Origin of the sequence: Gilliamella sp. BG7, assembly GCF_046635565.1 — a bacterium.
Lineage (GTDB): Bacteria > Pseudomonadota > Gammaproteobacteria > Enterobacterales > Orbaceae > Gilliamella > Gilliamella apicola_P.
Genome location: NZ_JBIDFB010000002.1, coordinates 57,672 through 115,342 on the forward strand (window position 1 = coordinate 57,672; position 57,671 = coordinate 115,342).

53 protein-coding genes, 6 tRNA genes, 1 other RNA gene and 1 pseudogene (2 of these 61 cut by a window edge) are annotated in these 57,671 nt (G+C 34.8%); 18 read left to right on the forward strand and 43 right to left on the reverse strand.

The window, feature by feature from the left end:
* Together nadR and pnuC are read left to right on the forward strand one after the other, a co-directional pair.
* On the forward strand, nt 1–903 hold the 3' portion of the coding sequence (gene nadR / locus ACGH49_RS01695; protein WP_297225519.1) for a multifunctional transcriptional regulator/nicotinamide-nucleotide adenylyltransferase/ribosylnicotinamide kinase NadR. Its footprint begins 330 nt before the window's first position; 903 of the gene's 1,233 nt are visible here — the last part of the coding sequence; its start codon lies beyond the left edge, outside the window; the stop codon is at nt 901–903.
* Between the two features lie 6 nt (nt 904–909).
* Complete coding sequence (gene pnuC, locus ACGH49_RS01700; RefSeq protein WP_065590843.1) at nt 910–1,599, forward strand: nicotinamide riboside transporter PnuC; 690 nt, start codon at nt 910–912, stop codon at nt 1,597–1,599.
* A 102-nt stretch (nt 1,600–1,701) separates the two neighbouring features.
* Here pnuC and ACGH49_RS01705 read toward each other — a convergent pair whose 3' ends face one another.
* Genes ACGH49_RS01705 through ACGH49_RS01730 form a run of 6 tightly spaced genes read right to left on the reverse strand, consistent with a single transcriptional unit; the run spans nt 1,702 to nt 5,216 of the window.
* Entirely contained in the window at nt 1,702–2,328 is a 627-nt protein-coding gene (locus tag ACGH49_RS01705; RefSeq protein WP_065590842.1) for a protein-L-isoaspartate(D-aspartate) O-methyltransferase, read from the reverse strand.
* A 5-nt stretch (nt 2,329–2,333) separates the two neighbouring features.
* On the reverse strand, nt 2,334–3,359 hold the full coding sequence (gene truD, locus ACGH49_RS01710) for a tRNA pseudouridine(13) synthase TruD (protein ID WP_411588171.1): 1,026 nt from the start codon (nt 3,357–3,359) through the stop codon (nt 2,334–2,336).
* An 18-nt stretch (nt 3,360–3,377) separates the two neighbouring features.
* Nucleotides 3,378–3,863, reverse strand: coding sequence for a 2-C-methyl-D-erythritol 2,4-cyclodiphosphate synthase (ispF, locus tag ACGH49_RS01715; RefSeq protein WP_174799040.1), 486 nt, complete (start codon nt 3,861–3,863; stop codon nt 3,378–3,380).
* Nucleotides 3,864–3,867: 4 nt separating this feature from the next.
* Nucleotides 3,868–4,581 carry a 2-C-methyl-D-erythritol 4-phosphate cytidylyltransferase gene (gene ispD, locus ACGH49_RS01720; RefSeq protein ID WP_065590840.1) on the reverse strand — a complete coding sequence of 238 codons (714 nt, stop codon included), beginning with the start codon at nt 4,579–4,581 and terminating at the stop codon, nt 3,868–3,870.
* Nucleotides 4,581–4,877, reverse strand: a complete 297-nt coding sequence (gene ftsB, locus ACGH49_RS01725; protein WP_411588015.1) for a cell division protein FtsB — start codon at nt 4,875–4,877, stop codon at nt 4,581–4,583. The genes ispD and ftsB overlap by 1 nt, the downstream gene beginning before the upstream one ends.
* Nucleotides 4,878–4,898: 21 nt before the next feature.
* Nucleotides 4,899–5,216, reverse strand: a complete 318-nt coding sequence (locus tag ACGH49_RS01730; protein ID WP_411588016.1) for a TusE/DsrC/DsvC family sulfur relay protein — start codon at nt 5,214–5,216, stop codon at nt 4,899–4,901.
* 194 nt (nt 5,217–5,410) lie between these two features.
* Between ACGH49_RS01730 and ACGH49_RS01735 the strand changes: the two genes are divergently transcribed.
* The 8 genes and pseudogenes from ACGH49_RS01735 to ACGH49_RS01770 all read left to right on the forward strand — a co-directional run bounded on the left by ACGH49_RS01735 (nt 5,411) and on the right by ACGH49_RS01770 (nt 9,359).
* Nucleotides 5,411–5,498, forward strand: a tRNA-Ser gene (locus tag ACGH49_RS01735).
* A 305-nt stretch (nt 5,499–5,803) separates the two neighbouring features.
* Nucleotides 5,804–5,949, forward strand: a pseudogene (locus ACGH49_RS01740) (transposase); the annotation flags it as partial.
* Entirely contained in the window at nt 5,923–6,300 is a 378-nt protein-coding gene (locus ACGH49_RS01745) for a DUF2345 domain-containing protein (protein WP_411588173.1), read from the forward strand. The pseudogene ACGH49_RS01740 and the gene ACGH49_RS01745, both read left to right, overlap by 27 nt.
* Nucleotides 6,301–7,047: 747 nt before the next feature.
* A complete protein-coding gene (locus ACGH49_RS01750) occupies nt 7,048–7,419 on the forward strand; it encodes a hypothetical protein (protein WP_065608039.1) in 372 nt (123 codons plus the stop codon).
* Nucleotides 7,406–7,855 carry a toxin VasX gene (locus ACGH49_RS01755; RefSeq protein ID WP_411588017.1) on the forward strand — a complete coding sequence of 150 codons (450 nt, stop codon included), beginning with the start codon at nt 7,406–7,408 and terminating at the stop codon, nt 7,853–7,855. Before ACGH49_RS01750 ends, ACGH49_RS01755 begins: the two co-directional genes overlap by 14 nt.
* A gap of 54 nt (nt 7,856–7,909) precedes the next feature.
* Nucleotides 7,910–8,359, forward strand: coding sequence for a hypothetical protein (locus ACGH49_RS01760; protein WP_065608043.1), 450 nt, complete (start codon nt 7,910–7,912; stop codon nt 8,357–8,359).
* A gap of 41 nt (nt 8,360–8,400) precedes the next feature.
* A complete protein-coding gene (locus ACGH49_RS01765) occupies nt 8,401–8,685 on the forward strand; it encodes a hypothetical protein (protein ID WP_411588018.1) in 285 nt (94 codons plus the stop codon).
* A gap of 275 nt (nt 8,686–8,960) precedes the next feature.
* Nucleotides 8,961–9,359: a hypothetical protein gene (locus ACGH49_RS01770; RefSeq protein ID WP_411588019.1), complete on the forward strand. Its 399-nt coding sequence runs from the start codon at nt 8,961–8,963 to the stop codon at nt 9,357–9,359.
* A 435-nt stretch (nt 9,360–9,794) separates the two neighbouring features.
* Here ACGH49_RS01770 and era read toward each other — a convergent pair whose 3' ends face one another.
* The 8 genes from era to ACGH49_RS01810 form a co-directional block, all read right to left on the reverse strand.
* Nucleotides 9,795–10,700, reverse strand: a complete 906-nt coding sequence (gene era / locus ACGH49_RS01775) for a GTPase Era (RefSeq protein ID WP_411588020.1) — start codon at nt 10,698–10,700, stop codon at nt 9,795–9,797.
* Nucleotides 10,697–11,371, reverse strand: coding sequence for a ribonuclease III (gene rnc, locus ACGH49_RS01780; RefSeq protein WP_296206995.1), 675 nt, complete (start codon nt 11,369–11,371; stop codon nt 10,697–10,699). The genes era and rnc overlap by 4 nt, the downstream gene beginning before the upstream one ends.
* Nucleotides 11,372–11,382: 11 nt before the next feature.
* On the reverse strand, nt 11,383–12,384 hold the full coding sequence (gene lepB, locus ACGH49_RS01785) for a signal peptidase I (RefSeq protein ID WP_411588021.1): 1,002 nt from the start codon (nt 12,382–12,384) through the stop codon (nt 11,383–11,385).
* A 48-nt stretch (nt 12,385–12,432) separates the two neighbouring features.
* Nucleotides 12,433–14,229 (reverse strand): translation elongation factor 4, encoded by a 1,797-nt coding sequence (lepA, locus tag ACGH49_RS01790; protein WP_411588022.1) that lies wholly within the window; start codon nt 14,227–14,229, stop codon nt 12,433–12,435.
* Between the two features lie 155 nt (nt 14,230–14,384).
* A complete protein-coding gene (locus tag ACGH49_RS01795) occupies nt 14,385–15,368 on the reverse strand; it encodes a MucB/RseB C-terminal domain-containing protein (RefSeq protein ID WP_081298077.1) in 984 nt (327 codons plus the stop codon).
* A 6-nt stretch (nt 15,369–15,374) separates the two neighbouring features.
* Nucleotides 15,375–15,953 (reverse strand): RseA family anti-sigma factor, encoded by a 579-nt coding sequence (locus ACGH49_RS01800; RefSeq protein ID WP_065608066.1) that lies wholly within the window; start codon nt 15,951–15,953, stop codon nt 15,375–15,377.
* 50 nt (nt 15,954–16,003) lie between these two features.
* Entirely contained in the window at nt 16,004–16,576 is a 573-nt protein-coding gene (gene rpoE, locus ACGH49_RS01805; protein ID WP_411588024.1) for an RNA polymerase sigma factor RpoE, read from the reverse strand.
* A gap of 224 nt (nt 16,577–16,800) precedes the next feature.
* Nucleotides 16,801–19,284, reverse strand: coding sequence for a class I adenylate cyclase (locus ACGH49_RS01810; RefSeq protein WP_065608069.1), 2,484 nt, complete (start codon nt 19,282–19,284; stop codon nt 16,801–16,803).
* A gap of 115 nt (nt 19,285–19,399) precedes the next feature.
* Between ACGH49_RS01810 and ACGH49_RS01815 the strand changes: the two genes are divergently transcribed.
* Both ACGH49_RS01815 and ACGH49_RS01820 read left to right on the forward strand, forming a co-directional pair.
* Nucleotides 19,400–20,011 (forward strand): NUDIX hydrolase, encoded by a 612-nt coding sequence (locus ACGH49_RS01815; RefSeq protein WP_411588025.1) that lies wholly within the window; start codon nt 19,400–19,402, stop codon nt 20,009–20,011.
* 356 nt (nt 20,012–20,367) lie between these two features.
* A complete protein-coding gene (locus ACGH49_RS01820) occupies nt 20,368–21,168 on the forward strand; it encodes a YdgH/BhsA/McbA-like domain containing protein (RefSeq protein ID WP_411588026.1) in 801 nt (266 codons plus the stop codon).
* A gap of 240 nt (nt 21,169–21,408) precedes the next feature.
* Here ACGH49_RS01820 and ACGH49_RS01825 read toward each other — a convergent pair.
* The 6 genes from ACGH49_RS01825 to ACGH49_RS01850 form a co-directional block, all read right to left on the reverse strand.
* Nucleotides 21,409–21,483, reverse strand: a tRNA-Gln gene (locus tag ACGH49_RS01825).
* Nucleotides 21,484–21,670: 187 nt separating this feature from the next.
* A tRNA-Gln gene (locus ACGH49_RS01830) sits at nt 21,671–21,745 on the reverse strand.
* Nucleotides 21,746–21,770: 25 nt separating this feature from the next.
* Nucleotides 21,771–21,855: transfer RNA gene (locus ACGH49_RS01835), tRNA-Leu, on the reverse strand.
* Nucleotides 21,856–21,892: 37 nt separating this feature from the next.
* Nucleotides 21,893–21,969: transfer RNA gene (locus tag ACGH49_RS01840), tRNA-Met, on the reverse strand.
* A gap of 116 nt (nt 21,970–22,085) precedes the next feature.
* Nucleotides 22,086–23,183: a multifunctional CCA addition/repair protein gene (locus ACGH49_RS01845; protein ID WP_411588027.1), complete on the reverse strand. Its 1,098-nt coding sequence runs from the start codon at nt 23,181–23,183 to the stop codon at nt 22,086–22,088.
* Nucleotides 23,184–23,798 carry a TIGR04211 family SH3 domain-containing protein gene (locus ACGH49_RS01850; RefSeq protein WP_411588028.1) on the reverse strand — a complete coding sequence of 205 codons (615 nt, stop codon included), beginning with the start codon at nt 23,796–23,798 and terminating at the stop codon, nt 23,184–23,186.
* A 256-nt stretch (nt 23,799–24,054) separates the two neighbouring features.
* On the opposite strand from ACGH49_RS01850, the gene ACGH49_RS01855 reads away from it, so the two are divergent.
* Together ACGH49_RS01855 and ACGH49_RS01860 are read left to right on the forward strand one after the other, a co-directional pair.
* Nucleotides 24,055–26,172: an alpha-galactosidase gene (locus ACGH49_RS01855; protein WP_411588029.1), complete on the forward strand. Its 2,118-nt coding sequence runs from the start codon at nt 24,055–24,057 to the stop codon at nt 26,170–26,172.
* A 338-nt stretch (nt 26,173–26,510) separates the two neighbouring features.
* Nucleotides 26,511–27,518 carry a substrate-binding domain-containing protein gene (locus ACGH49_RS01860; RefSeq protein ID WP_411588030.1) on the forward strand — a complete coding sequence of 336 codons (1,008 nt, stop codon included), beginning with the start codon at nt 26,511–26,513 and terminating at the stop codon, nt 27,516–27,518.
* Nucleotides 27,519–27,617: 99 nt separating this feature from the next.
* Here the strand turns inward: ACGH49_RS01860 and ACGH49_RS01865 are convergent, their stop codons facing one another.
* Nucleotides 27,618–29,336 (reverse strand): carbohydrate porin, encoded by a 1,719-nt coding sequence (locus ACGH49_RS01865; protein WP_411588031.1) that lies wholly within the window; start codon nt 29,334–29,336, stop codon nt 27,618–27,620.
* Nucleotides 29,337–29,763: 427 nt separating this feature from the next.
* Between ACGH49_RS01865 and ACGH49_RS01870 the strand changes: the two genes are divergently transcribed.
* Complete coding sequence (locus ACGH49_RS01870; protein ID WP_411588032.1) at nt 29,764–32,850, forward strand: beta-galactosidase; 3,087 nt, start codon at nt 29,764–29,766, stop codon at nt 32,848–32,850.
* 92 nt (nt 32,851–32,942) lie between these two features.
* Here the strand turns inward: ACGH49_RS01870 and recB are convergent, their stop codons facing one another.
* The 16 genes from recB to ACGH49_RS01950 form a co-directional block, all read right to left on the reverse strand.
* The gene (recB, locus tag ACGH49_RS01875) at nt 32,943–36,413 is read right to left on the reverse strand and encodes an exodeoxyribonuclease V subunit beta (protein WP_411588034.1); all 3,471 of its coding nucleotides are present in this window, start codon (nt 36,411–36,413) and stop codon (nt 32,943–32,945) included.
* Nucleotides 36,392–36,835 (reverse strand): phosphohistidine phosphatase SixA, encoded by a 444-nt coding sequence (gene sixA, locus ACGH49_RS01880; RefSeq protein WP_218058642.1) that lies wholly within the window; start codon nt 36,833–36,835, stop codon nt 36,392–36,394. The genes recB and sixA overlap by 22 nt, the downstream gene beginning before the upstream one ends.
* 25 nt (nt 36,836–36,860) lie before the next feature.
* On the reverse strand, nt 36,861–37,157 hold the full coding sequence (locus ACGH49_RS01885; protein ID WP_411588035.1) for a YfcZ/YiiS family protein: 297 nt from the start codon (nt 37,155–37,157) through the stop codon (nt 36,861–36,863).
* A 182-nt stretch (nt 37,158–37,339) separates the two neighbouring features.
* Nucleotides 37,340–39,106, reverse strand: a complete 1,767-nt coding sequence (locus ACGH49_RS01890) for a DEAD/DEAH family ATP-dependent RNA helicase (protein WP_411588036.1) — start codon at nt 39,104–39,106, stop codon at nt 37,340–37,342.
* 347 nt (nt 39,107–39,453) lie between these two features.
* Nucleotides 39,454–40,314 (reverse strand): lipoprotein NlpI, encoded by an 861-nt coding sequence (gene nlpI / locus ACGH49_RS01895; RefSeq protein ID WP_411588037.1) that lies wholly within the window; start codon nt 40,312–40,314, stop codon nt 39,454–39,456.
* Nucleotides 40,315–40,339: 25 nt separating this feature from the next.
* The gene (gene pnp / locus ACGH49_RS01900) at nt 40,340–42,454 is read right to left on the reverse strand and encodes a polyribonucleotide nucleotidyltransferase (RefSeq protein ID WP_411588039.1); all 2,115 of its coding nucleotides are present in this window, start codon (nt 42,452–42,454) and stop codon (nt 40,340–40,342) included.
* A gap of 307 nt (nt 42,455–42,761) precedes the next feature.
* Complete coding sequence (gene rpsO / locus ACGH49_RS01905) at nt 42,762–43,031, reverse strand: 30S ribosomal protein S15 (protein WP_034909676.1); 270 nt, start codon at nt 43,029–43,031, stop codon at nt 42,762–42,764.
* A gap of 149 nt (nt 43,032–43,180) precedes the next feature.
* Nucleotides 43,181–44,104: a LysR family transcriptional regulator gene (locus ACGH49_RS01910; RefSeq protein WP_065608201.1), complete on the reverse strand. Its 924-nt coding sequence runs from the start codon at nt 44,102–44,104 to the stop codon at nt 43,181–43,183.
* A gap of 234 nt (nt 44,105–44,338) precedes the next feature.
* Entirely contained in the window at nt 44,339–45,091 is a 753-nt protein-coding gene (locus ACGH49_RS01915; protein ID WP_411588041.1) for a TSUP family transporter, read from the reverse strand.
* Nucleotides 45,088–46,161: a chorismate synthase gene (gene aroC, locus ACGH49_RS01920; RefSeq protein WP_411588042.1), complete on the reverse strand. Its 1,074-nt coding sequence runs from the start codon at nt 46,159–46,161 to the stop codon at nt 45,088–45,090. The genes ACGH49_RS01915 and aroC overlap by 4 nt, the downstream gene beginning before the upstream one ends.
* Nucleotides 46,162–46,191: 30 nt before the next feature.
* A complete protein-coding gene (prmB, locus tag ACGH49_RS01925; RefSeq protein WP_296207048.1) occupies nt 46,192–47,085 on the reverse strand; it encodes a 50S ribosomal protein L3 N(5)-glutamine methyltransferase in 894 nt (297 codons plus the stop codon).
* Nucleotides 47,086–47,227: 142 nt separating this feature from the next.
* Nucleotides 47,228–47,315, reverse strand: a tRNA-Ser gene (locus ACGH49_RS01930).
* Between the two features lie 71 nt (nt 47,316–47,386).
* On the reverse strand, nt 47,387–47,476 hold the full coding sequence (locus ACGH49_RS01935; RefSeq protein ID WP_411588043.1) for a YnhF family membrane protein: 90 nt from the start codon (nt 47,474–47,476) through the stop codon (nt 47,387–47,389).
* A 14-nt stretch (nt 47,477–47,490) separates the two neighbouring features.
* On the reverse strand, nt 47,491–49,575 hold the full coding sequence (prc, locus tag ACGH49_RS01940; protein ID WP_411588044.1) for a carboxy terminal-processing peptidase: 2,085 nt from the start codon (nt 49,573–49,575) through the stop codon (nt 47,491–47,493).
* A gap of 9 nt (nt 49,576–49,584) precedes the next feature.
* A complete protein-coding gene (proQ, locus tag ACGH49_RS01945) occupies nt 49,585–50,133 on the reverse strand; it encodes an RNA chaperone ProQ (RefSeq protein WP_411588045.1) in 549 nt (182 codons plus the stop codon).
* 64 nt (nt 50,134–50,197) lie between these two features.
* Nucleotides 50,198–50,554 (reverse strand): DNA-binding protein, encoded by a 357-nt coding sequence (locus tag ACGH49_RS01950; protein WP_411588046.1) that lies wholly within the window; start codon nt 50,552–50,554, stop codon nt 50,198–50,200.
* A 177-nt stretch (nt 50,555–50,731) separates the two neighbouring features.
* Between ACGH49_RS01950 and ACGH49_RS01955 the strand changes: the two genes are divergently transcribed.
* From ACGH49_RS01955 to rnpB, 3 genes are all read left to right on the forward strand, one after another.
* On the forward strand, nt 50,732–50,995 hold the full coding sequence (locus ACGH49_RS01955; RefSeq protein ID WP_411588047.1) for a helix-turn-helix domain-containing protein: 264 nt from the start codon (nt 50,732–50,734) through the stop codon (nt 50,993–50,995).
* 222 nt (nt 50,996–51,217) lie between these two features.
* A complete protein-coding gene (gene bamE / locus ACGH49_RS01960) occupies nt 51,218–51,580 on the forward strand; it encodes an outer membrane protein assembly factor BamE (RefSeq protein ID WP_296207056.1) in 363 nt (120 codons plus the stop codon).
* 163 nt (nt 51,581–51,743) lie between these two features.
* Nucleotides 51,744–52,126, forward strand: an RNA gene (rnpB, locus tag ACGH49_RS01965) — RNase P RNA component class A.
* Between the two features lies 1 nt (nt 52,127).
* On the opposite strand, the gene ACGH49_RS01970 is transcribed toward rnpB, so the two are convergent.
* From ACGH49_RS01970 to ACGH49_RS01995, 6 genes are all read right to left on the reverse strand, one after another.
* The gene (locus ACGH49_RS01970) at nt 52,128–52,823 is read right to left on the reverse strand and encodes a DedA family protein (RefSeq protein WP_297224856.1); all 696 of its coding nucleotides are present in this window, start codon (nt 52,821–52,823) and stop codon (nt 52,128–52,130) included.
* A gap of 27 nt (nt 52,824–52,850) precedes the next feature.
* A complete protein-coding gene (gene tldD, locus ACGH49_RS01975; protein ID WP_411588048.1) occupies nt 52,851–54,308 on the reverse strand; it encodes a metalloprotease TldD in 1,458 nt (485 codons plus the stop codon).
* Nucleotides 54,309–54,446: 138 nt separating this feature from the next.
* Nucleotides 54,447–55,922: a ribonuclease G gene (gene rng / locus ACGH49_RS01980; protein WP_065560636.1), complete on the reverse strand. Its 1,476-nt coding sequence runs from the start codon at nt 55,920–55,922 to the stop codon at nt 54,447–54,449.
* A gap of 11 nt (nt 55,923–55,933) precedes the next feature.
* The gene (gene mreD, locus ACGH49_RS01985) at nt 55,934–56,419 is read right to left on the reverse strand and encodes a rod shape-determining protein MreD (protein WP_411588049.1); all 486 of its coding nucleotides are present in this window, start codon (nt 56,417–56,419) and stop codon (nt 55,934–55,936) included.
* Nucleotides 56,406–57,248 (reverse strand): rod shape-determining protein MreC, encoded by an 843-nt coding sequence (gene mreC, locus ACGH49_RS01990; RefSeq protein ID WP_065608127.1) that lies wholly within the window; start codon nt 57,246–57,248, stop codon nt 56,406–56,408. The genes mreD and mreC overlap by 14 nt, the downstream gene beginning before the upstream one ends.
* Before the next feature lie 141 nt (nt 57,249–57,389).
* Nucleotides 57,390–57,671 carry the 3' portion of a rod shape-determining protein gene (locus ACGH49_RS01995; protein ID WP_065608129.1) on the reverse strand. The gene runs 765 nt beyond the window's last position, so only the last 282 of its 1,047 coding nucleotides appear in the window; its start codon lies beyond the right edge, outside the window; the stop codon is at nt 57,390–57,392.

Here is a 57,671-nt window from a genome sequence, read left to right on the forward strand (position 1 = left end):
CAAAGTGCTATGTCTCGCCAACCAACTATTAATGATAGAATTCGTTGGCTACTGCAAACTTTTAAATATCAAAAAAATATCCACATTGAATTATTAGAAGAAGACGGCATTCCAGCTTACCCAAATGGCTGGCATGAGTGGAGTGAACGAGTAAAGAAACTATTTCAAGAAAAAGGCATAAAACCAGATTATGTTTACTCAAGTGAACCGCAAGATGTCGCTATGTATAAAGATTTGTTTGATCTAGAAACTGTCTTAATTGATCCAAAACGACAATTTATGCAAATAAGTGGTACTCAAATCCGTCAAGCACCGCTGAAAAACTGGCAATACATTCCAACCGAAGTTAGACCTTTTTTTGTTAGAACCGTTGCCATTTTAGGGGGAGAATCTAGTGGTAAATCAACTTTAGTTAATAAACTAGCAAACGTATTTAACACAACCAGTGCATGGGAATATGGTCGGGATTATGTATTTTCTCAACTTGGCGGGGACGAACGCGCATTACAGTATGCTGACTACGATAAAATCGCATTAGGGCATGCACAATATATCGATTTTGCCATAAAACATGCCAATAAAGTTTCGTTTATTGATACCGATTTTGTGACAACTCAAGCTTTTTGTAAAAAATATGAAGGTAAAGAACATCCATTTTTACAAGCTATGATCAATAACTATCGTTTTGATTTAGTGATTTTACTCGGTAATAACACGCCATGGGTCGCTGATGGTTTACGTCATTTAGGCAGTCCAAAACAACGTAAAGATTTTCAAAAACTATTAATAACGTTATTAGAAAAAAATAATATCAAATATATAGAAATAGAATCTCCCGATTACGAAGAACGTTATTTACGCTGCATTGAACTAGTTAATCAACTTATTAATGATGAAGAGTAATAAATTATGAATAAATTAAGCAATCTTGCCATTTTAATTGGACGTAATAAATTCTATCCATTTTTTTGTATATTATGTGTAACACTAGCATTTTTATACACTGACCCATTTACTGAATTTGATTTACGCTATGCTACTTCTTACATAGGCGCTTTTTGCGGTCTGCTATGCGTTATCTTATTAGCAAAACGTAAAAACATGGGAAATGTATTAGGTATGTTTGCCGTAGTTGCAGAATGTTGTGCTAATGTTCTTGGCGGCAATATTGGTGCAGGACTACCGCCAGTCTACTATTTTTGTTCACACATCTATGGTTTATTCACTTGGCAAAAGAACCTTGATAATAATAAAAACGTTAAAGTTCGCTCACTCAATGAAACCACATTTTTATATACAATCATATTTCTTATTATTGCCGCTTTTATTAATATTTATTTAACGGATAAAATTGGTGTAACTAATACAACCTACCAACTAATAACTAACTGTTTTATATTTGGTCTAGGCATTGTTGCTCAATTATTATTGATGATGCGATATGCGTTTAACTGGTATTTATGGGTTATATTAAATGTACTGGTAATTGGTTTAAATATCTATACCGACAATATCATTATCGCAACACAATATTTAATTTATCTGTTTAATGCCATTTATGGAATTTGTGAATGGAAACGCTCTGAGCAGCCAGAGTAAATATTCTAATTTTGTTAAAAAGTTTCAGGAAAGACTGTGTTTAAGTATAAAAATAGAAAATAAGTGCTTTATTTTCTATTTTTTATTTGAGATGCAGTCTAATTATTCAACATCCCCTTTAACCAAAGGCACGAATATAACCTCGCCCATATTTTTAGCTACAAAATTATCTCCATCACGCTCAATTAATTGTAAAACCTGTTTATTTTCGCCAACAGGAATAACTAAACGTCCTTTATCGGCTAACTGTTCTAGTAAGCTTTGTGGCACTTCAGATGCGGCGGCTGTAACAATGATGCCATCAAATGGTCCACGTTCAGGCCAACCTAACCAACCATCACCATGGCGTGTTGCAATGTTATGAATATCAAGTTGCTTTAAACGGCGTTTAGTATTCCATTGTAGACTTTTTATTCGTTCTACCGAGCAGACATTTTCGACTAACTTTGCTAAAACAGCCGTTTGATATCCCGACCCTGTTCCAATTTCAAGTACTTTTGAATTAGGCTCTAATTTTAATAGTTCAGTCATCTTTGCTACGATATAAGGCTGAGAAATAGTTTGACCGCTTCCTATTGGCAATGGACGATTATCGTAAGCTTGATGCGAAAGCGCCTCATCAACAAAATGTTCACGAGGAATTGACGCAATAGCATCTAAAACGCGCTCGTCTTTTATTCCTTGTTGCCGTAAGAATTCAATTAGGGATTGCATTTTTAGATTTTGCATTTGGGCTACTCATTTTCTATTATTAGTTCACGTATCACACTTGTTGCATAACAACCTGATGGCAAATAAAAATTGAGTTCGAGACTATGCTCATCTAACCATTGCCAATTAAGCTGCTCTGCTCGTAACAATATTGACCGTCTTGCTGTTTCTACTCGCTCTTTTTTAAATAGATCATTAAATTCAGACCAACTTTCTAAACATTTTTGCTCAAACTCCAGCGCATCAAATAATGTACCTAGTGGTGAATCCCCCACCATTGGTGCAGTAATATTGATCTCGCCTTGTTCTAAACGCATTTGTAACTGAACTAGTTCGTCTGCTTGAGCAATAAACCAGCTACCACGATGCGCTAATTGTAATATATCGCCATTGAGCACGATTTGATGCAAACTTTGGGTAATGCGTTGACTGACAATATTATTAAAAATCGCACTTCGCGCCGCAGAAAGATAAAAGCTACGTTTTTTTCGATCCTTAACCGAAATTTCGCCATTGGCCCATTTTATAGCCTGAGTAATATTATTTTCATCACGACCAAAACGCTGCTCACCAAAATAATTAGGCACACCATGCTGTTTGATTAATGCTAATTTAGATTCAATTTCAGATTGGCTATTTAACGATTTTAAAATAATTTTAAAATAATTACCTTTTAATGCGCCAATTTTTAATTTTTTATTATGTCGCGTGACTTTTAATATTTTACAACCCGCCAAATTAAATGCAGAAAAGTCTGGTGTTTGTTGACCTGGCATATGTAAACTGAACCACTGCTCAGTCACCGCTTGGCGATCTTTCAAACCAGCATAACTTACTAGCTTGGTTGAAATTCCAACATATTTAGCCAACTGCTCAGCCACGAAAATGGTATTACAATCACGTTTTTGCAAAAAAACTAAAACATGTTCGCCTTCACCAGTCAACTCAAAGCCAAGATCTTCTGTCACATTAAAATCTTCGTATTGTTGCTTGTATTGCCCTTTAGTGGCCGGTTTGCCATATAAATAATTAAGTTGTGCTAACACTATTATTGCCTATTGTATAATTTAAACTGTTTCGGATTTTTTACTTAATAACACTACCGCTTGGCAAGCAATGCCTTCTTTACGCCCAGTAAAGCCTAATTGTTCAGTTGTTGTTGCTTTTACACTAATTTGATCAAAATGAACTTTCAGATCTTCTGCTATATTAACTCGCATTTGATCAACATGCGGTCGCATTTTAGGTTCTTGGGCAATAATAGTAGTATCTAAATTAACTAATTCATAACCTTTAGCTTGAACAAGGGTATACACCTCTTTCAATAATATTCGACTATCTATACCCTTATATTTAGGATCTGTATCAGGAAATAGCTTACCGATGTCACCTAATGCCAATGCGCCAATTAAAGCATCGGTTATTGCATGTAACACAACATCACCATCAGAGTGAGCAACAAGGCCATATTGATAAGGAATTTTTACCCCAGCAAGAGTTATAGGACCCTCTCCACCAAACTTATGAACATCAAATCCATGACCTATTCTCATACTTTTACCTATTTGGAATCTGCTTAGTTAAATAAAAAGTAGCCAATGCTAAATCTTCAGGACGGGTTATTTTTATATTATCCCCACGACACTCAATTAATAAAGGATGCCCACCACAATACTCAATGGCTGAAGCTTCGTCAGTGATGGCAACATGATCATTTAGAGCTTGTTGCAAACATGATTTTAGTTCGCCAGCATTAAACAGTTGAGGAGTAGCAGCGCCCCATAAATAAGTCCGATCTTCAGAATAATCAATAATGGTATCATTATTTTGACAAGCTCGCTTAATCGTATCACTAACACGAGTGGCTAATATACCGCCTTGTTTTTTAGTTGTTACTGTTTCAATCAGCCGAGTAATATCACAATGAGTCACACAAGGTCTTGCCGCATCATGAACTAAAGCCCACTGTTCATCATTTAGCAATTTTAATCCGGCTAAAACAGAATCAGCTCGAGTTTTGCCACCTAAAGCAACTTTAATCTTATCGTGCTGAGCAATTGAAAGGGTATTAAATATATTATCTTCTGAGCTAATCACAACAATAACTTGAGCGATTTGAGGATGCGTTAATAATTTATTTAGAGTATGTTCTAAAACGGTCTTCGAACCAACTTTTAGATATTGTTTAGGGATTTGACTATTCATACGGCAACCAACTCCTGCTGCCGGTACAATAGCAATGATATCATTAAGATTATTCAAGTTATGCATTATCGTTTTTTAGTATCCGAATCAATTATAATTCGATAAAAATATTCATCAGGTTTAACCATACCCAAATGACTACGAGCACGCTCTTCTATTGCCTCATAGCCACGTTGCAAATCGTTAATTTCAGCAAACATCTGTTCGTTACGAGTCTTTAACTTCTCATTATCGGCACGCAAAGTGACTAACATTTCTACATTATCTTGATAATCGTACACATTATTTTTGCCATACCATAAAGAATATTGCAGATAACCCAGTACAGCTAATAACAATAAAGGTAGCTTCCATCTTCTCATGAATTTAGTATTATCCTTTATCTATATACATTTAACTGGTTTTGGTAAGCCTGCAAGTTTAGTTGCTTGTTTAGCAGGACCGTCTGGAAATAATTTATACAAATAACGACTATTGCCCTTTTCTGCACCAAACTTTTTTTCCATTGCTTTGACTAAAGCTCGAATAGCTGGTGAGGTTTTATATTCTAAGTAAAAATCACGAACAAATAAAATAACCTCCCAATGGGCATCGGTTAATTCAATGGACTCTTTGGCTGCCAATTCTGGAACTAAATCAACATTCCAATCCTGCCAATTTTTTAAATAGCCTTTCTCATCAGTTTCTATCTGCTCTAACATTTTTTTAAAGTACGTTATTTTATTTGCGTTGTATTATACTCAATTAATCAAAATCCAACACTAATTTTGCAGGCAAATACGTTATTGTTTGTTTAATTCCTTTAAAATTTGATGAAATTTAAAGCAAACGATAAAAAAAATTAAAATAGCTATTTACAAATAAGCAAGTCTACTTTATTATTCACAGCCATTGCGGAAGTGTGGCTGAGCGGTTGAAAGCACCGGTCTTGAAAACCGGCGAGGGGCGACCCTCCCAGAGTTCGAATCTCTGCGCTTCCGCCATCTAATTCTTGTGGTAAATTCCACAATCATCCAAAGAATTCCATTTTAACCTTTGATAGCAAGGGTTCTAGTGGATTTTTTTCTTTCAATTTTATTGCTAATTCCATACTCATCCAGAGTAATCCAAAACAAGCCACGCTTAGATCGTATACTAAATCGGATAACAAAAAATACTTGATCAGTTTTGTATTTTTATTAAATACGATGATCTCGTTTTGCATTGGATTGGCTACACTAATTCATACAACTTTTTTAAGGGGTTAGGTAAACTTATCACAACTAAAAAATGAGCAAATATGAATAAGATTAAACGCAAAAGACGAACATTCACTGATGATTTTAAACACCAAATGGTCAGTCTTTATCAAAATATGGTAAATCACGTAGTGAAATCGTTGCAGAATATGATTTGACACCATCAGCATTGGACCGTTGGATAACGCAAGCAAGGCAAAGTAGCTTACTGGTCTATGCACAAGAAGGCATCGCCCTAACCAGCCCTGAAAACATCCAACTAACAACAGGAAACAGCCTCACCTTAACCAGCGAAAGTCAAACCGACATCAACACCTTAAAAAATGTCACCTTCTCATCGGCTGAAGCGGTTGGTTTATTTACCCAAAAATCGGGGATGAAATTATTTGCCAACCAAGGCGATATCGAGGTGCAAGCCCAAAATGCCAACCTCAATATGGCCGCCAAGCAAGATATCAAAGTGGATAGTGTCGATGGCAAAGTCACTTACCGCCAAAGACAACCTCACGCTTATTTGTGGTGGCTCTTATATCAAAATCAGCAGTGAAGGCATTGAACTGGGCGCACAGGATAATGTTTTATCTTAAGTGTAATGTCTTCCAGAAGATGGGGGCCAGCGAATATGGATGTAGATGCTTTATTACCTGCTGGTTGTGAATCGGCGATACAAGAAGCGGATAAACTACAAAAAGCAAATGTAAAACTTGGATAAGTTATGGATAAAATGAATAAATCAATACAAAAGCAAGATATTGAGAGTGTTTTTCAACAGATTATTGCGCTGTCATTAAAAAATGATGCAAATTTTTACCTTATCTATCAATCACATGACTAAAAAACAAGTTTAACTGATTTGATTGCAGAAAAAAATTAACATTATTTCGATATATCAGCTATCAAATAAAGCACACACCAGGATTCATTGAACTTGATTTAAAAAATGAAAAAGATCGAACCATATTAAAACAAAGTATTCAGGAATTTTATTTAGCCATCGATCCTAAAACCGTGTTATTTGCAAAACCACGTTCAGTATATGGATAAATTTATTCCTCATTTAATGCCGAAGTATTAGCACAAAAGTTAGGAAAAATTGCTATTCAACCATCAAGTGATGGTAAACAATTATTGCGTTATTTTGACCCATCGGTGTTACCACCACTATTAAATATTTTCATTTTTGTGCAAAAAAATATTACTTAATCCGATTCATTCATGGTTATATCTTAACAGTGACGGCCATTTAATTATTTAAAAAAATCATAGAGATGAAAGTAAAAACCTTATTGGCAATTTGGGGATCATCAAGCAACAATGGCAACAAATAAACTGGATCGAAAGCCGTAATCAAACACTTGCTCGTTATCATTTTTTTCACCCAGAATATAGCTTACCAGAAAGTGAAGCTGATGGCATTATTATGCAATCTTTTCAAAATGCTACCCTCAAAGGATACCATGATAAACGAGATCTAGCCGAATATGCTTATCATAGTTTAGTTATACATCCTGAATTTATTGAACATCCAATTATTGCCGAAGCAATAAGACAACATCGGCACCAATCACTAATAAAACAATTACAAACTATAACCCCACAACAATGGGATATTATAGCGGATGAATGTATCATTAATACAAAGGAAATAAATAATGGGTTTATGTGAAAAATGCCAATCTAAAGGCCTACCAATTTATCCTGTTCGTTATGCTGTTGCACCTAAATATATCAATGCAGATTTACCCTCATGGGCAAAAAACGATATGCTGCCTATTTTAAAAGGAGATAGCAAATATGTGCTAAGAACCATGCGAGCAGGCTACCTTTATGTGTTATGTCAGTATGAAGACAATATTACATTAGATATTTCCATTTATAAAATTGATGAAACCGGCGGTTTTTGGCAACAAGATATTAGTAAAGAGCAAGATCTATTAAGATTTGGTGATATCATAAGTGAAGAAAACCCTTCTATACCTGTCAATGATATACAAACGACCTGCGGCAATAGTGCCCATTTATCAAGCAATATCGCCTTTATTACACTTTCAACACCCGAAAAATGTGAAAAAGCTTGGCTTGCTTTTAGTGAACATAAATAGAGTGTTAAAACTTTAAAAAAATACCTTATTGATAAAGATAAACGTAACTTGCGAATGCAACTTATCAAACCAAAGCAATGGATAAATTCGCAAACCATCGGCATTGGCATAACTACCGCTAATCAGGAAGCTATCGCCTCAACCTTGGATATCCAAAACTCTGATGATTTAAAAGAAAGAATCACAACATCCTTACCAAAATTTAAAAGCATTGACTACTCATTTTGCTTTCCTTATTTGTATCAAAATAAACCATTAGACAAAAGTACGCTTTCGCAAAGTATTTTATTTCGCCAACCATTTATATATGATAAACAGCTATTCAAAAAACGAAGTACATTAGCACCTTGGCAATCACTAACCAAGCCAGTTTATGACCAAATCACCCCAAAAGAGCGGTATTCAGTCTATCTACATAAAAAAATGATGTCAGCCGAACGTAACAGCACGGATAGCTCACCAATGATGGTTGTATTGACAGTATTGGTATTGCTGCTGAGTTAAGTAATTGGAGTAACAGTGCATTAAACTCGTTTAGAAAAATAATGATAGAAAGACAGCGTGAAAATGCCACTTATAGTGGTATTGCAATGCTTGAAGAAGCGATAAAAAACAGATATCTTGCTGAAAGTGAAGAAGATTTTAAAAAACATATAAAAAACACCAATAGAAAATACCTTGCTGATGCAAAATATTTTAATGAAAAAGTAAAACCTTATGATAGTGGTATTTTAGGAACCGATACAACCCGAATCGTACCATGGAGCGAAGAACAAAAAGCCCAAGGCCAACGTGTTATTAATATTGTGAGTGAATATAAAAAAATATAATTTTGTTTCCAAATACGTTAATCCATATTTAACCGATATAGAAAAAAATGCCAAATTACTGTCCAATATGAACTTTTTAGGCAACTTTTTGGGGGTGATAGCGGGGGTTAATTGATATTGGTTTAAATTGGAACGAGGACGCTTCAGAGAAAGATCAGAATCAAAAAACATTATATTATGCATCTCTATTTACCTTGATTGTATCCACCACCGATTTATTTTTACAAATGGGTAAAACTAGTTTAATTAAAATTATAGATCGAGGGTTTAAATCATTGTGTTTTTTACTCGTTGATAAAATATTTATAAATGCATTTGTTTTTTCTACTGGAAGAATACTTATATCAATCATAGCATTGGCGTTAAATCCATGGGTTAGTCTGGGGATATTTTTACTTCAACTATATTTAGAATTAGCTGAAGACGATGATATCGAAAAATGGTTAAGGCGTTGCCGTTTTGGTAAAGGGCAAAATATAGCAGATTATGACTTTGCCTATCGCTTTAACTCGTCCGAAAAAGAAATTGTGGCACTGCAAGTGATCTTTAAAAAATATGAAGATCAGCTAGCCGAATATTACGCCGAACAAGAACAAAAACGTATCAAAGAAAATATGCCAGTATTCTCATCGAGTGATTGGCAAATTATTTATAATTGGCCTATCCCTCAATAATTATATAAGGAATTCAATTATGCATTACGCAAAATACGATAATAAAGACCCTGTTTATAAAGATAAAGAGCAACTATTAAAAAAAAACCGGTATTAGTATTACCGATCCAATCCTACCACCCAAAAATTTGGTTAAATTAACCGGCACCTTATCCAAATTTATAAAATGTTCTAAAATGACGTTGATTTCGACTACAGCCATTCATAAAATCCATTGAGCACGTTCTCCTGTTGGGTAACGATAACTTTTCTGGAGTTTAGGCAGATAATACGCTTTTTACATTTTATTCTGAGGTTAATTTTAACTCACAATATATCCACCCAATAAACACGTTTATGATTCCATTTATAGCCTAGCTTTCGGATATGATAAAAAAACATTTACGTTGGGATTTCCTATCTGCCTGAACAATGACAAAAAATCGGGCAAGATCTTTAATCATCACTATAACCCAAACTCCGCAACGCTCGTTCATCATCAGCCCAACCTGCTTTGACTTTTACCCAAAGCTCTAGATGGACTTTATTGTCGAAAAATGATTGCATGTCTTTGCGCGCTTCAATACCAATTTTTTTGATTTTTTCACCTTTGTTGCCGATGACCATTTTCTTTTGTCCATCGCGTTCAACTAAGATTAATCCATTAATTCGGTACATTCCGTTACGTTCATCAACTTTGAATTGTTCAATTTCAACAGTTACCGAGTAAGGTAATTCATCACCTAAAAAGCGCATAAGTTTTTCGCGGATGATTTCTGATGCCATAAAACGTTGCGAGCGGTCGGTAATGTAATCTTCAGGGAAATGGTGTTCGCCTTCTGGTAAGTGTTTTTTGACGATATCTTTGATAAGATCTACACCTTCTCCTTTTTCTGCGCTAATTGGCACAACATCAAGGAAGTTAATTTTTTGGCTTATCGCTTGAATATGCGGTAATAATTGTGTTTTGTCGGTGACGTTGTCAATTTTATTAATCACTAACAAGACTGGGCTTTTGCAATCTTTGAGTTTGTTAGCGACCATTTCGTCGTCGTCATTCCAATGGGTACCTTCAACCACAAAAATAACGAGTTCAACATCCCCTATTGAGCTGCTTGCAGCACGATTCATTAAGCGGTTTATGGCTCTTTTTTCTTCAATATGAAGTCCGGGGGTGTCGATATAGATAATTTGGTCATTATCCTGCGTGTCAATACCCACAATTCGGTGACGGGTAGTTTGCGCCTTGCGTGATGTGATCGAGATTTTTTGACCTAGCAATTGGTTTAGTAGCGTTGATTTACCTACATTTGGTCGCCCGACAATGGCGACAAATCCACAATGTTGTGTTGTTTCTGTCATTTTATACCTAATTGGTTGAGTGCCTCTTGTGCGGCAGCTTGTTCTGCTTTTCGGCGACTTAAGCCACGACCTAAATATTCATGGCTATCATTGTCAATTTTGCATTGAATTAAGAATTCTTGTTCGTGGTTATCGCCAGTTACTTCAAGAATTAAATAACATGGGCGCGGACGATGAATTCCTTGTAAGTATTCTTGTAATCTTGTTTTGGCATCTTTTTGTTTAATACCAGGTTGAATTTGTGTCAAGCGACTTTGGTACCATGATAAGATTAGTAAACGAACTGTGTCGAGGTTGCTATCTAAATAAATGGCACCAATTATGGCTTCTACAGCATCAGAAATAATCGATTCGCGACGAAAACCACCACTTTTTAGTTCACCTTGCCCTAAAATAAGGTGATCACCCAATTTGAAATCTTTACCAATTTCGGCAAGTGTTTGCCCGCAAACGAGTGTTGCGCGCATTTGGCTTAGGTCACCTTCATCTTGTTTGATAAAACGGTGATATAGTTCGTCGGCTATGACAAGACTTAAAATAGAATCCCCTAAAAACTCTAAACGTTCGTTATGTAGCTTATTAGCACTTCGATGAGTAAGTGCTAATTCAAGTAGGGATGTATCTTGGAACATATAGCCGATTGATTTTTGAATTTTAATAAATTTTTTCATAATTATAGCTATCAGTGTATACCACCAATACGACTAAAGCGGATACCTGTTGGCCATTCGTTTGGTTGTTTTTCAAAGCTGATCCAAATTGCGGTTGCTTTACCAACAAAATTAGCTTCAGGTACAAAACCAAAGTATCGACTGTCACCACTGTTATCGCGGTTGTCACCCATCATAAAATAATGGCCTTGCGGTACAATCCAAGTGGCTATCGGTTGTCCATCCTGATGATAAAAATAGTTAGGATTTTCTTGTGAACCTTGGGTGGTTAGAATATCGTGTGGTGTGTCCCCTAGGGTTTCTTGTTGAATATTCATATCCAATGTCACGATAGACTGAGAATCGACAATACCTTTATCAGCATATTGTTTTAGCGTATAAAAATTAGGATTTGTTTTGAACTGTTCATGCACTTCTTTCCAGTTACTTGGTCTTGGTTCGCTGTAATGCAAATTGAGTGGTTGTGATTGTTGCCCTTCGCAATTTGTATCTGTTGCTTGGCAAGCTGGATAGATTAAAATTTGCTTTTCTTTTACCAGATAGACGATTTTGTCACCCGGTAAGCCGACAACACGCTTTATAAGATCCATTTGGTGAACATTTGGATGTTTAAATACGGCAACATCACCACGTTGTGGTTGTCCTGTCGGAATAATGACGGTGTTAGTAATAGGATCACGTACGCCATAAGAAAATTTTTCAACAGCAATAAAGTCGCCAATTAGTAATGTCTGCATCATTGATCCTGATGGAATTTGAAACGGCTCATAGATGAATGAACGTATAACAAACACGACAAATAATACCGGAAAAAACGATGCTAAATTTTCAACCCAACCTTTGGGTTTACCCACTTGAGCAAGTATCTTTCCATCAACTTCGCCATTGCTTTGGGTACGGATTTCTTCAACTTTACGTTGTCTTGCTGGTTTCCATTTGAATTTTTCTAAAAACCAAAAGATACCAGTAATGAGTGTTGCTAGTGCTAATATGATGGCAAATGTTCCAGCCATTTTTTTCCCTCTTTAAATAAATCTTTTTATTGATTTGTTTTTAATTAGTTAATCTTTTCCTACATGCAAAATGGCTAAAAAAGCTTCTTGCGGTAATTCGACATTACCTATTTGTTTCATGCGCTTTTTACCTTCTTTTTGCTTCTGTAAAAGTTTCTTTTTACGACTCACATCGCCACCATAACATTTGGCTAATACATTTTTGCGTAGTTGTTTGACCGTTGATCTTGCTATGACATGATTACCGATAGCCGCTTGTATGGCAATATCAAATAGTTGACGAGGAATAAGATCTTTCATTTTTTCAACTAATTCTCGTCCACGATATGGTGCATTGTCTTTGTGGGTAATTAAGGCTAATGCGTCAACACGTTCACCATTAATTAATACATCTAACCTTACCATGTCGGCAGCTTGGAATCGTTTAAAACTGTAATCTAATGATGCATACCCACGCGAAGTCGATTTTAGTTTGTCAAAAAAGTCTAATACAACTTCGGTCATTGGGATTTCGTACGTTAAAGCAACTTGATTGCCATGATAAACCATATTGGTTTGCACACCACGTTTTTCAACACAAAGTGTGATGACGTTGCCTAAATAAGTTTGCGGAACTAATATGTTACATTCTGCTATTGGTTCGCGTAATTCTTGAATGTTATTTACTGCTGGTAACTTGGCAGGGCTATCAACGTAGATAATGTCATTTGATGTAGTTAGTACTTCATAAACAACCGTCGGTGCAGTGGTTATCAAATCAAGGTTATATTCACGCTCTAGTCGTTCTTGAATGATTTCCATGTGTAATAAGCCAAGGAAACCACAACGGAATCCAAATCCTAAAGCTCCAGAATTTTCTGGCTCATAAAACAACGAGGCATCATTTAGGCTTAATTTGCCAAGGGCATCACGAAAAGCTTCGTAATCGTCAGAACTGGTTGGGAATAATCCAGCATAAACTTGTGGTTTGACCTTTTTGAAACCAGGTAATGGATTTTGCGCAGGTGCTTTTGCTAAAGTTAAGGTGTCGCCCACTGGCGCGCCTAGTATATCTTTGATCGCACAAACAACCCAACCCACTTCACCACAATGCAGGCATTGTTTGTCAATTTGCTTAGGGGTAAAAATGCCAAGTCGATCAACGTTATAAGTCATACCGGTACTCATTACTTTGATCTTATCACCTTTGTTTAATTCACCATTTTTGATGCGAATTAATGAAACTACACCTAAATAATTATCAAACCATGAATCGATAATAAGTGCTTGTAATGGTGCTGTCGAATCACCTTCTGGTGGTGGAATATCACTGACTAATTGCTCAAGTACATCAACAACGCCAATGCCAGTTTTTGCCGAGCAACGTACTGCATTGCTCGCATCAATACCTACAATGTCTTCGATTTCGGCTGCAACGCGCTCTGGTTCAGCCGCTGGTAAGTCAATTTTGTTTAGAACTGGTACAACTTCAAGATCCATATCTAACGCGGTGTAGCAGTTTGCCAGTGTTTGAGCTTCAACACCTTGTCCTGCATCCACAACTAATAACGCCCCTTCACAAGCAGCTAGCGAACGCGACACTTCATAAGAAAAGTCAACATGACCTGGTGTGTCAATAAAATTGAGCTGATATATTTCGCCATTTTTAGCATGATAATCAAGGGTTACACTTTGTGCTTTGATCGTGATGCCACGCTCACGCTCAAGATCCATTGAATCAAGTACTTGAGCTTCCATTTCACGATCCGAAAGCCCACCACAAATTTGTATTATGCGGTCTGAAAGCGTTGATTTACCATGGTCAATATGAGCAATAATTGAAAAATTGCGGATATTTTTATTCATATTAATAAATTATAATTAGTATCTTGGTTATTAACGGTTAACTATCTAAAATGCCTTTTGGTTATGACCAATATCGCTAATAATTACATAGTCAGAAAGTGAAATATTTTACACTTTTATCGCTACCAAGCATAGCGTTATTAAGAAGTTTGCACTTATTTCTGAACAATATTTTGTGCAATACGTTCAATAGTAGTACGAGGTAAATTACCTATGATGATAATGTTTTTGTGACCTAAGTTGGTTGAATAAATAGTCCTTCCACCTTGTTGAATAATTTGATTAGCTTGTTTAGCTTGTTCAGATGAGATATTGACCGTAAACGAAAATACGCCATCTGAAAACAATTTAGTCGCGATATCAGAACTATAAAAATTCAAATTATAAGCAGCTACTTCTTTAAATCCTTTAGGTAACCAAGTTAGTCGCCATTGGTCGAGCATGTTATTTTGTTTTTCTATCGACAATAAAATTGGATAAGTTCGACTGTTGATATAATCTAACTGTTTTTTCTTATCGAAATTCTTATCTAGTTGTATTACTTTAATCTGATTAATTATGTCGCTATTTTGATCTAATAAATCGATCCTAATTGGTAAATAAGTTTCATCATCAATCCAAATTTCGTAGCTATAACGATCCTGTTCTTTTGCTGTGATTTTGACCAATTGAGTACTTCTATTAGCCGTTCTTGCTTTGCCTAATGAGATAAAATCATAAACACCTTTAAGGTTATTAAAATTATTATAAACAACGTCAGGGAAAGCCTCGATAATGCGAGAACTAGTGATAGAAAATGATGAACTATTAGGCTGAAAGTAACTGGTTATGCCTTTATGTAAGATGATCTCTTTATCAGGACCTTCCAGATAGCGCAAGTAGGCATTAATATTTTCTTTTACAGGCGCACCTATATGGCTGTATTCGAATGAGGTTACATATTGATTTTTATCTTGTGATACGAAGTAAATACGGTAATCTTGCGTTTGTACAGCGTGGTTCATTTTGTTTAATAACGCAAAAGCATCCTCTATATCGTTGGCATAAATCGATACTGAGAAAAATGCAAAAAACAGAGCGAATATTATTTTTCGGCTCTGTTTTATAAAATGTTTGATAAAATAATTTGATGATTTCATTTCAAATTAGTGTGTATTTAATCTTTTTTGCAATTCATAATCTTGTACAAGTAATCTGATTTTGTCGTATTGTCGTTTTTCAAGTAATTGCTGATCGTTTTGTTGATGAATGCCACCTACAGGAGCCACACTTACACCAACTGGTACTGTATTTAATGTAGGGCTTGCACTGGCACTATCTGTTTGTCCTTGATTATATTGTACACCTGCAATAATCCCAAGAGTGACGCAAGCTGCAAGTCCAACTTGGCTTACCTTGCCTATAAAGTCTTTAACGTGGATCCAAATTAGGTTTTCAGCTTTTGGTGACGTGGTTTTGTCAATATTAGGTTGATCAGTAAGTTGATTGTATAAATCTTCAGTTGCTATCGCTTGAGCAATTTGACTAGAGATATCTAAAGTTAATGAACTACTATGATTTAATGAACTACTATGTAATTCACCTCGCATTGTGTCTCTGATAATATGGTAACGATGCCAGCATGATTGCAAATTTTCATCATTTAATACTTCATCAACAATATGGTCGTTTGTAAACTCACCATCCATAAGTAATGAAAGTTGCTCTTTCTGTTCTATTTGCATAGTAAATACCTTAAATTTATGACTACTAATTATTAATCAGTTTGTAGCCATTAACTGAGTAATGGTTTAATTTTTTCATCTATTGCATCACGTGCTCTAAAAATACGAGATCTCACTGTTCCAACCGGCACATCCATAACTTGAGCGATTTCTTCGTAGCTTAACCCTTCGATTTCGCGCAATGTAATTGCTGTTTTTAAATCATCAGGTAATGCTTCGATCGTTGCAAATACTGTTTTTTTTACTTCGTCTGAAAGTGCTAAATTTTCAGGATTATCAAGATTTCTTAATGAATCTGCACCTTCGTAACTTTCGGCTTCGCTAGCATCTATATCCGATGATGGTGGCCGTCGTCCTTGAGATGTTAAGTAATTTTTTGCTGTATTAACTGCAATTCGATACAGCCATGTATAAAAAACACTTTCACCTTTAAAAAGACTTAATGATCGATATGCCTTAATAAAAGTCTCTTGCACAACATCAGGGACTTCGGACGCTAATACATAACGAGAAACCAAATAAGCCAGTTTGTTTTGATAACGAACAACAAGTAAATTAAATGCATTTTTGTCTCCATTTAAAACGCGATCTACTAATACTTGGTCTGTTATTTGCTCCCCCATTAAAGGCCTTTCCTTATCTTATTATGTTAATAACTGACAATCGGCCCAAAGTTGTGCTGACATACAGTTAGATTCTTCAATTAGAAAAAAGTTCCCATTATTCTAATAGAAATTTAATTATTTTACTTATTAATTATGAATTTTTATTCTTTTTATACTCAAAAATATATTTTCCTGAAACTTTTTGACACGATTATATTCGAATAAGCTCGTTTGCCGAGCTTTTAATTAAGCGGAATGATTTCTCTTTCATCACGCTCATTATAAGTGATTTGATAAAATTGAGGTAGATTAAAATTAACTGAGCTACTGGTAGTAAATGTGAAACGATCGTCAGATAGGATATAAAATTCGTTTATATCTTTAACCATATTATCTCTTGAACCGTTGCAATTACGGTATATTTCAACTTGATTATGCTCGTTTAAAATGTAAAGATCAAACCCTGAATCAGTACTTTCAAAGAAGAATTGTATTATCCCAGCATAAGCAACGCTGTCAATTTCTTTCGGTAGTTCGTTAGTTTCGTCTAAAATGTTTAGTGGTCTGCCTTGTATTTTGTTATTTGATACAGCGCCATAAAAATCAATCGCACTTTCAAATTGATGGCATGATACACCTAATCGCTCAAAAAATAGATACCATGAAGCTCCATCAATTCTTAATGGTTTTACTTGCGTTGAGTTATTTTGTGTGGTAGTTAAACGTAAATCAATACATTCATCCATTAACTTTTTCATTTGTTGTTTGATTTCGTCGCTCAGGTATTCACTATAACAAAAGATTTCGAGCGAATAGGGTAAATCAGCATCTTTATGCATTCGATTTAGTAATTCCTTAATCGCCTGAAGCACTGATAGTGCACCGCTGAAATGGAGAACACGAATTTCGTTCCACGAATTACGATAAAGAAGATCAATTGATCCCACTAAACTTAGCTCATTTTTACCATAATTAAGTACACTATTAGTCACTTCATCGTCTAATTCAATGTTAGCTGTCGGATCGTCTTCTAAATTTAAAATAATAGCCAAATGGCGAATTTCGCATGGTCCATATAGCTGTTCTTCAGTTGCTGCTGGCACATCAATAGGAAAGTAATTTTTTAGATCAACGATCAATTTATTAATTTTCGAATTATTTCGGTTTTGGCCATCATGATAATAAAAGTCAGTGGTATCAGCGATTAAACCGTTAAAATAGCACCAACTTACTAGTTTTAATAAGTATTTGCTATATTCAAGATATTGATGACCAATAATTGATTGCAACACAGGTTTTTGATTGTAAACATACCATCCTGCTCGATTGATGCGATCTTCCGCAACATGAATAAACGTTAATGCCTCTTCTTGTAAATTATCAGATATATTGAGCTTTAAAGTTGTGATCTTTCCCGGTAATACTTCAAAAGCAGCATAGAGTTTACGTGTTAATATCGCCAGGTCTTGAGGACTAATTAAGGAGTCTAAATTATTACGACGACCAAAATTGAGTAAATTTCGATAGCCTGACATCATAGTGTGTAATAAGATTTCGTGTATTTCTCGGACTTGCCCTATTTTCCAAGTTTGGCATGCGTCTAATTTTGCAATTTGTTGCTCATCCCATCCCCAACTTTTCACTAGGTTACTCAAAATAATGCGACGCCATGACGGCGATTGCATTGGAATAGAAAGTTTCTCATTCACTTTTAAATAAAAGCAATTACGAATTAACTCAAGTCGCTCATAATCATTAATTTCAATAAGATATTTACTGATTCTGTCCAACAACATGTAATACGAATCCAGATACATCCCTTTATGAATTTTGCCTTTTTGAATCAGTTCCCTCATTTGATAAGCAACTGGTTTATTTTGTGGGTAAATCCATGAATACGCTTCTAATAATAGGGTTTTAAGTACCGCTTTAAAAGGTGAATCAATACTTTTATAAAGTTGCCATAAACTTGCTCCAAAATACTCTTGAGCTGATAATCCAGTTAGTGGACCAAAATCAATCCATTGATCCCGTTTGATTAAATTAAGCTCAACCATTGCTTTAATGCACTTTTCATAAGTAGGATATGTAACGTTGTTCACGGTGAAATTATAAGGCACTGCAAACCAAAGCAAATATTTTCCTGCTAATAAATTTGCAGAACGATAAAATTCTTCGAGCAACAAAATATGTTGCGCCGATCCACAATTTTCGCCCATTAGACATTCATGATGCTTATTTATAAAACGATCAGCATCTACCACAAATAACGTTAATTGGACTTGCAAATTTGCTGCCCAGTCCTCGATCAAACGGCATTTTTGTTGTAATGCTTCTTTTTGTTGATCTGTTAAACTATTCTCAATACATATCCAAACATCAAGATCAGATTGAAATGACTGCCCAATAGAACAGGTACTACCCATTGAATATAAAGCAGATATTGTAGGGAGATTAATAATTTTATTTTCGTTCGCGGTTGGAATAAAATCGAATTCGGTTTTAAGCAGTTTTCTTACATCATCAGACAACTGATAACAAGCAATACCAGAAGGTATATTACCTTCCATATATCCTGGTAATTCAGGTGTATGATAATGAAAAAGAGCAGGAAGTAACAAAAATACCTGTTGAAATTCAGAAGACATACCTACGAGCGCGCGTTCACGTTTCAAAATGGCAAGAGCTTCAAGTTCTTTTTTTATGTTATTGATATAATATTGCATAGCTTCAGTTAGATAAAATACGCGTATTAAACTCGCGCATTAAATAAATCTAGCATGTTATTTGTATAAGGTAAATAGGGCAAAAATTTAAACCTCTCGAGTAAAATGAATAATTATGATAACAATTGAAAATATTGCTAAACAAATTCAAAAAAAAGAAACCGTAAAATTTATCAATAATAAAGCTGCGGTATTATTGCCTATCGTTGATATTGATCATAAATTGCATCTTTTATTTCAAGTTAGATCTAAAAAATTAAAATGGCAACCTGGAGATATTTGCTTTCCTGGTGGGCGTGTGGAATTATCTGATACCAATCCCGAATACACAGCTAAACGAGAAACAGTTGAAGAATTAGGTATATCTTTTAACCAAATAACAATTTTAGGACCATTACCCAAGTTTATTGCAACATTAGGTATGGCTATTTATCCATTTGTTGGCACAATCAATTCGCTTGATGATTTGCAACTAAATCATGATGAAGTCGAACAGATTTTTACCGTTCCTATTGAGTGGTTTATTCAAAATCCCCCTCAGCGTACAACAATGTTTGTCGGGCATAAACCAGCTGATGATTTTCCTTTTGATATCATTGTAAACCGATCGCCTAAATGGCAAAAAAGAGCTGAGTATTCTGTCTATTTTTATCAATATCATAATTGGGTTATTTGGGGTTTAACTGCGCAGATTCTTAACTTTTTTATTGAAAAAATTAGAGACTAATCTGTACAGGAAATACAGTTCAGAAAAATTTTAACATTCTTAATTAGCACTAGATTAACTCTTTTTTTGACAATTCATTTCATTTTAAGCAATTAATGCTAGGCACCCTTCTATTTGATTAAAAGAACTTGAGGATTATTACTGAACGTCTTATAACAACAACAAGTTGTTTTACTATTTGTTCCTACCAAAACAACTATATGTCTTAACGCTTTTTACAAGTAGACAAGGACAACACATCAGGAGCTCTGCCAGTTCGAATACTTTCGAAGTAATATCAATCTATATCTACAAATAAAATAAGCGTTGAACAGCAATTCTCTATTTTAATAATTCAAAAATGAAGGAAATATATTATGAAACGTTTTACCAAATCTTCTATTGCGTTAGCCGTATTGTTATCATTACCTGTTGCTAGTCTTTATGCTGCTGAGCCATTAACTGCTGAAGAAAGTAGTCATTTAGTACCATTGAAAGAAATTTCTGTAACCGGAAGTTATTTACAGGCCGAAAATGCTGCTAAAGATATTTCTCGTGCTGCCGATGAAGCAGGCGCTAAATATTACTATATTACAGCAATGGAAAGTCCAGCCAATGGAACTTCCTCAGATCGTGCGATTGTTTATGCCAATATTTACAAATCTAACGCACCAATAGCCATACAGAAAGATGAAACTATTTATAATGGTGTAGTTTCTTATGAACGTTCAAAAGCTCTTTACTATTTACCGTTTGATGTTGTTAAATTTAAAGGTAATTACAATAACACTTCCGAAATCACCGAAGCTGCAAGTAAATTAGCTGCAAAAAAAAATGCTTATGCGTTTTATATCGACTCCATTTCGTCTGATGACATCAAAAACCAAGCAGAAGATATCGAAGTGGCTTTATATAAGCAAGACGCACCAGCTAGAGATTATATCGTCACAACTGCAATAGCAGGTCAAGATGCCTACGAAATTAGTAGCGAAGCGTTTAAACACATGACCCCATTTAGTACTATTAGCTTCCATGGTGTATTTAACAATACAGCAGAAATCAGTGCCGCCGCACAAAAACATGCGGTTGCTAATGGCGCACACTTTTATTATGTAAAAGAAATATCATCTAACTCTGCAAGCACGGCACAAACCGTTTTTGTTAACTTATATAAATAAGATTCGTAATTGAAATAAATCCCACGTGAGTAATTTGTTTTGCCCGTGGGATTTAACCAAAAAACGATCAAAGATCACATTATTTTTATTTTTTGTTTAGGTGTTTTTAATTAATGTCAATTAATTACCCTTTACTAAATAATAGACGATACCCCGCCGATTTTAATCCACAAAGGCAAAAAAATTTGCTTATTTAAAACTACATTTAATAAGAAAGAATTGGAAAATAGATAACCTATATGGCTGGGGTACCAGGATTCGAACCTGGGCGTGGCGGGATCAAAACCCGCTGCCTTACCGCTTGGCTATACCCCAATATATAAAATAAAGATCACATTTGATACAAGGTGTGAAATTTTAACTTGCACACATCCCTAAACTAGGCTCCAAATCTAATGCGTCTACCAGTTCCGTTATACTCACATAAAAATATTGAGTAAATTAATACACCAACATTGATACAACTCAAAAAAATGAAATACCAAAATTATGTATATTGGAATGGCTGGGGTACCAGGATTCGAACCTGGGCATGGCGGGATCAAAACCCGCTGCCTTACCGCTTGGCTATACCCCAATATAGGATAGATATTAAGATTAAATGGTGCGGGTGGAGAGACTTGAACTCACACGCCTTGCGGCGCCAGAACCTAAATCTGGTGCGTCTACCAATTTCGCCACACCCGCATTAAATACTTCCTGTAAAAGTACTACCTAACCTTAATGGTGGCTACGACGGGATTCGAACCTGTGACCCCATCATTATGAGTGATGTGCTCTAACCAACTGAGCTACGTAGCCATTCATTTGCAACGTCATAACCAACACTGCGAAGCGCATTATGCTAGTGTTACGCCAAATCGTCAACCCTTTTTTTAAGATATTTTGAAAAAAAACGATAATTGATTGAGAGTTAGTCAAATCCAGTTTAATAACGCTTCAATTCGCCTTTTTTGTAACTCATAATGGATTTGTTTTCCTGTATAACCTTCAGAAATAATTTGCTGCACATTGACGCCATTGGCGATTTTATAAGCTTCTTTTATATAATTTGCTTGTGCAAACGATGCTGTTTTAGCAAAAGCTTGGCTTGCAATAATTAATTGGTCAAGGTGCGAAGGGTTGCGCCATACATCAATACTATTTAGCAAAGAAACAATTTTCTCAGCAGTCAGGGTTTGCACTCGTTCAAAATTATTTCGATATTGCTGAACCATGACGGCAACTTTAGTATAGTTGTTAGGTACTTTAATTTTTGCACATAATGCTTCGACTGCTAATTTGTTAGGTAACTGTGCGCACAGCACTGCAAAACGGATAGTTAAATCATCAGTTAATAAAGCAGATTTTTTTAGTGCATCATTAATACTGGCGGTTAAGTCTAATGATGAAAATAATAAAGGAAGTGCTCCACATTGCTCTAACACTTGAAAATAGATCTGTGGATTTAATGTCGACAATGCTTTTTCGGTTTCTTTCCATACACGCTCTGGTGTTAAGTAACTAACCTCACCGTCTAATACCATTTGTTTCATTAGCTCTATAGTTTCAGCTGCCACAGTAAAACCTAATCGATGAAAACGAGCAGCAAAACGAGCTACACGTAAAATACGTAGAGGATCTTCTCGGAAAGCTGGCGATACATGGCGTAAGATTTTATGTTTGATGTCATCAACGCCATGATATGGATCGATGATATTGCCATCTTCATCCATTGCAATAGCGTTAATTGTTAGGTCACGGCGAATTAGATCTTGTTCTAATGTGATCTCTTTACCAAAATCACAGATAAATCCAGTATAACCTCTACCGGATTTACGCTCAGTGCGAGCCAACGCATATTCTTCTTTCGTATGAGGGTGTAAAAAAACTGGAAAGTCTTTACCAACTTGTTGATATCCTAACTCCAAAAGCTCATTTGGTGTAGCGCCAACTATAACCCAATCATGGTCAGCAACAGGTAGATGCAACAATTTATCGCGCACACTCCCTCCTACAAGATAGATTTTACTCATCTATCTCATCCAGAGATCTCTTTTACGTCGACTAGGTATAATTCTTGGTAAAATAAGCCCTAAAATAAAACCTCCTCCAGCGACAAGACCACCATAGGTAAACCAAGTTATAATAAGATCACGCCGTTTATCATCCACTTGATTTAGCATTGACTCGATTCGTAAGTTTTGCTCTTTAACTTGTTTTTCTAAAACATTATTTTTATTTTGAAGTGTATCAATAGATTTTTCAGCCGATTGCAACTTTTGGACATAATCACTCACTAATTTTTGTTGATTTGCTTCGGTATTATCAACTTTGTCTTGATATTCTGCTAATTTAGCTTCTAATGCTGGAAAACGTTCTTTATAGCTAGGCTGTTCATTTAGCTTATTCGTTTCAATCCAAGCAGTATTACCACTCTTTAATTGAATGCGGGTGAATTTACCATCTGCACTTTTTTCAAGCTCAATGACCTTTGTTCCAGCTTTAACGGCATTAGAAAATGCATATTGCGAACCAGGACCTCGGCGCAAATAAATATCAACATTATCAGTCACATATTTGTCTATAGCGTAACCATCAAAAGAAATCGCAAAAAACGAAAGTAGTGCAATAATATTTATTTTTTTCATATAGTTCCAACAACCATCTATAAAGAATTTCATAATAACATAAATTGATAGCAATATAATATAACATAAAATAATATCAATTCTTATATTCATTTTATAATAAACGGCTTTAAAATCTAGAATAAAAGTATAATACAAAAATGAAATCGTTTACATTTTTTTGAGATCTTAATCACAAAATATGAAATTAAAAATATTATTTTAGATAAATAGCCATTATTTTATATAAGTGACATATTACAAATTTGGAGCCATTATGAATTATCGTCTTAGCAACAACAACATAGATATTCTTTTTCGCACTGAACCATATACCGAATTGTGTTATTTTGGTAAACGATTACAAAACTTTCAACCTGAAATGATTGACATGCTTTACCCTGCTGTTCCAAATTCCCGTATTGATGTCAACGTTCCATTTACTCTATGCCCAGAAGAAGGTTTAGGTAATTTTAGTACACCAGGACTTGAAGGACACCGAAATGGTAAAGATTGGTCTCCTGTTTTTACAACTAAAGAAGTTAATAAAACTGACAATAGCATTACCATTATTAGTGAAGATAACATTGCTAAACTTCGTTTAACCAGTTTTTTTATTTTAGATAAAAGTGGGGTTTTGCAGTGTCAAAATACTTTAACCAATTTAGGTGATGAAACATATCAAGTTAATCGTTTTTCTATTACGCTACCTATTCCTGAACGGGCACAAGAATTAATGGCTTTTAGTGGTCGTTGGATTAAAGAATTTTTCCCTCATCGAACTAAAATATCACATTGTGGTTATTTACAAGAAAATCGACGAGGACGAACATCACACGAATATTTCCCTGGGATGATGGTTGGTACCGAAGGTTTTAAAGAACAAACTGGTGAAGTTTGGGGAATCCACTTGGGATGGAGTGGTAATCATCGCATTCAAGTTGCAGTTAAAAGTAACGGTAAACGTTTTATTCAAGCTGAAGCTCTGTATTATGCAGGAGAAATATCACTAGCTAAAGGTGAATCTTTAAGTACGCCTTGGTTATATGCTACCTATAGCGATGAAGGCTTAAATAAAATGAGTCAACATTTCCACCAGTTTCTACGCAGTAATATTATTAAATTCGCCAAAAATAAAGCTCGTCCTGTTCATCTTAATACATGGGAAGGTATCTTTTTTGACCATAACCCTGATTACATTATGAAAATGGCGACTAAGGCAGCTCAAATTGGTGTTGAACGCTTTATCATTGATGACGGTTGGTTTGGTAAACGTGATGATGATTACCAAGGATTAGGTGATTGGTATTTAGATGAGCGAAAATATCCCAATGGTTTAGAACCGGTTATTAAACATGTTAAAGATCTTGGTATGGAGTTTGGTATTTGGGTTGAGCCAGAAATGATTAATAAAAACTCAGATCTTTATCGTGCTCATCCCGATTGGTTACTTGAACTACCAGGTTATCAACAACCAGAAGGTCGCCATCAGTATTTACTTGATCTACAAAATCCAGCTGTTTTTGAATATCTGCTTGAAAGGCTAACGTGGTTACTCAGTAGTTATAACATTGATTATATTAAATGGGATATGAATCGTGAAATTGTTCAACCTGGTCATGAAGGTAATCCTGCAATTGTTGGCCAAACTAAAACACTTTACCGATTGCTTGATATTTTGCAAGAAAAATTCCCTACCGTTGAAATAGAATCTTGTTCATCAGGTGGAGGTCGAATTGATTATGAGATTTTAAAGCGTACACAACGTTTTTGGACTTCAGATTCTAACGATGCATTAGATAGACAAATAATTCAACGCGGAATGAGTTATTTCTTCCCTCCAGAAGTCATGGGTGCTCATATTGGCGGTGCATTATGTCATACTACATTCCGTGAGCTACATATGAATTTACGCGGTCTAACTGCTTTATTTGGTCATATGGGAGTTGAACTCGATCCAGTAAAAGTATCTGAGCAAGAACAGAACGGTTTTGCATATTATATTAATTTACATAAACAATTGCGTCCTTTATTACATAGTGGTAACTTTGTAAGATTGGATGTTGATGATAACCTAGCTATGCAAAGTTATGGCGTTGTAAGCCAAGACCAAAAAGAAGCTGTATTTATTATTGCTCAACTAACATTACCAACTTACGCGTTAAGCGGTAATTTGCGATTAACTGGCTTGTTGGCTGATAAACAATACCAAATTGAAGTACTAGATATGCCTGATAACATTGATCCTAAAATAAATGGTCATGTTATGAAAGCATTACCTCAATGGATGAAGAACAAAACGACTCTATCTGGTGATTGGTTAATGGATGTCGGATTACCTTTACCAGTACTTGACCCAGCAACGGCTATGTTAATAAAAGTAACCGCTAAATAATATTATTGATACTTTTAACTTAATTATTTAGCAACAACTAGGGGGAGTTGCCAATCGCTATCCCCCCTTTATATTCAATCTCTAATGAAACAATTCTAGTTTTCATGACGCCAATGATATTATTGGCAAAGTTTTTATTTTACCTTATTATAATCGGTTAATTCGGCCATATATCAAGAGTATTGCAAGCGAATTAACTTGAAGACAGTAAAAGATAATCCTTTTCACTCTAAGCATTTTTCTTAAATTATTGTTAATCTACAGAACTCTATATTGACAAATATTAAGTATGAAAATTATCCATATTTTATAAATAGTAATTAATTAAAAGGTTTTTTATGGCGACAATAAAAGATGTTGCGCATTTAGCTAAAGTTTCAGTTGCAACCGTATCTCGCGTAATTAATAACGCGAATAACGTTCGAGATAATACAAGAGATACCGTAAAAAAGGCTATGGAAAAATTAAACTACTATCCTGATGCTAATGCACGCGCCTTATCACAACAAAATTCGAATACTATTGGTATTATTGTAGCTGATGTATCAGATCCATTTTTTGGTGCCATGGTTAGCACCGTTGAAAAAATTGCCTCGCGAACAGGTCATTTTTTGTTAATCGGTAACGGCTATCATAATGAGCAACAAGAATATGATGCGATTACTCAATTAATTGAGCATCGCTGTTTGTCGTTAGTTGTACACGCTAAAATGCTCCCTGATAGCGATCTAAAAAAATTGATGCAACAAGTACCTGGTATGGTTCTGATTAATCGTATCGTAAAAGGATTTGAAAAACGCTGTATTGCTCTTGATGATCGTTACGGCTCTTATCTTGCAGTCAAACATTTAATTCAACATGGACACACTAGAATTGGTTATTTATGTTCAAATCATAATATTTCTGATTCATCTGATCGTTTACAAGGATATAAAGACGCATTGTTAGAACATGGTATTGATGTTAATGAGAATCTGATTGCGATTGGTTTGCCAAATGAAATAGGTGGCGAACAAGCAATGATGTCATTACTTGAACGTAACTGTCATATCACTGCAATTGCTTGTTATAACGATTCAATGGCCGCCGGTGCAATGTCTGTACTTTATGATAATGATATTAAAATTCCAAACGATATTTCGATCATTGGTTTTGATGATCTTGTTTTATCACGTTATTTACATCCTAAATTAACTACCATTCGTTATCCTTTACAGACAATGGCTGAACAAGCTGCTGAATTAGCACTAAAGCTTGCAAAAGGAGAAAGTATTCCAACAAATTTGATTAACGTCTATATACCAACCTTAACTAAGCGTTATTCAGTAACTTTTATTAATATTTAAAAATATCAACAAAGTATCCATTTTTCATCTGAACCATATATTTTACATCTATAATATAGTTCAGATGATAATTCTTATTTTATATCTATAACCTTACACTTAAAACCAAACTTCTGTTTGTACACCGAAGCTAATTTGATGATCTTTACCATTAAAATCAAATTTACTAATATCATTTTGTAGTGCTTCTATATAAGAAACATAAAAACGAATATCAGGTCGTGAAGATAAAATACTTTTTCCGACTTTAAATGAATGGTAAAGCGTTGTTTTATATCCGGCTTCAACATAAGTTTTACTTTTAACTTTGTCTTTCTGACGAAAGTAACCTAGTTCAACACCGCTTTGATTGTAAGTATCCCATATATAAGCTGGTCTTATTGCTGATTTAAAACTTGTAAAATCGGTATGTGGAAGATTAAGATCATAAGAATAAACATTATTGCCTGAAGTTAAAGCCAAAGCGTGGGCAACAATGATATTATCGCTTAAATAAGCTTCACCTTCCGATACAAAACGATAAGCTTTACCACCAGTATGTGTACCTATATAGTCATTATCCGAATTACTGGCAAACTCTGGGTTATTAGTATTAATGTTAGCCAGCTGTGATGCAACAGAATTGGTTGCTGTCTGTAATGTAAACTGATTAAATCCGCCAAAAAATTCATTTTGACGCAAAACAAAGCTACCAAGCCAAGCATTTTTAACAGATATACTATTTTGAATTTTAGATTTATTTGGCGCTGAATAACGAGCATTCAAACCAAGCGTTGCATTTTGCCATAATGGGATATCACGATAGCGAATCTCTAGTTCGTTTAAATCAACTTCTTCTTTTTTAGATTGTTCAATTTTATTAACCTTACTATCATCACTACTAATTATTTCTTTTTTATTTTTCACATTTACATCTGCTCTAACTAATGATAGATCAAGAGCACCAATACCGACGTTAAGATTTTCAATACCAATACCTCCACCTGCTGGCGTTTTTTGTGTTTTCCAATCAAGCATTTGTATTTCATTATAAGGCAAAGAATGTTTACCCACCCATAATTTCGCATCAGGGAAACGTGGCACAAATCCTTTTGTTTCTAAATAAATATCTGAAAATTGCATAATATTGTCATCTTGCGTATTAAATAAACCCGCAGCTTTATTTGTTGCCACGTTTCCATCAATCATAATAATTGCATCAACTCGCCTTCCATCTTGAGCATAAACTTTTTGCTTAAAGATAAGATCATACCAACCACCATATTCATTACCAAATCGACCTAATGCACCTTCAGCATAATTTTTAGGTTTACCATTGCTTGAAGTTGACCAACCACCACGGAAGTAACCATTATAAGAAAATCCTATTTCTTCTTTAATATAATCTTTAAATTCAGCTAAAGTAAATGAAGCCTTTTCTGGATGATTGCTTTCTTGCATAGTATCGGTTTTTGGTGTACTAACTAGTAAAATTTGATTATTATTTGCTTGTACAGAATTAACTGGAGCTTGTTGCTTTGTAATTGCTACATTTTGACTATTTTTAAGCACTTTTTTCTGATTATTTATAATAAGTTGTTGTTTTTGAAGATGATTATTTAATTTAGCAAATTGCTTATTAGAATCAATCAGTTGCTTTTTCAAATCATTAGACTCTTGACTAAGAACTAATAACTTTTGCTCTAATAACGCAATTCTTGCTTCTAGCTCATCTTGAGTTGCTGCCATCGCATTGGGTAAATAACACAAACCTAGCATAGTCATTAAAACAACTCGTTTTGGTTTGATTTTATATACTATTTTTTTTGAAAATTTCATTTCTTTCCCCCTCCCAAGCTTATTATTAAAAAATAATTAAAAATCTTTTAAATTTGAGACAAAAAAAAACCTAAAGAATAGTTATAACTATTCTTTAGGTTTTGCCCGCTATAAATCGGTAACAATCCAATACCTTTTACTAGGTAGTTTAAATATAACTAATACAAGCGACTATTCAAAAACTAAACACTAATACTGTGATAGATATCACATTAAAAATTATCATTTTATATACAGCATTAGTAAATATATTTCCCCTCGACTCATAATTTTTTAATTAATAAAAATCGATAAAACTAGATTTAATATTTTATGTATACGATTACATAAATGTTAACAAGATCACCGTATTTAATTACAGACTCCCTATAATAATTAGTAAATAAATCGGTGATAGTAACAATAATCAGAGTAAAATGGAGAACATATGAATCCTTCTTTCAATGAAATTATAAGCCGGCACGATTGGAATAATTTATCTGTTTTAAGTATTAATAAACTCGATACCCATCCAAAATTTCATAGTTGGCGAAATAAACAACAAGCTAAAAATAATAGTGATTCAGATTCTATAATATTGTTAAATGGTAATTGGTTTTTTAGTTATTTTACAAGTCCCAAGCAAGTTCCAGAGTCATGGTTACAAAAGGAACTTGATGCAACTACAATTGAGGTACCATCTAACTGGCAGTTGAAAGGATATGATGCGCCAGTTTATACCAATATACGTTATCCTTTTCCATATAACCCGCCTTATGTACCAGATGAAAATCCAACAGGATGTTATTCACGATATATTTCTGTGACTAAAGAGTGGCTGACTAAAGGTGATACACGGATTATATTTGATGGGGTTAGCTCTGCATTTCATCTTTGGTGTAATGGACGATGGGTTGGTTATTCACAAGATAGTAGAACCCCAGCAGAATTTGATCTAACGCCTTTTTTGAAAGTCGGTAAAAACCGCATAGCAGTATTAGTCTTAAAATGGTGTGATGGCAGTTATCTTGAAGATCAAGATATGTGGCGATTGAGTGGTATTTTCCGAAATGTTTCCCTACTGAATAAACCTAAATCCCACTTAAGTGATATTCATATTGATACTTTACTTGACGATTGTTATCAAAATGCAACTTTATCTCTGCAGGCCGATATTCAGCATGATGGAAACATAGATTTATTGGATGTAGGTATTGAACTATGGCAACAAAATAAGTTAGTTGTCGAGCATATGCAATCAATCGGCTTACCTTTTGTTGACGAAAAAGGAGGATACACTGACCGTTTACGTTTTCAAATACCAGTTACTAAACCACAGTTATGGAGTGCTGAAACCCCAAACCTTTATCGAATTGTTGTTAGTTTATATCACAAAAAAACAGGATTAATTGAATCAGAAGCTTATAACGTTGGATTTAGGACTATTGAAATTAAACATGGACAACTATGCTTAAATGGTAAACCACTATTAATTAAAGGCACAAATCGCCATGAGTTCTATCCTGATTTGGGATATGCATTGACGGAAGAAGCAATGTTGCATGATATCAAATTGATTAAACAACATAATTTTAATGCTGTGAGGTGTAGTCATTATCCTAATGATCCTCGTTGGTATGATCTTTGTGATCTATATGGACTATATTTAGTTGATGAAGCCAATATCGAATCACATGGTATGTTTCCTATGTCTCGTTTGTCGGCCGATCCTAGATGGCTTGCTGCTTATAGTGAACGTGTAACGCGAATGGTTCAGCGCGATCGTAATCACCCTTCTATTATTATTTGGTCGTTAGGAAATGAATCGGGACATGGGGCAAACCATGATGCACTTTATGCTTGGATTAAAAGTAACGATCCAACTCGTCCTGTGCAATATGAAGGCGGTGGCGCAAACACTACTGCCACTGACATTATTTGTCCTATGTATGCCCGCGTTGAGCAAGATCAACCACACCCTAATGTTGCCAAATGGGCAATAAAAAAATGGATTTCATTACCAAATGAAAATCGCCCACTTATTTTGTGTGAATATGCCCATGCAATGGGTAATAGCCTAGGTGCATTTTATAAATACTGGCAAGCGTTCAGACAATATCCTAGGCTACAAGGTGGGTTTATTTGGGAATGGGCCGATCATGGGATACGCTGTTCTACACCTTCTGGCGATAATTATTGGGCTTATGGCGGTGATTTTGGTGAAACTTATCATGACCGACAATTTTGCTTGGATGGATTAGTCTTTCCTGATAGAACTTCTCACCCAAGTTTGATTGAAGCCAAAAAGGTACAACAGCCATTCCAATTTAAGCTAATTAGTCAAAAACCGTTGGTTATTGATATTACAAGCGAATATCTATTTCACCATGCAAATAATGAAACTTTATATTGGGAATTATTATTTAATGGAAAAAAATATCAAAAAGGAAAAATTAAGCTTAATATTAAACCCAATAGTTCATTACAAATAACTTTACTTGACGATATAGCAAATGATTTAAATTGTGAAGACCTACATTTATCAGTTCGTGTTATTCAAAACAAGGCTACACCATGGTCACAAGCAGGTCATATTATTGCATGGGAACAGTGGAAATTAGCTAATTCTTATATTCCTTCATTAGCTTTTTGCCAAGCAAAAAATAAACTAAAATTGACCGAAACTAAAGATGATTACATTATTAATTACAAAAACCAAAGTTGGCTATTTAATAAAAAAACAGGGCAGCTTTACCAATGGACAAAAGGTAATAAACCATTATTAGCTTCACCTTTTGCTGATCAGTTTGTTCGTGCGCCTATTGATAATGATATTGGTATTAGTGGCGATTTTGATAGTAATAATAATCCATTCGCTTGGGTTGAGCAGTGGAAAGCCGCTGGTTATTATGATCTAACCCACCAATGTTTAGGTATGCATCTTACACAATCAACAGATAAGATTGTGATCCAAGCACTGCATGGATATTTGTTCAAAAACAAAAAAGTAATTCAAACTAAATGGCAATATGAGTTCGATCAAGAAGGCAAATTCACTTTATCTGTGCAAGTTGATATTGCTAACGATATGCCCGCACCCGCAAGAGTCGGTTTATGTTATCAAATGAAACAGATTCCTAAAAAAGTAAAATGGCTTGGCTTAGGACCTCATGAAAATTATCCTGATCGAAAAACATCAGCTATTTTTGGTGATTGGTCGTTACCTTTTGCAGAACTTTATACACCTTATATTTATCCATGTGAAAATGGATTGCGTTGCGAGGTTAAAAGATTGCAACTTAATGAGATGATCATAACTGGACATCAGTTTAAATTTAACGTTAATCAATATGGGACAGAGCAATTAATAGAAAAAACTCATCGTCATTTATTGGAACCTAGGTCATGCGCTTATATAAGTATTGATGCTTATCATATGGGAATTGGTGGAGATGATTCTTGGACACCAAATGTACATCATGAATTTTTACTGACAGATAAACACTATAGCTATCAGCTTATGTTTAAATGTTAAATAAGCCATCTAAAAACAAGGCACCATTTCGGGTGCCTTATTTTTATTCAATTGTATTTTTCGATATGGTTATTTCTTAATAATTGTTATATTCAATTTAACATTTCACCATCAAACAGCTTATCAAGTTCTTCGATAAATTCTTGCTGAGGTAGGTGATAAAAGATGCCTTGTTCGGGCATTCCTCGTAAAAAGAGATAGTATACCCCTCCAAAATGCGTTTGGTATTGGTAATTAGACAAACGTCCTTTTAAAAAACGATGCAATGCTAAACAGTAAAGTTGATATTGTAGGTCATAGCGATGATCGCACATCACTTTTTCAAGTGCTTCTTGGCTATAAGCATCAACACATTCACCTAACCAATTAGATTTATAATCAACCATATAATATTTCCCTTCAAATTTGAAGACTAAATCGATAAAGCCTCTTAGCATACCTTGTACCGACTCAAAATCTAATTCGGGACATAATCTTGATAAATGATCATATTGTTTACACAAACTATCTAATTGCTGACTAGTGACTGTTTTGCGTATAGGGAGATAGAATTGCAATTCGTTAATATGTTGCCCCATTAACACTTGCGATAATATTAAATTTGGATCATGCAGTTTTGTAGTCAATATCTGTTGCATCCAATTTGTTACTACGCTATTCCACTCTGTTTCTAAATTGAGCTTTTTTACCATCTGATTACATAATTCAACAAGATTATCTGATGTGATATCCTCCATAATGCTGTGCATTAATGTACCGACATATGCTCCTTTAGGAAAATGGTGGATATCATATGGTGTGTCGTTTGATTGTACTCTATCGGATTCGTATGGGGATTCGTCCCAGTCATTAATAAGATCAGGCTTATAAGCCAATACATTATGATTATGCTTTTGTAATTCAGTATAACTTGTGACCCGCCAACTGTTTGAGATATTACGCGAAAATACGTTAGCCGATAATGATTGATTTGGCAAAATTGGCGGAATATACTGTTCGCTCTCTATTGGTAATTGGATATCAATTAAACTAGCTATATTAGCAATTGATCTTAATTCACTTTTTAATAAATGATTAATAGCCGATTGGCTTTTTTTCAATGAAGCAAGTCCAATACTACAATGATAAACCGAGCGAGTCATTGCAACATATAATAGCCGCAAATCTTCAGCAAGTCGCTCTTTTTCTATCTGCTCTTTAATCTCATCAGACAGTAACCATGCATAAGTTGGCTGATAGTCATTATCTTTATCATGATAAAATTGGCTATCGGATGCACGATATATTGAAATAAATGGTAACCAAACAATCGGAAACTCTAATCCCTTTGATTTATGAATAGTAATAATCTTGATAAGGTTTTCATCACTTTCAAGGCGTTGTTGATGATTTTCTAAATTTGGATCTGGGTTAACAATTTGTTTTGTCAACCACCGAATTAAGGCGTGTGGACCATCTAACTCATTTGATGTTTCTTGAAGTAATTCACCTAAATGCATTAAGTTAGTTAATGTTCGTTCACCATCTTGGCGAGCTAAGATGTTTTCAGCTAGATGCCGTTTTTTCATCATTCGGCGTAACATAACCAATACACCATAATATTGCCAAATTGCTTGATATTGTTTGAATTCTTCGATCAAACTTTCCCATTTATCTTGATCGTCAGTGATTTGTTCAAGGTCTGTCATGGTTTGACCTAATAGCGATGTCATTAATGCTAGCTTGAGCATTGTTTCGTTTTCTGGCATTAAAACAGCTTGCAATAGGCTCAATACATCTTTTGCTTCATTTGAAGAAAACACACTACTATTGTTTGACAAGTAGACACTTTTAACACCGCAATGAGTCAATTTTTGTTGGATAACTTCGGCTTCACGCCCATTACGCACTAAGATTGCAATGTCAGCTGTAGTCACTGGACGTTGTTCGTTTTCGCTATCAATTAACATTGACGAATTAGACAGTAAAGTCACTATTTGGGTAGCACAACAACTAGCCATGTGTTCTTGATAATCTGAATTGGTTGCAATATCATCAGGCAGTAAGTAAGCAGCTAATGCCGATACTTTTTGGTTGTTAACTTGCAAAGACTTTTGCTGATTCCATTTTGCCGCTTCCATGGGTAAAAAAGGAATATCATTAAATATAAATGGATTATCGCAATTAGAAAATAATTGGTTAACAGCTTTGACCATCGAAGCAGATGAACGATGGTTTACATCCATGGTAAAAGAATTTTCCCCTGTCGATTGTTTAGCTTTTAAGTAAGTGAATATATCTGCACCTCGAAAGCTGTAAATTGCTTGTTTTGGATCACCAATAAATAATAGACCTCGATCTAACTTTTTCCTGTCATAAATACGATCAAAAATTTGATACTGAGCAGGATCGGTATCCTGGAACTCATCAATTAAAGCAACACAATATTTTGAGGATATACTTTGCGCCAATCGATCACCTGCTTTTGTTTTTAGTGCACGATTTAGTTGCCAAATAAGATCGTCAAAGCTCATCTCACCATTTTTGATTTTTTCGTTATAAAGCCCTTTTTGAATTACACTGACGATATCCATTAAGATTTGGCTTCGTAGATCAAAAGGTTGTTTATATAGATCGTCAATTTGTTCAAAAAACGGATGACATGGAACATTTTTTCCTTCTTTCGTCTTTTCGATTAAAACTGATTGCTTAAATTTTTCAAGTTCGTTAGGTAATTCGAACGTTCGAGTTTCGCTGTTAGCCCATGCCGATACTTTAATTACCCAATTGGGTAGATTTCGACTACTATATGATTGTTTGCTGACACCTGATTGTATAATGATTTCAACTAATTTTTCAGACAAAGCTAACCAAGATTTTTTAATATTTTCAATTTTTTCATAACTTTGTTGGTAAAAAAACTTTATTGTTGTACTTATATCTAGGTTTACCTTGCCAGCATTGTTGAAATCTAACCCTAAATAAGGGGTGATATCTTTTAGCAATGCCGTTGGATCTTGCCATGTAACAAGCACTAAATAAGCAAGTGGTTTATCAAGCGGTGTAAAATAATGACGCCAAAAATCTTGGGTTACTCTTAATTTTAATTCATATTCATCAGAGATTAGCTTTTGCTCAAATAAAACACCCGATTCAAATGCATGGCTAGTTAGTATTCGTTGGCAAAAACTATGTATAGTATAAATAGCCGCATCATCCATTGACTGTTGAGCAATAGTAAGTTGCTGTACTGAAAATTTTCTATCATCAATTAATTCAATGAGTTGTTGATAAATAGGATCTTTATGATGTCCTTGTAATAGGCCTATTCGCAGTTCTTGAATATTTTGCCTTATCCTCGATCGAAGTTCTTGAGTTGCCGCTTTAGTAAAAGTCACAACCAGAATTTCGTTAACATTTAAAGGCCTTGGGTAACTATTTTGACCAATGCCCAATAATAATCTTAAGTAAATAAAGGCAAGAGAATAAGTTTTACCAGTTCCAGCCGATGCTTCAATTAAAGTTCGACCAGTTAGAGGTAAATCAAAAAGATTAAGTTTTTTTACTCCGCTTGATGAAACCATTCAAGATTTCCTGCAGAGTTTGGTAATAAACTAATACAAGCAATTGCGGCAGTAGAAAACATAGGAGGAGCAACTTGCGGACATAGTTCATTAACTAAATATCCCACCAATGGCAAATGAGATACAATAATCACATTTTCAACCCCATCATTTAACAATATTGCTAATACGTCAGCAATATGAGATGGGCTACCACCAGGCACTAAAAATTGATTAGTTTCAACTTTTGCAACACTAACGTGTGATGATAATTCTGTTAATGTTTGTTGAGCTCGCAAATAAGGGCTAACCAAACCAATTTCAAATTGAAAATTTTGCTGTTTAAGCCATCTGCCAGCTTGATTTGACTGATTAATTCCATAATTTGTTAATGTTCTACTGGAATCTGATGAAGCAGAAAACCCTGCTTCACTATGTCTCATAATACAAACTTTCATCAATATTCAATTAACGTAATTTTAATTGGAAAATCATGCTTTCTGCACCACAACAAAAGGTAAATTTTGCTGATAATTTAAAGCCATCGCTTATTTTATCAATATTGCTATTAATTTCACACGGCTCTGTTGCGACATCATTTGCAGCTTGGGTTAAAGATGCTAACTTAGCTTGAGCTTCTGATTCTGTCGCAAAGATGTGTTCATATTCAGCGCTACAGTCTTCATTATCAATTATTGTACCAACATCCACACAACAACATGCTGGAGTTTCGTTTGCTTTGCATTTGTTTAAAGAATCTGCCATGCTTACCTCTAATTAACTGTTAATATTTGTAATAGTATACTCTTAATCATAACTTAGGGCAAAGCGCTAACTCTGTTTTGTTATCTAGCTGAATATGATGCAGTATGTAGCTACTAAACTATGTTGTTAGTTGAAATAAAAGGGATTAAAGATACCTCTACCATTTGGCAGAGGTCAATACATTAGAATTTAGGCGCTGTTGGGCGACTACGCTTTTTTGCAAACGGTTTATCGGATGTATCTGATTTACTGTTTTTACGAGCTCGTTTAGTATCAGACGCTGCTCCACTGATTAAGCTCATTTTCATTGGTTGATTAAGTACTCTTACTTTTTCAAAATGTTTTAGTATGTCTTTTGGCATACCTTTTGGTAATTCAACTGTCGAATAAGTATCATAAAGCTTGATATTACCAATGTAACGACTGCTAATATCAGCTTCATTAGCAATTGCCCCCACAATATGACGAACTTCAATACCGTTCTCTTTACCAACTTCAATACGATACATATCCATATCACCAACATCGCGTCGTTCTCGACGTTTTGGGGATTCACGATTATCACCACGTAAACGGCGTTCACCGCCACGATTATCCCGATCTCGCATTTCACGCGATGGTTTAAACACTGGATCTGGTGGCAAAATTAAAGGGCGTTCCCCTTGTGCTAATTTTAATAAAGCGGTTGCAATCGTTTCAAGATCGGCTCCACTATCAGCTTGTATTTGTGCTAATAACTTTTGGTACTCATCTAAATCACTACTCTCAAGCTGTTTCTGGACTTGCTCAGTAAATTTAGCTAAACGACGCTGTTCAAGTAGCTCTTTTGATGGCAACCCAACTTCTGGAATTGTTTTTTTGATAGTTTGCTCTATATTCTTAAGTAAACGACGTTCACGGCTATCAACAAATAAAATAGCACGACCAGCACGACCAGCGCGACCCGTTCGTCCAATACGATGAACATAAGATTCAGAATCTAACGTGATATCATAGTTGATAACTAAGCTAATACGCTCAACATCCAAACCACGAGCAGCAACATCAGTTGCAATTAATATATCTAAACGACCATTACGTAAACGATCTAATGTTTGTTCACGCAATTGTTGTGTCATATCACCATTTAATGCAGCACAACTATAACCGTGCTTTTCAAGCACTTCCGCCACATCTAAAGTAGCTGATTTTGTTCGAACAAAAATAATAGCCGCATCAAAATCTTCTGCTTCTAGAAAGCGAACAATAGCTTCGTTTTTACGCATACCCCGAACAAGCCAATAACTTTGGTTAATATCAGGTGCAGTTTGATTGGTACCTTTGATCTGAACTTCTTTAGGATTTTGCATAAATCGTTTAGTAATACGACGAATTGGTGCTGGCATTGTTGCCGAAAATAAAGCTGTTTGATGATCATCTGGAATCGTTGTCATAATGCTTTCAACATCATCAATAAAGCCCATTCTTAACATTTCATCTGCTTCATCAAGTACTAATCCCTTAAGATTAGAGAGATCTAAGGTTTTACGATTTAAGTGATCAAGCAAACGTCCTGGTGTACCAACTACAATTTGAGGACCTTGCTTTAAGGCTCGTAATTGAACGTCATAACGCTGTCCACCATATAAAGCGAGTACTTTAACCCCTTTCATATATTTTGAATATTCAGAGCAAGCATCAGCAACTTGTATAGCCAATTCCCGTGTAGGAGCTAATACTAAAAGTTGTGGTGCTTTTAAGTTTGCGTCAATATTCATTAAGAAAGGAATTGAAAATGCAGCAGTTTTGCCACTACCTGTCTGTGCCATACCCAATACATCATTCCCCTCTAATAATAAGGGAATGCATTCAGATTGGATTGGTGATGGTTTGCTAAAACCAAGATCATTTAATGCGTTAAGAATATCCTCGGATAAACCAAGATTAATAAAAGAAACTTCTTTTGTCATGTAAACTCGCTTATAAATTTTGAATATATAAACTTACTTATTTAGCAAAAATCCTGATAATTATTAACTAATATCAAATAAGTTTTATCTTAATTTTTTAAACCAAATAAAGAAAGCAAATATAAATTTATGCCAGCTCACTAAATTGAAAATTTACAACTCACCCCAATAACTAACTGCCTATGTTAACTCAACAAATCGAATCTAAAAAAATAAACTAAGGTTAATTAATATTTATATATCTAAGATAAAGCTAACCACATTATCTAATGTTGAGAACATATTATTTGGCAAATCAGAACTACGCTATAACAATATTTTCACTTTTAAAACTGGCATGACCCTTGTTACTCTTCTTTTTCTTCAAGTAACTTCATTTCATAAAGTGCCTGTTGATGTTCAACATAGTTATAAATATTATTGGCTAAAGCATATTTAAATAACATTTTGGCACGTTCGTTGTCACCTTTACTTTGATAATATTTACCTAAGTAAAAGTAGGCTTCACAAAGGCGTTCGGCTAATTGTCGATTATTCTCTACACCTTGTTGAAGGTTCTGCATTAATTTAGATTCACTAATTTTACCTAAATAAAATGCAATAATATTGCCACTATAACTCGTTTTATCATTAATCAGATCATAACGTTTTTGTAGCTCAATTTTGGCGACTTTATTATCATTTTCCTTTTCAATCAAATAAAGCCATAGAATTCTAATAGGTTCATTCACATCATATTGATAAAACCTTAATGCATCACGCTCTGCAGCTTGATAATGGCCTGTCCGATACAAAGTAATAGCACGATTTAAATATGCATAAGTATAAGTGGGATCAAGCTCTAATGTAGTATTAAAGGACATCAAAGCTGTATCAAAATCGCCATCTCTTAATGCATAAGTTCCTAAAAAGTTGTAAATATCAGGAAATTCCGGATTTAAACTCAACAAATAGGAAAAATCGCTTTGAGCAAAGGCTTTAAACCCTAATGAATCATAGGCGATACCTCGCTGAAATATGAGTTGCATTCGCGTTCCAGTATCAAGGCCTTTTTGTGATAGCTGTTGGCTGAGTTGAGCAATTTTTAACTCATCATCATATGAAACTTGCTCAGGAACAGCTAACAAAGGCTGAGAATTAGAACAACCTGACAAAAGAATAACAACTAGCAAAATGCCGCATACAGTTCTCAGGTTGAATAATCCCATTTTTATCCCCTAATGAATAATAATTTTATTCTGCTGTTGAAGCAACTTCTGGTGTAGGTTCGACAGCATCTTTCATACTCAAACGGATTCTGCCTTGGCGGTCAATTTCTAGTACTTTAACATTCACTTCTTGACCAACTTTTAGATAATCAACCACTTTTTCAACTCGATGTTCAGCAATTTGAGACACATGAACAAGTCCTTCTTTACCACCAATAACCGATACAAAAGCACCAAAATCAACGATTCTTGTTACTTTACCTGTATAAATTTTACCAATTTCGACATCAGCAACTAAGTTAGTAATACGTGCCATGGCATCTTTGGCTTTATTACCATCTGAAGCGGCAATCTTAACGGTACCATCATCAGTGATTTCAATAGTAGTTCCTGTTTCTTCGGTTAAAGCCCGAATTGTTGCGCCACCTTTACCGATAATATCGCGAATTTTGTCAGGATTTACATTCATTGTATAAATACGTGGTGCAAACTCTGAAATTTCTTGGCGAGGCTTATTAATTGCTTGTTCCATTACACCTAAAATATGTAAACGAGCACCTTTAGCTTGATTAAGTGCTACTTGCATAATTTCTTTGGTTATACCTTCAATTTTGATATCCATTTGCAATGCACTTACACCTTCGCGTGTACCTGCTACTTTAAAGTCCATATCACCAAGGTGGTCTTCGTCACCAAGAATATCTGATAATACGACAAACTGATCACCTTCTTTTACTAATCCCATTGCAATACCAGCAACAGATGATTTGATTGGTACTCCTGCATCCATAAGAGCAAGTGAAGCACCACAAACAGAAGCCATTGAAGATGAACCATTTGACTCAGTAATTTCAGACACTACTCGAACAGTATATGGAAATTCTTCACGGCTTGGCATTACAGCCGCAACACCTCGTTTAGCTAGGCGACCATGACCAATTTCTCGGCGTTTTGGTGAGCCAACCATACCTGTTTCGCCAACAGAGTATGGAGGAAAATTGTAATGAAGTAAGAACCGTTCAGTATATTCACCAGTTAACTCATCAATGATTTGTGCGTCACGCTCTGTACCTAATGTTGCAGTAACTAGTGCCTGAGTTTCGCCGCGTGTAAACAATGCACTACCATGAGTTCTTGGTAAGACATTAGTACGGATATCAAGTGCACGAATCATATCTTTTTCACGACCATCAATACGCGGTTCACCAGCAATAACACGCTTACGAACAATTTGACTTTCCAACTCAACAATAATATTAATCACTTCGTTTTCATCGAGTTCGTCATTTTGTTCTTTTAGTACAGCTAAAACTTCTTCTTTAATTAAATCAATTTGAGCATAACGTGCTTGTTTTTCAGTAATACGATAAGCTTCGCCCAAACGATCTTTAGCTAGTTCAACAATGGCGTTATATAGCACTTCATTTTTAGCCGGTGCTACCCAATCCCATTTTTCACAATTGGCTTTTTCTACAAATTCGTTAATATTATCAATAACAACTTGTTGTTGTTCATGACCAAAAACTACCGCTGCTAACATTTGATCTTCAGTAAGTAAATCAGCTTCAGATTCAACCATTAATACTGCACTTTTTGTACCCGCAACAACTAAATCTAGACGACTAGCTGCAAGCTCTTTTACTGATGGATTTAATACAAATTCATCATTAATAAAGCCAACACGTGCAGCACCAATAGGGCCGTGGAATGGAACACCAGATAAGCAAAGTGCAGCAGAAGCACCAATCATTGCGACTAGGTCAGGGCTCACCTCGGGATTAACAGAAACAACTGTTGCAATAATTTGGATTTCATTAACAAATCCTTCAGGAAATAATGGACGAAGCGGGCGGTCGATTAAACGTGCAATTAGAGTTTCACCTTCACTTGGACGACCTTCACGTTTAAAAAATCCACCAGGAATACGCCCCGCAGCATAGGTGCGTTCTTGGTAATTAACTGTTAATGGGAAGAAGTCTTGACCTTCTTTTACTTTTTTATTTGCAACAACCGTGACAAATACAGCAGTATCATCCATATTAACCATAACAGCTGCGGTTGCTTGACGAGCCATAATACCAGTTTCTAAAGTCACGGTATGACGACCATATTGAAATTTTTGACATGTCGGATTAAACAAAATAGTGTCCTCTTGTTATTTGTTATGTTGAAGTTTGATATTTCGACAGGACGCAACATTACGCTACGCTTATTGATACTCTCTTCAACAATGTGGGGATATATACAACAAAAAGATTATTTCACTGTCACGACTAATGACAAATCTATAAATTATAGAGCTCTCATTAGTCGCGCGAAACATGAGATATAACCTTTACTTTGTTGGCTTACATAAAATAATAATTTTTAACGCCCGATATTATATCAGAGCACCGATTTTTCACAACGAAAAAGAGGCCTAAGCCTCTTTTCAAGTAGATTGTCAATTAGCGACGTAAACCTAGTTTTTTAATCAATTGGTTATAACGTTCAATATCTTTACGACGTAAATAATCTAATAATTTACGACGGCTAGACACCATACGTAATAGACCACGACGGCTGTGGTGATCTTTTTTATGCTCAGAAAAATGACCTTGTAAATCATTAATACGTGCAGTTAAAAGAGCAACTTGAACCTCTGTTGAACCAGTGTCGTTAGTGCCACGACCATATTCGGCAACGATTTTCGCTTTAGCTTCTACAGTTAGAGACATAATAAACCTCTTAAAATAAATATAAAAAATGGAATGACCGATCTCTAATTCAGACATTCCTCTGTGTCCATATAGTGAATATATGAGCGATGCAATTATACTGAAATCTATAAAAATAGCAATTTGATTTATTTAGTTAACAGCAGTATTTACTTAAGTTCAAAACCATACTCTTCTTGAATTAGTTTTTTTAGCGCCTCAATATAATTTTGAGCCGATAAGCTTAGTTGAGCCTTTTGTGATGTGATCCAGCCTATTAGGATTTTTTCTTCTACATCTAACGGTATTGATAAAATATCAGATCCGTTTAAGTCAGCACTTAAAACCCCTGTACTAATGGTATAACCATTAAGTCCGTGCAATAGGTTGAATAAGGTTGCTCTATCACTAACGTGTATACTCTTTTTATGATAAACCGTACTTAAAATTTCTTCAGAAAAATAGAATGAGTTATACTCGCCCTGCTCAAATGAGAGATAAGGGTAATCCTCTAAATCATCTAAAGATAATAACTTCATGGATGCTAATGGATGATGAGTACTAATAAATACATGAGGATTAGCTTCAAAAAGTGGGTTAAAGGTTAATCTATGTTCTTTCAGTAACCGTAAAATCACTTTTTGATTAAAATCATTCAAATACAAGATACCAACTTCACTACGTAAATTAGCTACATCGGTGATAATATCATATGTTTTTGTTTCCCTAAGCGTAAACTCATACTCATCTGTTTGATTATTTTTAATTAAATTAACAAAAGCATTAACCGCAAAAGCGTAATGCTGAGTGGATATACTACATAACTGCTTAGAGGGTTCTTTTTTTGAGTAGTGCTGTTCTAATAGCTCAGCTTGATCTAGAACTTGTTTGGCATAACCTAAAAACTCAACGCCATCAGGTGAAAGTGAAACTCCTTTAGAACTGCGCACAAAAATCTCAATACCAAATTCAGCTTCTAGATCTTTCACCGCTGTTGATAAGCTTGGCTGAGTAATATATAAATTCTTAGCTGCTTCATTTATTGAGCCAGAACGTGCTATTTCTAAAATATAGCGTAATTGTTGAAGTTTCATAATATTGGGACATGTTAACACAAACTATCTTATATAACACAAATATATACTAAATAATATTTAAGTGAAATAAATAATTGTTGCTATTTTATACTCAAACACATACTTTCCTGAAAGTTTTTGACAAAAATTTTAATATAAATTAATTATGAAAAGTAAAAATGAGAAGCAGTAGAATTGATAATAAAATTACTTTAGATAGAATAAAATATAAATTATTTAACTTATAAGCAATTAAAAAAAGTTTTCGTAAATTAATTTTATACTCATAAGAGTCGAAACTGTGATTAACATTGGTCGAATTAATTTACGACCTTTAGCTATGATCATTTTAGCACCAAGTCTTGCTCCTATAAATTGACCAACTAACATAACCAATCCAATTGACCATATTACTTCGCCCCCTATAATAAAAAACAACAAGCTAGCCAAATTTGAAGTAAAGTTTAGTACTTTGGTATGTGCAGTCGCTTTAGTTAAATTAAAACCAGCTAACGTGATATAAGCTAACGCATAAAATGAACCAGCGCCAGGGCCAAAAAATCCATCATAAAAACCTATACCAAAGGCAGGAATTAATGCGAATTGAATAAGTGAAAGACGACTGTTACGGTCATTTTCTCCAATAGTTGGAGAAAGTAAAAAATAGAGCCCAACGCTAATAGTTAAAATTGGTAATAATAATTTTAAAAAATCAGCTTGGATACGCATCACAGATAATGTTCCAATTGCTGAACCAACAAAAGCAAAAACGATTGCCCATTTTTGTTGTTTCAAATCCACCATATGCTGCCGGATAAAATATAGGCTAGCAGAAAACGAACCACCGCAACTTTGCAATTTATTGGTTGCCAATGCACTAGCTGGTGGCAGTCCAATAGCAAGTAATGCAGGGACAGTTAATAAACCACCTCCGCCAGCAATAGAATCAATAAAACCGGCCAAAGCAGCAATCAGAAAAAGTAAAATAAGCAGATCATAACTCATAATTTATTTACATCACCACATTGAGCCCGATAACGAAGGTAGTGATCCATCAGCACAATAGCAACCATTGCTTCAGCAATTGGTACAGCTCGAATGCCAACACATGGATCATGTCGACCATGTGTAGATACTTCAACGCTTTCACCCAAAATATTAACTGATTGACCTGGAATTTCTATACTAGGCGTGGGTTTAAGTGCTATGCTGGCTGATATGGTTTGTCCTGAACTAATACCACCTAAAATCCCACCGGCATGATTAGATAAAAAGCCTTTAGGTGTTATTTCATCACGATTTTCGCTACCACGTTTATTCACAACAGCAAAACCATCGCCAATTTCTACACCTTTCACGGCATTAATACTCATTAGTGCGTGCGCAAGATCAGCATCTAGTTTATCAAATACAGGTTCGCCAAGTCCTACTGGAATATTTTCAGCAACAATGCAAACTTTCGCACCTATTGAGTCACCCTCTTTTTTTAATGACCGAAGCAGCTGTTCAAGTGCATATAATTTACTCTCATCTGCGCAAAAAAATGGATTGAGTTCAACTTGTTGCCAATCTTTCAATTCACATTTTACATCACCCATCTGAGCCAAATAACCACGAATAGTAATGCCAAGCTTTTCTTGTAGATATTTTTTTGCAATAGCGCCGGCAGCAACTCTCATAGCCGTTTCACGAGCAGAGGAGCGACCGCCACCGCGATAATCTCGTATGCCATATTTATTTTGATAAGTGTAATCTGCATGGCTTGGTCTGAAGATATCTTTAATTTTACTATAATCTTGAGAACGTTGATCGGTATTTTCAATAAGTAAACCAATACTCGTTCCAGTTGTAACACCTTCAAATACGCCTGACAAAATTTTGACTTGATCTGCTTCTCGGCGTTGAGTTGTATAACGAGATGAGCCAGGTCTACGACGATCAAGATCATTTTGCATGTCTGATTCTGTTAACGCAAGTCCAGGAGGAACACCATCGACAACACACCCTAATGCTACACCGTGCGATTCACCAAATGTGGTTACTTTGAATAATTTTCCGATTGAGTTTCCAGCCATAATAAATTTATTCCGATGATTAAAAACAGCTTATTTAAAACAGTAATGATATTGAATCAATTCTTCACGTGTGATAGAAAATACACCCAACCCACCACGTTCAAATTCTATCCAATTAAAAGGGACATCGGGATATTGTTGTTGTAAGCTAACCCAACTATTGCCGACTTCACAAACTAATACACCTGCTGGTGTTAAATAATTTATCGCATCTCGTAAAATTTTTTTTACCAGATCTAAACCATCAAAGCCCGCTTCTAATGCTAATTTAGGTTCATATAAAAACTCATCTGGCAAATCACTCATATCTTCACTATCAACATAAGGCGGATTAGTGACAATCAGATCGTATTGTTTTTCAGGCACATCATCAAATAGATCTGACAAAATAGGAGTAACTTGAGAATCCATTTCGTGCATCTCAATATTTGTTTGAGCGATATCTAATGCTTCTAATGAAATATCAGTTATATCAACTTGAGCATCAGCAAACTCATAAGCGCAAGCAATCCCTATACAGCCACTACCAGTACATAGATCTAAAATATTTTTAGGTTCAGTTAATATTATTTGCTCAAAATGGTTATCAATTAGTTCACCAATAGGAGAACGAGGAATTAATACACGCTCATCCACATAAAAAGCATGTCCACAAAACCAAGCTTGGTTAGTTAAATAAGGGGTTGGTACACGATCTTTTATTCGCTTTTGAATAATATCAATAATTTGAATTTTTTCATCATTAGTTAGATTTGTGGAATAAAATTCTTCAGGAATAAACAACGATAATCCTAACGTTGCTAAAATTAATTGTTTAGACTCATCAATAGGATTATCTGTACCATGACCTAAAAAGACATCTGATAGACTAAGTTGTGATGCTGTCCAGCGTATAAAGTCTTGAACTGTGCGTAAGTTTTCCATAAAAACTCCAAATGATTTAGGAGAGGAAGGTATTGTTTGTCATTTTAAATAACAACTATAAATTACAAACTATTAAAATAATCTAGATAGCTAGTTTTATAGCGTTATGAACTAATGGTTCTATGTTTTAATGACTAAATATTGGCGGTGAGGAAGGGATTCGAACCCTTGATACGTTGCCGTATACACACTTTCCAGGCGTGCTCCTTCAACCACTCGGACACCTCACCTCATTATTAGAACCTGCTTTTCAAAAGCAGGTTGCATACTATAATAGTCACTAAATAATTAATCAAGCTTTTTAATTCGTACAAACAATAAAACCAAATGTTGCTAAAATAACTAACACAGCAACAGTTGTGATCAAAGAGTATTTTAAATTTGAATCCATTATGTTATCTCCAATTATTTATTAGCTTTCTCGATTGGTAAATCAAACGTAATAACCTCTTTAATAGAGTTATTGCCTTTGATTTTGGGATACTTAGGTGCAAAATCAAGAAGTATCTCGATAGATTCATCTAAGTAAGGATCAGGTTGTTTATAATCTTTAGGTAAATCATCTAATTTAGTAATTGATGGTAAACCTACTTTATTTAAACGCTCGTTTGTTCTTTTTAAATCACGCTCCTCATTATTTTTTTGTTCTACTTCTCGTTTTTTCTTATTAAGCGAAACAATATATTGACGATCTTTTTTATCATTAAGTTTTTTGATATCTTCATCAAGATAAATAAATTCAGGATTATGTGAAATTCTGGTCAAATGTTGCGATTCTAAATCAGGCAACCATGGCTTAATATTGGCAAGGGTCAAATAATTAGCTGACGGTATTTTATCCCAAGGTAGTGCATTATCTAAAAATCGCTCTCCGATTTTATCAACATACTTAGTTTTATTCATTTCAATATCTGGCTCAACCCCTTTTAATTGAGTGCTATCACCATTGATACGATAAAATTTTTGAATAGTATATTGAGCTCCTCCAAGTTCAGGCCAATTTGGATGTAGTCTTGCGTCAACTGGATAAGAGATGTTACGAGAAGTTTGTACTGTTCCCTTACCATAAGTCGTTTCACCAACTATTAATGCTCGCCCATAATCTTGCATAGCGGCAGAAAATATTTCTGATGCTGATGCACTATAACGATTAATCATAACAACAAGTGGCCCAGTGTATTCGATACCTTTATTCTTATCATTGTAAGTGATGACTTTTTGTAAATTATCACGTACCTGAACAACTGGTCCAGTATCAATAAATAAGCCAGTTAAATTGATAACTTCGGCTAACGAACCACCGCCATTATCACGTAAATCAATAACCAAACCTTGCAAATTTTCTTTATTTGCTTCTGATAAGAGTACTTCAACTTTTTCTGTTAATCCCACATAGAAACTTGGTATTTCTATAACTCCAACTTTACCTCGCGGATTATCAATAATCTTTAATTTTGCTTCCCTATCTTCAAAATGAATTTTATCACGAGTAAGTTCAACTACTTTTGCCTTACTATTATTACCAGCAGGTAAAATTTCTAGTTTTACAATAGTGCCTTTAGGCCCACGAATTTTATCAACAATATCATCCAATCGCCAACCAATGACATCTTCAATCGCTGAATTACTTTGACCTACTCCAATAATTTTATCCCCGATAGTAAGTAACTTGCTTTTTTCAGCTGGTCCGCCTGTTACAAAAGACATAATCACAGTATAGTCATCTTGCTGGCTTAATGTTGCACCAATGCCTTCAAATGATAAACTCATTTCGGAATCAAAATCTCGTTTTTTACGTGGTGCTAAATAGCTAGTATGGGGATCGATTTCTCTTGCAAATGCATTCATAAATACTTGAAAAGCATCTTCATTATTTGATTGCGTTATTGTTTTTAAAACGCGATTGTAACGTTTACTTAAAACTTCACGGATCTCTTTTTCTTCTTTTCCTGATAAAGATAAGCTCAACTCATCATATTTAACACGCTTATCCCAATAACCATTAAGTTCGCTTTCTGAAGTCGGCCAAGCAATTTCCTCACGATTAAAATCAATTTCATCATTGGTAGAAAAATCCATAGGGCGTTTTAAAACTTCAAGAGCATATTGATAACGGTTATAACGTTTTTTCAAAAAATGATTGTAAATATCATAAGCCGTATTTAAATTGCCATCAATTAACTCTTGACCTAAAGATTCTTGCCTATTTCGAAAGCTATCAACATCACTTTGAATAAATATAGCTTTATTACTATCTAATAATTTGAAATAGCGATCAAAAATCTGAGCAGAAAAAGCACTATCCAAAACAAAATTACGATAATGTGATTGAGTAAAAAAATTCGTTACACGTTTGGCAACAACTTGGTGGATATCATCTTGCTTTAGAACTGGTATTTGTTCATTAGCTTGCGGTTTCGCCTGAACATTTTGACTAAAAATACCCAAAATAAGGCTAAATGTAATAATACCATTGAGTAATTTATTCATTTAAATTCTCTATTTATTGATAATATGTTCAGGTTTGACTGTTAACTCCATGCCGGCACCAACCTTTACCTTAATATGCTCTTTTTCGATATTAATGACTTGTACTTTTATAGGTTTATTTCCTACTACAACTTTAACAAAATCACCAATTTTTAAAATTTTAGATTTTTTAGGAAGCATACGAGTAGCTTTACTTTTTTCTTTTCCGCGTTCTTTAAAACGCTCTTTAGCTTTTTCTTTGCTCTCTTTCAACTGTTGTTGCGCATGATCCATCTGTTCTTGGTTGATGACTTCAGTAGGATTACCATCTAAATCTACACGATTGGCTCCTTCTTTTATACTGTATAAGTAACGCCAACTCATTGTATACGAACGAAGTGCAGCACGGAGTTTTGTTTTACTAAGTTCGCCATTACCTTCTAAACGAGAAATAATATCTTGAAAAATTCCAATCTTTAATGGTTTTGCCTCGCCTTCAAGGGTAAAACAATTTGGGAACTGTTGAGCTAAATAAGCAATAATCTCTTTACTATTTGTTAATTGAAACTGTCTTTCCATCGGTTTATTCCATAGTAACTAAATTTTACAGGCGTTAAAGTATATCTCAGCTTATATAATAACACTAATTATCTTTTTTTTGTTGATTAATAAAAGTAATAAAATCTTTGATACCATTTCGCATTAACCACGAAGTAACAATAGATTTTTCTTCTTCGGATAACTGTTCAAATGCAGTCATCCATAGTTGCAAAGGCTCGACCGGAGAAACAACATAAGTAGCACTTTCTTCTTCAATATATAATGCCTTTTTGACATTATGGGGTAAACTACCTATATGATATTCTAAAGCTTTACCTCGAACACCTACTCTTTTTCGAGCAGTCCAATTTTCAGCCCTTGCTTTGCGATTAACCCCTTGTATCGTTGATGGCATCCCTACAATATTTGATAGCTCCTTTGACGAGAACCACTCTTTCATTTTTACTATCCCACTTCAACACAATAAGAAAAAATTACAGAAATTAAAGAAACTTTGATATAATAAATAAGAAATAAAAATTATTAATAACTAAAGTTCAATTATAAACTTACACGTTTTAGTAAAATAAGAGCATAACATAGATATACAAGGTTATAAACTAAGAGGAAATAAAAAATGAAAATAAAGTCTAATGATTGGCATCCTGCAGACATTATTGCTGCCCTAAAAAAGAAAGGAACAACACTTGCAAATCTATCACGCAAATCAGGTTTAAGTTCATCAACGCTTAGCAATGCATTAGTTAGACCATGGACAAAAGGAGAGGTTATTATTGCAAAAGAGCTTAATTTAGAACCTCATGAAATTTGGCCGAGTCGTTATATTAATTCAAGTACAAATCAACCAATAAAACGTGTGCTACGACAGAACAAGAAATAATTTTTGGTTAATATATAATTTACAAAAAGAAATAATGAAGAAAATATAGAAAATTAAAGAAATAAAATAGGCACTTTTTTTCTTTTTAGTATTAAAGACTCTATCCTAATTGAATATTGCTTTATTTTGCCAATAATAAAATACGAGCTAATCTTGAACGTTGCCCTACATGTGTTATTATTGGCAAATATTAATAAAGCTATTTACATTAGGCAATAATACATGAAAAATCTAAAAAATTTTGTTTTTGCATGCTTATCTATCATAATGTTATCAAGTTGTTCACAAAAAAATTTCGTAGAGCAAGGAACGCCATTAAATAAGCAAAAAGTAAATAATATAGTCGAAGGTTCAACAACTGAATCACAGATTATTAATCTTTTTGGCGAACCAACAAGTAGTAAAACAATTAATTCAAATGAAATGCAATGGACATATAATTATATAAAAAAAAGTTCAACTAGTCATATACTAATTGGTGAAACACAATACAATCTTATTGAACGAAAGCTTGATGTTATTATCTCAAAGGGTGTAGTAACTTGGTTTAATTATGACGAAATCCAAAAACAGAAAAAATGGTAATAAATTCTGTTCTTATAGCTCATCACTAATAAGATGTGCTATAAATTTGATGTTTCAATTCCATTCAGTTACATTACCTTACAAATGTTTAAACTTCACTCATCTATCTTCTATAGATAAGACAGCTCTGGACAAAATTGCGCTTTAGGTTATACTCATCAACGAAATTAACCAGACAATCGCTGCTTTGTTGTTTTTATAAAGAAACAAACAAAGGGGAGGAAAGTCCGGGCTCCATAGGGCAGAGTGCCAGGTAACGCCTGGGGGGTTTTAGCGAGAGCGAAAATTCACGACTAGTGCAACAGAGAGTAAACCGCCGATGGCTTATTTTATAAGATCAGGTAAGGGTGAAAGGGTGTGGTAAGAGCACACCGCGCAACTGGCAACAGTTGTGGCACGGTAAACTCCACTCGGAGCAAGGTCAAATAGGGATTCATTGGCGTGGCCCGCGTTGAATCCGGGTAGACTGCTTGAGCTAATGCGTGAGTATTAGCCTAGAGGAATGATTGTCCACGACAGAACCCGGCTTATCGGTTAATTTCACTTTCTACTTCTTGTTATTGTTTAATCCAATTTTAGATTGTTTTTTATTGTTTAAAGAGCGCTTAACAGCAAGAAAAATTGAAAAAAGTAACCCTAGCACTAACAATAAAACCGGTATTAGCATTAGCAGAGACATAATTTGCTTTTCATATTCCTTGAAAATTGGTGATAACCCAAATAGGTAACCTAATGTCACAATCAAGAAAATCCATAATGTAGCACTGATTATATTATAAATATGGAATTTTCGACTATGTAGTCCTGATAATCCAGCCATCATTGGCAATAATGTCCGTACGAAAGCAATAAATCGCCCAATAAATAGCGCTTGTAAGCCATACTTATGGAACAATACTTCCGATTTATGATGATATTTTTCAGGTATATGCGCCATCCAACCTTGAACAAGCTTAGTATTACCAAGCCAAAGTCCTTGAGCATAGCCTAACCAAGTACCTAAAGCTGCACCAGCAATTAAAATAAAATTAATTAAACCAAAATGAAATACATTTTGGCTAATTAATACACCTGTTAGGAATAATAGACTGTCTCCAGGTAAAAAAGCCGCCGGTAAAACGCCATTTTCTAAAAGAATAATAACAAACAACATTCCATATAGTGTCCATAGCACATTAGGATTTGAAAGCGTTACTATATCCATGTTAACAAACGCATGATAAAGAGTAATTATTGTTTCCATCTATTTTTAAATCTCATTAATTTATTATTAGTGGTTAATGGTACCACCAACGGTTAAATTATCTACTTTTAAAGTGGGTTGCCCAACCCCAACAGGTATGCTCTGCCCTGCTTTACCACAAACACCTACACCAGAATCTAATGCTAGATCATTACCTACCATAGATATTTGCTGCATAGTTTCTATACCTGAACCAATTAACGTTGCACCTTTAACCGGAGTTGTTATTTTTCCCTTTTCAATTAAGTAAGCTTCTGAAGTTGAAAACACAAACTTACCAGAGGTGATATCTACTTGTCCACCAGCAAAATTAGGTGCATAAAGACCATAATCGACGCTACTAATGATATCGTCAAAAGAAGAATTTCCTGCCAACATATAGGTATTGGTCATTCTTGGCATAGGTAAGTAAGCATATCCTTCACGACGACCATTACCAGTTGAACATGTATTCATCAATTTTGCGTTAAGCTTATCAAACATATAGCCTTTTAAAATACCATTTTCAATAAGCACTGTTTTTTGACTTGGAGTACCTTCGTCATCAATAGATAGTGAGCCACGGCGATTTTCAATCGTACCATCATCAACAATAGTACAAACTTCTGAAGTAACTTGTTCACCAATTTTTCCAGAAAAAACTGAACTGTTTTTACGATTAAAATCGCCTTCTAAGCCATGGCCTACAGCCTCATGTAACAAAACGCCAGGCCAACCAGCACCTAAAACAACAGGCATTGTTCCTGCGGGTGCAGCTTTAGCTGAAAGAGAAACAAGTGCTTGACGCACGGCTTCTCGGGCATAGCTGTCAGCATAACTTTCTAATGTTTTTGGGTTGATTGTTAAAAAATATTCATACCCAAATCGACCACCGCCCCCACTACTTCCTCGCTCACGTCTACCCTCTTTTTCAACCAAAATTGAAACGGATAAACGCACCAAAGGACGAATGTCAGCTTTTAATGTACCATCAGTTGCTGCTATTAAAATATCTTCATAACTTCCAGTCAAACTGGCTGAAACTTCAATAACTCTAGGATCGATTGAGCGTGCTAAGTGGTCAATTTGTTGCAACAATTCAATTTTCTGTTCTTTAGAAAAAGAATTGATCGGATTAATTGACGAGTATATAGATGCTGCTTGAGCAGATTTAAATGGCGTCACTTTGATAGGTGTTTGTATTTTAGTAATTGAATTGGCTGCTAATATACTTTGTTCTAACCTCGCTAATGAAAGCTGATCAGTATAAGCAAACCCTGTTTTTTCACCAACAATGGCCCTAACGCCAACACCCTGGTCACGGTGAAATGAGGCATTTTTTATAATACCATCTTCAAGTAACCAGTTTTCGTAATAACCAGATAGAAAATACAAGTCACCAAAATCAATTTTCCTTGAGCTCAGCATATCAAGTAAATGCGAAAGATCTTGTTGGCTTAGATTGTTTGGGTTGAGTAGTCGTTCACTCACTTGAGTTACTATCATAAATTCCTTAAATTCTAATTGTTAATAGAAGTTTTTTGATAATCGATTATAACTAGTTGATCATAACAATTATTTAACTTTCATTATTTTTATACTGAAACGTATAGTTACCGGAAACTTTTTTACAAGACATTGCTTCTACATTAATACAACATCATATTGTTCTTGAATATAAAGTGGTTCAACTTTTACTTCAACGCGTTTACCCACAAACACCTCAACTTCAGCTAAAGCATGAGATTCATCATTAGTTAAAGCATTAGCTACAGCAGTCGATGCATAAACTAAAAAGTATTCAGAGTGATGAGCTTTATAAACACGAACAATATCACGTAAAATTTCGTTGCAAACTGTTTCTACCGATTTAACCATGCCACGACCTTTACATGCTGGACATTCTTCACATAGAATATGCCCTATACTTTCACGTGTTCGCTTGCGGGTCATTTCGACCAATCCTAAACTCGAAAATAAATTAACAGTTGTTCTAGCCCTATCTTTAGATAAAGAATCATGCAACGATTGTAACACCCGTTCACGGTGCAGATCTTCTTGCATGTCGATAAAATCGATAATAATAATCCCCCCTAAATTACGCAAACGTAATTGACGGGCAATCGCTATTGTTGCTTCAATATTAGTATTAAAAATCGTCTCTTCTAAATTCCGATGTCCTACAAATGCACCAGTATTGATATCAATAGTAGTCATGGCTTCGGTTTGATCAATAATTAAATATCCGCCAGACTTCAATTTGACTTTACGCTCTAATGCTCTTTGAATCTCATTTTCGGTATCATAAAGATCAAAAATAGGAATATTACCACGATAGTGAGATAATTTATTGGTTACCTCGGGCATAAATTCTTGCGTAAATTCAACTAATAAATCATATGTTAATTTCGAATCCACTAAAATTCGCTCAATTGGATCACCAACAAAATCGCGCAATACACGTTGTGATAATGCCAATTCCCCATAAACAAGATTTTTACTTACTGGACGAGCCATACGTTCTTGAATTTTAGTCCAAAGTCGCTTTAAAAAATTAGCATCTTGCTCTAACTCATGCGCACTTGCACCTTCTGCAGCCGTTCTAACAATAAAACCAGCCTCTGTTGTCACATATTGCTCAACAATATTTTTTAATCTTTCACGTTCTTGTTCACTTTCTATGCGTTGTGATGTGGCTACATGCGCAGAATTTGATCCAGGCATTAATACCAAATAACGTGATGGCAAAGTAATATCGGTTGTAAGCCTTGCCCCTTTAGTTCCCAATGGATCTTTAACTACTTGTACCATTAAATCCTGCCCTTGGCGGACAAGTTCAGAGATATCTTTTACTTGAAATTGTTCTTGCTCTGTATCTGATACGCACTCAGTATGAGGCATAATATCTGATGCATGCAAAAAGGCAGCTTTATCAAGACCAATGTCTACAAAAGCGGCTTGCATACCAGGCAAAATACGGATTATTTTACCTTTATAAATATTCCCAACAATACCGCGTCTAGACTCACGATCAACATGGATCTCTTGCAATACACCATCTTCGATATAAGCAACTCGAGTTTCAGATGGCGTTATATTCATTAATAATTCAACAGACATAAGATTCCTTTTTAATTGATAGCAAAGCTTCGTCTTATTAGCCGCAAAAATAGATAAATGACAACCCATAATAGACCATCAACACAGCTTGATATAAAAATCAATGGCGATATTGTTATAGTATGATAAATGCTGACTTGAAATAAAAATACCAGTAAATTATAACATACTGATATCCCAAAGATGATAAACGACTGTTGCCATAACGCTAAATTACGTATCAATTGGAATTTAAAAATAAATAAGTAAGCAATAAATGAATATATAAAAGCATGAACGCCCAAAATAGAACCAGTACATAGATCCATTATGGCTCCAAATACAAAAGCAGTACCAATCCCAACTCGATGAGGAAGAGCAATCAACCAATAAGCAAAAATGAGAATTAGTATATGTGGTTTAAATATATTATATGATTCAGACCACGGAATGATTTGTAAACATAAGCCAATTAATAACGTCATCCAAATAATTATTATTCGATTACGAGCCCTCATGTTTTACTCCTTGATTTCCCCACAACAATAATAAATAACGTAAGCGTTTCAAATCAGCTGTAGGTGTAGCTGTAATAACAGGAGTAGCATCTGTAATATCAAGTTTTACTGAACTAACTACGGCTACCGGATATCCTTCAGGAAAACGCCCATCAAGTCCCGAGGTAACTAAAACATCACCGACTTTTATATCAACGTTATTAGGCATAAATTCCAATGTTAAATCATTACTACATCCATTACCTACAGCAACCATGCCAATATCGTTTCTTAGCACTTGTACTGGTATTGCATGTTGATAATCACATACTAAAATTGCACGACTGGTTGATTTAGCTACTTCATAAATTTGACCCACAATTCCCTTTTCATCCACGACAGGTTGCCCAACATAAACACCATCTTGTGTACCTTTATTTACAACAAATTGGTAAACATAAGGATCAGTGTCTGTAAGTAATACTTGAGCAGCCATTTTATGTTCATCATGTCTTAAAGGTGAGCCCAATAATTCGCGAAGTCTAGCATTTTCATGTTTTAAATGCTCAAGTAATAATAGATCGTTTTTTTGTTGTAATAAGTCCGCATGTAAATTTGCATTTTCATTTATTAATGTTTCTCTTGTTTTGGACATCTCATAAAGAGAGTCAAACGACGACTTTGGTGCATTTGAAACAAAATATAGTGGCGAAATGATGGTATCTAAATAATAACGAATTTCTTTAAATGGTCGATAATTGACATCAAGTACAATTAGAGCCAAGGCTAAGGCCAGAGAAGTAAATAATTGTACACTAAGAGGCGAACGTTTAGAAAAAAGTAATTTCATTGTCCTTTACTTACCTTTTTATGCTCAAATTCTAATTATTCTAATATACGACTCCGCCGACACATTGTCGGCGGAGGAAAATATGAGATACATGCTTACTTTGCTTTATCAACATGAAATTAAATAACAATAAATTATTAATTACTCTTCACTAAATAGATCACCGCCATGCATATCGACCATATCTAACGCTTTACCACCACCCCTAGCAACGCATGTTAGTGGATCTTCAGCCACCACAACATGAATGCCAGTTTCAGCTGATAATAACTTATCAATATTACGTAATAAAGCACCACCACCAGTTAATACCATACCATGTTCTGAAATATCAGAAGCGAGCTCAGGAGGACACTGTTCTAATGCAACTTTAACCGCACTAACAATACCACTTAATGGTTCTTGGAGTGCTTCTAAAATTTC

Bases quoted from the DNA above. Each gene is read 5' to 3' on its own strand.
- ACGH49_RS01910 (WP_065608201.1), bottom strand. From the start codon at position 44,104: ATGAAACTTCAACAATTACGCTATATTTTAGAAATAGCACGTTCTGGC.
- ispD (WP_065590840.1), bottom strand. From the start codon at position 4,581: ATGCATAACTTGAATAATCTTAATGATATCATTGCTATTGTACCGGCA.
- ACGH49_RS01950 (WP_411588046.1), bottom strand. From the start codon at position 50,554: ATGAAAGAGTGGTTCTCGTCAAAGGAGCTATCAAATATTGTAGGGATG.
- tldD (WP_411588048.1), bottom strand. From the start codon at position 54,308: ATGATAGTAACTCAAGTGAGTGAACGACTACTCAACCCAAACAATCTA.
- rpoE (WP_411588024.1), bottom strand. From the start codon at position 16,576: ATGGGGGAGCAAATAACAGACCAAGTATTAGTAGATCGCGTTTTAAAT.
- aroC (WP_411588042.1), bottom strand. From the start codon at position 46,161: ATGGCTGGAAACTCAATCGGAAAATTATTCAAAGTAACCACATTTGGT.
- ACGH49_RS01810 (WP_065608069.1), bottom strand. From the start codon at position 19,284: ATGCAATATTATATCAATAACATAAAAAAAGAACTTGAAGCTCTTGCC.
- sixA (WP_218058642.1), bottom strand. From the start codon at position 36,835: ATGAGACATAGTGAAGCAGGGTTTTCTGCTTCATCAGATTCCAGTAGA.
- ACGH49_RS01705 (WP_065590842.1), bottom strand. From the start codon at position 2,328: ATGCAAAATCTAAAAATGCAATCCCTAATTGAATTCTTACGGCAACAA.
- ACGH49_RS01890 (WP_411588036.1), bottom strand. From the start codon at position 39,106: ATGACAAAAGAAGTTTCTTTTATTAATCTTGGTTTATCCGAGGATATT.
- ACGH49_RS01820 (WP_411588026.1), top strand. From the start codon at position 20,368: ATGAAACGTTTTACCAAATCTTCTATTGCGTTAGCCGTATTGTTATCA.
- ACGH49_RS01850 (WP_411588028.1), bottom strand. From the start codon at position 23,798: ATGAAAAAAATAAATATTATTGCACTACTTTCGTTTTTTGCGATTTCT.
- lepA (WP_411588022.1), bottom strand. From the start codon at position 14,229: ATGAATAAAAATATCCGCAATTTTTCAATTATTGCTCATATTGACCAT.
- ACGH49_RS01870 (WP_411588032.1), top strand. From the start codon at position 29,764: ATGAATCCTTCTTTCAATGAAATTATAAGCCGGCACGATTGGAATAAT.
- ACGH49_RS01765 (WP_411588018.1), top strand. From the start codon at position 8,401: ATGATAGAAAGACAGCGTGAAAATGCCACTTATAGTGGTATTGCAATG.
- ACGH49_RS01730 (WP_411588016.1), bottom strand. From the start codon at position 5,216: ATGTTAGAGCAGATAGAAACTGATGAGAAAGGCTATTTAAAAAATTGG.
- ACGH49_RS01800 (WP_065608066.1), bottom strand. From the start codon at position 15,953: ATGCAAATAGAACAGAAAGAGCAACTTTCATTACTTATGGATGGTGAG.
- prc (WP_411588044.1), bottom strand. From the start codon at position 49,575: ATGAATAAATTACTCAATGGTATTATTACATTTAGCCTTATTTTGGGT.
- ACGH49_RS01815 (WP_411588025.1), top strand. From the start codon at position 19,400: ATGATAACAATTGAAAATATTGCTAAACAAATTCAAAAAAAAGAAACC.
- ACGH49_RS01760 (WP_065608043.1), top strand. From the start codon at position 7,910: ATGCAACTTATCAAACCAAAGCAATGGATAAATTCGCAAACCATCGGC.
- ACGH49_RS01885 (WP_411588035.1), bottom strand. From the start codon at position 37,157: ATGGCAGATTCTTTAAACAAATGCAAAGCAAACGAAACTCCAGCATGT.
- ACGH49_RS01860 (WP_411588030.1), top strand. From the start codon at position 26,511: ATGGCGACAATAAAAGATGTTGCGCATTTAGCTAAAGTTTCAGTTGCA.
- rpsO (WP_034909676.1), bottom strand. From the start codon at position 43,031: ATGTCTCTAACTGTAGAAGCTAAAGCGAAAATCGTTGCCGAATATGGT.
- ACGH49_RS01795 (WP_081298077.1), bottom strand. From the start codon at position 15,368: ATGAAATCATCAAATTATTTTATCAAACATTTTATAAAACAGAGCCGA.
- ACGH49_RS01855 (WP_411588029.1), top strand. From the start codon at position 24,055: ATGAATTATCGTCTTAGCAACAACAACATAGATATTCTTTTTCGCACT.
- rnc (WP_296206995.1), bottom strand. From the start codon at position 11,371: ATGAAAAAATTTATTAAAATTCAAAAATCAATCGGCTATATGTTCCAA.
- lepB (WP_411588021.1), bottom strand. From the start codon at position 12,384: ATGGCTGGAACATTTGCCATCATATTAGCACTAGCAACACTCATTACT.
- mreC (WP_065608127.1), bottom strand. From the start codon at position 57,248: ATGAAATTACTTTTTTCTAAACGTTCGCCTCTTAGTGTACAATTATTT.
- ispF (WP_174799040.1), bottom strand. From the start codon at position 3,863: ATGAGAATAGGTCATGGATTTGATGTTCATAAGTTTGGTGGAGAGGGT.
- ACGH49_RS01845 (WP_411588027.1), bottom strand. From the start codon at position 23,183: ATGAGTAAAATCTATCTTGTAGGAGGGAGTGTGCGCGATAAATTGTTG.
- pnuC (WP_065590843.1), top strand. From the start codon at position 910: ATGAATAAATTAAGCAATCTTGCCATTTTAATTGGACGTAATAAATTC.
- ACGH49_RS01915 (WP_411588041.1), bottom strand. From the start codon at position 45,091: ATGAGTTATGATCTGCTTATTTTACTTTTTCTGATTGCTGCTTTGGCC.
- ftsB (WP_411588015.1), bottom strand. From the start codon at position 4,877: ATGAGAAGATGGAAGCTACCTTTATTGTTATTAGCTGTACTGGGTTAT.
- nlpI (WP_411588037.1), bottom strand. From the start codon at position 40,314: ATGGGATTATTCAACCTGAGAACTGTATGCGGCATTTTGCTAGTTGTT.
- ACGH49_RS01955 (WP_411588047.1), top strand. From the start codon at position 50,732: ATGAAAATAAAGTCTAATGATTGGCATCCTGCAGACATTATTGCTGCC.
- rng (WP_065560636.1), bottom strand. From the start codon at position 55,922: ATGTCTGTTGAATTATTAATGAATATAACGCCATCTGAAACTCGAGTT.
- proQ (WP_411588045.1), bottom strand. From the start codon at position 50,133: ATGGAAAGACAGTTTCAATTAACAAATAGTAAAGAGATTATTGCTTAT.
- mreD (WP_411588049.1), bottom strand. From the start codon at position 56,419: ATGAGGGCTCGTAATCGAATAATAATTATTTGGATGACGTTATTAATT.
- ACGH49_RS01935 (WP_411588043.1), bottom strand. From the start codon at position 47,476: ATGGATTCAAATTTAAAATACTCTTTGATCACAACTGTTGCTGTGTTA.
- era (WP_411588020.1), bottom strand. From the start codon at position 10,700: ATGACAGAAACAACACAACATTGTGGATTTGTCGCCATTGTCGGGCGA.
- ACGH49_RS01970 (WP_297224856.1), bottom strand. From the start codon at position 52,823: ATGGAAACAATAATTACTCTTTATCATGCGTTTGTTAACATGGATATA.
- ACGH49_RS01755 (WP_411588017.1), top strand. From the start codon at position 7,406: ATGGGTTTATGTGAAAAATGCCAATCTAAAGGCCTACCAATTTATCCT.
- ACGH49_RS01865 (WP_411588031.1), bottom strand. From the start codon at position 29,336: ATGAAATTTTCAAAAAAAATAGTATATAAAATCAAACCAAAACGAGTT.
- bamE (WP_296207056.1), top strand. From the start codon at position 51,218: ATGAAAAATCTAAAAAATTTTGTTTTTGCATGCTTATCTATCATAATG.
- recB (WP_411588034.1), bottom strand. From the start codon at position 36,413: ATGGTTTCATCAAGCGGAGTAAAAAAACTTAATCTTTTTGATTTACCT.
- prmB (WP_296207048.1), bottom strand. From the start codon at position 47,085: ATGGAAAACTTACGCACAGTTCAAGACTTTATACGCTGGACAGCATCA.